Source organism: Nitrospira sp. Nam74 (genome assembly GCF_965152615.1).
Window position 1 is genome coordinate 570,435 of record NZ_OZ224220.1, and the last position, 57,671, is coordinate 628,105.

55 protein-coding genes and 4 tRNA genes (2 of these 59 cut by a window edge) are annotated in these 57,671 nt (G+C 53.5%); 36 read left to right on the plus strand and 23 right to left on the minus strand.

Annotation, left to right across the window (positions count from 1 at the left end):
• Positions 1-562 carry the 5' portion of an acyl-homoserine-lactone synthase gene (locus ACWHYZ_RS02790; RefSeq protein ID WP_447985770.1) on the minus strand. The gene continues 161 nt to the left of window position 1, outside the view, so the window shows 562 of its 723 coding nt (coding positions 1-562); the start codon lies at positions 560-562; its stop codon lies off the left edge, out of view.
• Positions 563-1,081: 519 nt separating this feature from the next.
• Here ACWHYZ_RS02790 and ACWHYZ_RS02795 point away from each other — a divergent pair.
• Both ACWHYZ_RS02795 and ACWHYZ_RS02800 read left to right on the plus strand, forming a co-directional pair.
• On the plus strand, positions 1,082-1,354 hold the full coding sequence (locus tag ACWHYZ_RS02795; protein WP_447985771.1) for a hypothetical protein: 273 nt from the start codon (positions 1,082-1,084) through the stop codon (positions 1,352-1,354).
• Positions 1,355-1,697: 343 nt separating this feature from the next.
• Positions 1,698-1,910: a hypothetical protein gene (locus tag ACWHYZ_RS02800; protein WP_447985772.1), complete on the plus strand. Its 213-nt coding sequence runs from the start codon at positions 1,698-1,700 to the stop codon at positions 1,908-1,910.
• 504 nt (positions 1,911-2,414) lie between these two features.
• Here the strand turns inward: ACWHYZ_RS02800 and ACWHYZ_RS02805 are convergent.
• Positions 2,415-2,945, minus strand: coding sequence for a hypothetical protein (locus tag ACWHYZ_RS02805; protein ID WP_447985773.1), 531 nt, complete (start codon positions 2,943-2,945; stop codon positions 2,415-2,417).
• A 603-nt stretch (positions 2,946-3,548) separates the two neighbouring features.
• Here ACWHYZ_RS02805 and ACWHYZ_RS02810 point away from each other — a divergent pair.
• Positions 3,549-3,776 carry a reverse transcriptase-like protein gene (locus ACWHYZ_RS02810; protein ID WP_447985774.1) on the plus strand — a complete coding sequence of 76 codons (228 nt, stop codon included), beginning with the start codon at positions 3,549-3,551 and terminating at the stop codon, positions 3,774-3,776.
• A gap of 93 nt (positions 3,777-3,869) precedes the next feature.
• The gene (locus ACWHYZ_RS02815; RefSeq protein ID WP_447985775.1) at positions 3,870-4,115 is read left to right on the plus strand and encodes a hypothetical protein; all 246 of its coding nucleotides are present in this window, start codon (positions 3,870-3,872) and stop codon (positions 4,113-4,115) included.
• A 522-nt stretch (positions 4,116-4,637) separates the two neighbouring features.
• Here the strand turns inward: ACWHYZ_RS02815 and ACWHYZ_RS02820 are convergent.
• From ACWHYZ_RS02820 to ACWHYZ_RS02835, 4 genes are all read right to left on the minus strand, one after another.
• A tRNA-Lys gene (locus tag ACWHYZ_RS02820) sits at positions 4,638-4,713 on the minus strand.
• A gap of 59 nt (positions 4,714-4,772) precedes the next feature.
• Positions 4,773-4,848 (minus strand) — tRNA-Arg (locus tag ACWHYZ_RS02825).
• A gap of 47 nt (positions 4,849-4,895) precedes the next feature.
• Positions 4,896-5,522 (minus strand): YkgJ family cysteine cluster protein, encoded by a 627-nt coding sequence (locus ACWHYZ_RS02830; RefSeq protein ID WP_447985776.1) that lies wholly within the window; start codon positions 5,520-5,522, stop codon positions 4,896-4,898.
• Between the two features lie 6 nt (positions 5,523-5,528).
• Positions 5,529-6,068 (minus strand): hypothetical protein, encoded by a 540-nt coding sequence (locus ACWHYZ_RS02835; protein ID WP_447985777.1) that lies wholly within the window; start codon positions 6,066-6,068, stop codon positions 5,529-5,531.
• Between the two features lie 250 nt (positions 6,069-6,318).
• Between ACWHYZ_RS02835 and ACWHYZ_RS02840 the strand changes: the two genes are divergently transcribed.
• Positions 6,319-6,606 (plus strand): HU family DNA-binding protein, encoded by a 288-nt coding sequence (locus tag ACWHYZ_RS02840; protein WP_447985778.1) that lies wholly within the window; start codon positions 6,319-6,321, stop codon positions 6,604-6,606.
• 273 nt (positions 6,607-6,879) lie between these two features.
• On the opposite strand, the gene ACWHYZ_RS02845 is transcribed toward ACWHYZ_RS02840, so the two are convergent.
• Positions 6,880-7,152, minus strand: a complete 273-nt coding sequence (locus ACWHYZ_RS02845; protein WP_447985779.1) for a MoaD/ThiS family protein — start codon at positions 7,150-7,152, stop codon at positions 6,880-6,882.
• A gap of 72 nt (positions 7,153-7,224) precedes the next feature.
• Between ACWHYZ_RS02845 and ACWHYZ_RS02850 the strand changes: the two genes are divergently transcribed.
• Positions 7,225-7,614, plus strand: coding sequence for a hypothetical protein (locus ACWHYZ_RS02850; RefSeq protein WP_447985780.1), 390 nt, complete (start codon positions 7,225-7,227; stop codon positions 7,612-7,614).
• A 133-nt stretch (positions 7,615-7,747) separates the two neighbouring features.
• Here ACWHYZ_RS02850 and ACWHYZ_RS02855 read toward each other — a convergent pair whose 3' ends face one another.
• Positions 7,748-8,011 carry a hypothetical protein gene (locus ACWHYZ_RS02855; protein WP_447985781.1) on the minus strand — a complete coding sequence of 88 codons (264 nt, stop codon included), beginning with the start codon at positions 8,009-8,011 and terminating at the stop codon, positions 7,748-7,750.
• A 20-nt stretch (positions 8,012-8,031) separates the two neighbouring features.
• Entirely contained in the window at positions 8,032-8,796 is a 765-nt protein-coding gene (locus tag ACWHYZ_RS02860) for a cyclase family protein (protein WP_447985782.1), read from the minus strand.
• A gap of 138 nt (positions 8,797-8,934) precedes the next feature.
• Between ACWHYZ_RS02860 and rfbC the strand changes: the two genes are divergently transcribed.
• The 5 genes from rfbC (at position 8,935) to ACWHYZ_RS02885 (ending at position 11,883) form a co-directional block, all read left to right on the plus strand.
• A complete protein-coding gene (gene rfbC / locus ACWHYZ_RS02865) occupies positions 8,935-9,492 on the plus strand; it encodes a dTDP-4-dehydrorhamnose 3,5-epimerase (protein WP_447985783.1) in 558 nt (185 codons plus the stop codon).
• A 344-nt stretch (positions 9,493-9,836) separates the two neighbouring features.
• Entirely contained in the window at positions 9,837-10,262 is a 426-nt protein-coding gene (locus ACWHYZ_RS02870; RefSeq protein ID WP_447985784.1) for a rubrerythrin family protein, read from the plus strand.
• A 145-nt stretch (positions 10,263-10,407) separates the two neighbouring features.
• Complete coding sequence (locus ACWHYZ_RS02875; protein WP_447985785.1) at positions 10,408-10,569, plus strand: hypothetical protein; 162 nt, start codon at positions 10,408-10,410, stop codon at positions 10,567-10,569.
• 83 nt (positions 10,570-10,652) lie between these two features.
• Complete coding sequence (gene erpA, locus ACWHYZ_RS02880; RefSeq protein WP_447985786.1) at positions 10,653-10,973, plus strand: iron-sulfur cluster insertion protein ErpA; 321 nt, start codon at positions 10,653-10,655, stop codon at positions 10,971-10,973.
• A gap of 76 nt (positions 10,974-11,049) precedes the next feature.
• Positions 11,050-11,883 (plus strand): 6-pyruvoyl trahydropterin synthase family protein, encoded by an 834-nt coding sequence (locus tag ACWHYZ_RS02885; protein ID WP_447985787.1) that lies wholly within the window; start codon positions 11,050-11,052, stop codon positions 11,881-11,883.
• A gap of 14 nt (positions 11,884-11,897) precedes the next feature.
• Here ACWHYZ_RS02885 and ACWHYZ_RS02890 read toward each other — a convergent pair whose 3' ends face one another.
• The 4 genes from ACWHYZ_RS02890 to typA all read right to left on the minus strand — a co-directional run bounded on the left by ACWHYZ_RS02890 (position 11,898) and on the right by typA (position 15,561).
• Entirely contained in the window at positions 11,898-12,233 is a 336-nt protein-coding gene (locus ACWHYZ_RS02890) for a thioredoxin family protein (protein ID WP_447985788.1), read from the minus strand.
• Positions 12,234-12,290: 57 nt separating this feature from the next.
• On the minus strand, positions 12,291-12,764 hold the full coding sequence (locus tag ACWHYZ_RS02895; RefSeq protein WP_447985789.1) for a peroxiredoxin: 474 nt from the start codon (positions 12,762-12,764) through the stop codon (positions 12,291-12,293).
• Positions 12,765-12,916: 152 nt separating this feature from the next.
• Positions 12,917-13,528, minus strand: coding sequence for a hypothetical protein (locus ACWHYZ_RS02900; protein ID WP_447985790.1), 612 nt, complete (start codon positions 13,526-13,528; stop codon positions 12,917-12,919).
• Between the two features lie 143 nt (positions 13,529-13,671).
• The gene (typA, locus tag ACWHYZ_RS02905) at positions 13,672-15,561 is read right to left on the minus strand and encodes a translational GTPase TypA (RefSeq protein ID WP_447985791.1); all 1,890 of its coding nucleotides are present in this window, start codon (positions 15,559-15,561) and stop codon (positions 13,672-13,674) included.
• A gap of 179 nt (positions 15,562-15,740) precedes the next feature.
• Between typA and ACWHYZ_RS02910 the strand changes: the two genes are divergently transcribed.
• Entirely contained in the window at positions 15,741-18,131 is a 2,391-nt protein-coding gene (locus ACWHYZ_RS02910; RefSeq protein WP_447985792.1) for a penicillin-binding protein 1A, read from the plus strand.
• A gap of 15 nt (positions 18,132-18,146) precedes the next feature.
• Here the strand turns inward: ACWHYZ_RS02910 and iscX are convergent, their stop codons facing one another.
• The 7 genes from iscX to ACWHYZ_RS02945 form a co-directional block, all read right to left on the minus strand.
• Entirely contained in the window at positions 18,147-18,359 is a 213-nt protein-coding gene (gene iscX / locus ACWHYZ_RS02915) for a Fe-S cluster assembly protein IscX (RefSeq protein WP_447985793.1), read from the minus strand.
• Between the two features lie 16 nt (positions 18,360-18,375).
• Complete coding sequence (gene dnaK, locus ACWHYZ_RS02920) at positions 18,376-20,196, minus strand: molecular chaperone DnaK (protein WP_447985794.1); 1,821 nt, start codon at positions 20,194-20,196, stop codon at positions 18,376-18,378.
• Positions 20,197-20,206: 10 nt separating this feature from the next.
• A complete protein-coding gene (gene hscB, locus ACWHYZ_RS02925; protein ID WP_447985795.1) occupies positions 20,207-20,884 on the minus strand; it encodes a Fe-S protein assembly co-chaperone HscB in 678 nt (225 codons plus the stop codon).
• A 141-nt stretch (positions 20,885-21,025) separates the two neighbouring features.
• A complete protein-coding gene (locus ACWHYZ_RS02930) occupies positions 21,026-21,379 on the minus strand; it encodes a HesB/IscA family protein (RefSeq protein ID WP_447985796.1) in 354 nt (117 codons plus the stop codon).
• Positions 21,380-21,410: 31 nt separating this feature from the next.
• Positions 21,411-21,797 (minus strand): Fe-S cluster assembly scaffold IscU, encoded by a 387-nt coding sequence (gene iscU, locus ACWHYZ_RS02935; protein WP_447985797.1) that lies wholly within the window; start codon positions 21,795-21,797, stop codon positions 21,411-21,413.
• Between the two features lie 31 nt (positions 21,798-21,828).
• Positions 21,829-23,046 carry an IscS subfamily cysteine desulfurase gene (locus ACWHYZ_RS02940; RefSeq protein WP_447985798.1) on the minus strand — a complete coding sequence of 406 codons (1,218 nt, stop codon included), beginning with the start codon at positions 23,044-23,046 and terminating at the stop codon, positions 21,829-21,831.
• Positions 23,043-23,516, minus strand: coding sequence for an RrF2 family transcriptional regulator (locus tag ACWHYZ_RS02945; protein WP_447985799.1), 474 nt, complete (start codon positions 23,514-23,516; stop codon positions 23,043-23,045). Before ACWHYZ_RS02945 ends, ACWHYZ_RS02940 begins: the two co-directional genes overlap by 4 nt.
• A 201-nt stretch (positions 23,517-23,717) precedes the next feature.
• Between ACWHYZ_RS02945 and ACWHYZ_RS02950 the strand changes: the two genes are divergently transcribed.
• The 5 genes from ACWHYZ_RS02950 to ACWHYZ_RS02970 all read left to right on the plus strand — a co-directional run bounded on the left by ACWHYZ_RS02950 (position 23,718) and on the right by ACWHYZ_RS02970 (position 26,563).
• Positions 23,718-24,134, plus strand: coding sequence for a 2Fe-2S iron-sulfur cluster-binding protein (locus ACWHYZ_RS02950; protein WP_447985800.1), 417 nt, complete (start codon positions 23,718-23,720; stop codon positions 24,132-24,134).
• A gap of 76 nt (positions 24,135-24,210) precedes the next feature.
• Positions 24,211-25,632, plus strand: coding sequence for a glutamate--tRNA ligase (gene gltX, locus ACWHYZ_RS02955; protein WP_447985801.1), 1,422 nt, complete (start codon positions 24,211-24,213; stop codon positions 25,630-25,632).
• 37 nt (positions 25,633-25,669) lie between these two features.
• Positions 25,670-25,743: transfer RNA gene (locus tag ACWHYZ_RS02960), tRNA-Gln, on the plus strand.
• 133 nt (positions 25,744-25,876) lie between these two features.
• Positions 25,877-26,353, plus strand: a complete 477-nt coding sequence (locus ACWHYZ_RS02965; RefSeq protein ID WP_447985802.1) for a hypothetical protein — start codon at positions 25,877-25,879, stop codon at positions 26,351-26,353.
• 132 nt (positions 26,354-26,485) lie between these two features.
• Positions 26,486-26,563 (plus strand) — tRNA-Glu (locus ACWHYZ_RS02970).
• On the opposite strand, the gene ACWHYZ_RS02975 is transcribed toward ACWHYZ_RS02970, so the two are convergent.
• A complete protein-coding gene (locus ACWHYZ_RS02975) occupies positions 26,530-27,672 on the minus strand; it encodes a tyrosine-type recombinase/integrase (RefSeq protein ID WP_447985803.1) in 1,143 nt (380 codons plus the stop codon). The two genes, ACWHYZ_RS02970 and ACWHYZ_RS02975, sit on opposite strands and share 34 nt — an antisense overlap.
• A 643-nt stretch (positions 27,673-28,315) precedes the next feature.
• Between ACWHYZ_RS02975 and ACWHYZ_RS02980 the strand changes: the two genes are divergently transcribed.
• The 16 genes from ACWHYZ_RS02980 (at position 28,316) to ACWHYZ_RS03055 (ending at position 51,997) form a co-directional block, all read left to right on the plus strand.
• On the plus strand, positions 28,316-28,525 hold the full coding sequence (locus ACWHYZ_RS02980; RefSeq protein ID WP_447985804.1) for a hypothetical protein: 210 nt from the start codon (positions 28,316-28,318) through the stop codon (positions 28,523-28,525).
• A 99-nt stretch (positions 28,526-28,624) separates the two neighbouring features.
• On the plus strand, positions 28,625-30,007 hold the full coding sequence (locus ACWHYZ_RS02985; protein WP_447985805.1) for a capsule biosynthesis protein: 1,383 nt from the start codon (positions 28,625-28,627) through the stop codon (positions 30,005-30,007).
• Positions 30,007-30,783 carry an ABC transporter permease gene (locus tag ACWHYZ_RS02990; RefSeq protein ID WP_447985806.1) on the plus strand — a complete coding sequence of 259 codons (777 nt, stop codon included), beginning with the start codon at positions 30,007-30,009 and terminating at the stop codon, positions 30,781-30,783. Before ACWHYZ_RS02985 ends, ACWHYZ_RS02990 begins: the two co-directional genes overlap by 1 nt.
• Positions 30,780-31,445 (plus strand): ABC transporter ATP-binding protein, encoded by a 666-nt coding sequence (locus ACWHYZ_RS02995; protein ID WP_447985807.1) that lies wholly within the window; start codon positions 30,780-30,782, stop codon positions 31,443-31,445. Before ACWHYZ_RS02990 ends, ACWHYZ_RS02995 begins: the two co-directional genes overlap by 4 nt.
• Positions 31,442-32,617 carry a chain-length determining protein gene (locus tag ACWHYZ_RS03000; RefSeq protein ID WP_447985808.1) on the plus strand — a complete coding sequence of 392 codons (1,176 nt, stop codon included), beginning with the start codon at positions 31,442-31,444 and terminating at the stop codon, positions 32,615-32,617. The genes ACWHYZ_RS02995 and ACWHYZ_RS03000 overlap by 4 nt, the downstream gene beginning before the upstream one ends.
• A 3-nt stretch (positions 32,618-32,620) precedes the next feature.
• Complete coding sequence (locus tag ACWHYZ_RS03005; protein ID WP_447985809.1) at positions 32,621-34,381, plus strand: polysaccharide biosynthesis/export family protein; 1,761 nt, start codon at positions 32,621-32,623, stop codon at positions 34,379-34,381.
• Positions 34,382-34,548: 167 nt separating this feature from the next.
• Positions 34,549-40,515: a methyltransferase domain-containing protein gene (locus ACWHYZ_RS03010; protein ID WP_447985810.1), complete on the plus strand. Its 5,967-nt coding sequence runs from the start codon at positions 34,549-34,551 to the stop codon at positions 40,513-40,515.
• A gap of 119 nt (positions 40,516-40,634) precedes the next feature.
• Positions 40,635-41,480 (plus strand): hypothetical protein, encoded by an 846-nt coding sequence (locus ACWHYZ_RS03015; RefSeq protein WP_447985811.1) that lies wholly within the window; start codon positions 40,635-40,637, stop codon positions 41,478-41,480.
• Between the two features lie 21 nt (positions 41,481-41,501).
• Entirely contained in the window at positions 41,502-43,058 is a 1,557-nt protein-coding gene (locus ACWHYZ_RS03020) for a methyltransferase domain-containing protein (RefSeq protein ID WP_447985812.1), read from the plus strand.
• Positions 43,059-43,587: 529 nt separating this feature from the next.
• Positions 43,588-44,580 (plus strand): CgeB family protein, encoded by a 993-nt coding sequence (locus tag ACWHYZ_RS03025; protein WP_447985813.1) that lies wholly within the window; start codon positions 43,588-43,590, stop codon positions 44,578-44,580.
• A 42-nt stretch (positions 44,581-44,622) separates the two neighbouring features.
• On the plus strand, positions 44,623-45,915 hold the full coding sequence (gene wecB / locus ACWHYZ_RS03030; RefSeq protein WP_447985814.1) for a non-hydrolyzing UDP-N-acetylglucosamine 2-epimerase: 1,293 nt from the start codon (positions 44,623-44,625) through the stop codon (positions 45,913-45,915).
• Positions 45,916-45,996: 81 nt separating this feature from the next.
• Complete coding sequence (locus ACWHYZ_RS03035) at positions 45,997-47,904, plus strand: capsular polysaccharide biosynthesis protein (RefSeq protein WP_447985815.1); 1,908 nt, start codon at positions 45,997-45,999, stop codon at positions 47,902-47,904.
• A complete protein-coding gene (locus ACWHYZ_RS03040) occupies positions 47,901-48,779 on the plus strand; it encodes a glycosyltransferase family 2 protein (RefSeq protein ID WP_447985816.1) in 879 nt (292 codons plus the stop codon). Before ACWHYZ_RS03035 ends, ACWHYZ_RS03040 begins: the two co-directional genes overlap by 4 nt.
• Before the next feature lie 708 nt (positions 48,780-49,487).
• Complete coding sequence (locus ACWHYZ_RS03045) at positions 49,488-50,600, plus strand: DUF1207 domain-containing protein (RefSeq protein WP_447985817.1); 1,113 nt, start codon at positions 49,488-49,490, stop codon at positions 50,598-50,600.
• 584 nt (positions 50,601-51,184) lie between these two features.
• Positions 51,185-51,475 (plus strand): type II toxin-antitoxin system TacA family antitoxin, encoded by a 291-nt coding sequence (locus tag ACWHYZ_RS03050; RefSeq protein ID WP_447985818.1) that lies wholly within the window; start codon positions 51,185-51,187, stop codon positions 51,473-51,475.
• A gap of 171 nt (positions 51,476-51,646) precedes the next feature.
• Positions 51,647-51,997 (plus strand): GNAT family N-acetyltransferase, encoded by a 351-nt coding sequence (locus ACWHYZ_RS03055; protein WP_447985819.1) that lies wholly within the window; start codon positions 51,647-51,649, stop codon positions 51,995-51,997.
• A gap of 199 nt (positions 51,998-52,196) precedes the next feature.
• On the opposite strand, the gene ACWHYZ_RS03060 is transcribed toward ACWHYZ_RS03055, so the two are convergent.
• The gene (locus ACWHYZ_RS03060; RefSeq protein ID WP_447985820.1) at positions 52,197-52,418 is read right to left on the minus strand and encodes a hypothetical protein; all 222 of its coding nucleotides are present in this window, start codon (positions 52,416-52,418) and stop codon (positions 52,197-52,199) included.
• A gap of 444 nt (positions 52,419-52,862) precedes the next feature.
• Complete coding sequence (locus ACWHYZ_RS03065) at positions 52,863-52,997, minus strand: hypothetical protein (protein ID WP_447985821.1); 135 nt, start codon at positions 52,995-52,997, stop codon at positions 52,863-52,865.
• A gap of 903 nt (positions 52,998-53,900) precedes the next feature.
• On the opposite strand from ACWHYZ_RS03065, the gene ACWHYZ_RS03070 reads away from it, so the two are divergent.
• The 3 genes from ACWHYZ_RS03070 to ACWHYZ_RS03080 form a co-directional block, all read left to right on the plus strand.
• Complete coding sequence (locus tag ACWHYZ_RS03070) at positions 53,901-54,056, plus strand: hypothetical protein (protein WP_447985822.1); 156 nt, start codon at positions 53,901-53,903, stop codon at positions 54,054-54,056.
• 1,357 nt (positions 54,057-55,413) lie between these two features.
• On the plus strand, positions 55,414-55,737 hold the full coding sequence (locus ACWHYZ_RS03075) for a recombinase family protein (RefSeq protein ID WP_447985823.1): 324 nt from the start codon (positions 55,414-55,416) through the stop codon (positions 55,735-55,737).
• A 1,472-nt stretch (positions 55,738-57,209) separates the two neighbouring features.
• Positions 57,210-57,671: the 5' portion of a recombinase family protein gene (locus ACWHYZ_RS03080; protein ID WP_447985824.1), read on the plus strand. It continues 282 nt past the right edge of the window; only the first 462 of its 744 coding nucleotides appear in the window; it begins with the start codon at positions 57,210-57,212; its stop codon lies off the right edge, out of view.

Genomic DNA, 57,671 nt, shown 5'->3' on the forward strand with positions numbered 1-57,671 from the left:
GACAGGACACGTTGGCCGGCGGGACGAGCACGACAGGACCGATGGCTTCGCAGGGAAAGCCGAGTATTCGAATCATGCGCAAGAAATATTGCTCGACCTCCAAGTAGCAATAGCGAACGCCATTTGCGAGACACCATTGGTACATCCCCTTGAACAATCTCACCATCAAGCGGGAAGAAAGACCTTTGCCTCCTACGGTTGGATCCACCGCCAGCCGTGTTATTTCCATCGTGTCGGTCTGCTTGCGAATTGTATAATCGGGGCTAACGAAGCTGCGAAACTCACGCTCCAGCATAAATGGGCCGGATGATGGTAAGATGCGGACTGTGCCCAACAATCGTCCTTTGTCATTGAAAACTCCGATCATCACCGCACTTACATCATAGTCGTCCACGTCCAATCCATCTGGTCGGCAAGGTACCCACTGCAACACCTCTGCGAAGATCTTATGACGGAGCCGATACGCCGCCAGTCGTTCTTCGTCCGTTTCAAGTGTCTTGATAGTATATTGACCCTCCTGAAATTCAACAGACTTATAGCGCAGGTCTTGCATCGTTTCCATTCTGTTTCTCCGTTTAAGTGACAAGCAGCCGTGTGCCTTCTCACCCTAGAATTCCTTGAAAGCCTACGGGAGTCACCTGGCGCATCCGCCAGATGTTAGGCGGTGTGCTATCTGCTAATGATGCAGGAGAATGGATGCGTACAGATTGCATGGTGTATGAGCCCCGCGGCGCCCGAATGGTAATGGGATGAATAGTATGCCTATTCACTATGAAGTCTGCAGGCCGCCGGAGGTAAGAAGTTACAGGTCGCATCTCATGCAATAGGTGCGTGCTCGACCGGGCAGCGACAAAAGAATCAGGTTTCAGCAATCGTCTCTAGCAATAAGAACCATCCTTCCAGAAAGTGTGATGTACCGAAGTAACCCGTATTGATACAACGGTCCCCATAGATCAAAGAGATTGGTGTCAAAGGGAAGAAACAGAGCATTTATTGCAAACCTCTAGGCGCATCTTGCATGACGGAGCTGCATAGATCATCTTGGCGGCTTGGCAAGCATTGAACTGCTATACTGAACACTATGCCCAAGGAAAGAGCTGAAAGCCGAACAGAGGGAAATGGTTTGGATGTTCATGTGACCGCGGGAGAGGTGTGGTTAAAATTCACGCCGCTGACCGGTCCCACTGCCATCCTGAACCTTGAAGCCTTAATGGCAGTATCCGGGCATTTGATGCGGGAGCAAGTGCGAAAAGGAATCGTGGCCTGGTGCCGACAAATAAAAGTAGACCAGGCCTTAGATCAGCTTATTGAAGAAACGAACAGCAACCCTTCTGATAATGCCGACCCCTATTAATTTTTGACGAATAAGTGGCGTCGCTTCTCGCGCACGGATCCACGCAGCATCCGCGCTTCCATTGTTATTATTGGACCCTCCTCAAAAGCATTAGAGCATGCTCTCATTATGTAAGGTCCCTGCATGCCAAGTTGGTATCACCCGAGACAGTTTTCCGGCTTAAAGGCCTAGTTTGTTTCCAGCATGGTCAACGGGAACCGAGTTGGCGATGAACGACCAGAATCGAATCGAGCTGATTCTAGACTGCTTGTCTGGGCCGGATCAGAGCAACGACCAGTCATTCGGCGAAGCGACAGGCTTGGATGGATCTTGCTTGCGACGATCCTCAGTTGAAAGTCAGTGTATGGATAAAGGGACCTTGTTTCGAACGATCGGCGATGCAGTAGTCTTCGTCGATAGAGATCATGTGTTGGAGGGTCGCGTCGATGCGAAACAACAGTTTCGAATCGGACGCTCTTTTGAGAACTGGATGATAGGCGAACCGGCGACACATTCGGAGAGCGGCTCGATCATTGAGCGGGCATATCAGTTCAACGTCCCCTGCAACCATAACTGATCCAACGTAAGTCGTTCACCCATTGAAGCTTCTGATAGCTCCGGAGTGTAATACAGCATGGCCATCTTCGCTGGTCTTACCGTGGCAGTTTGGTTAGCGATGCTTGCACCGCTAGAAGTAGCTGGAGCCGATGTGGTGCCACCTGTGCCACTTCCCGAAAAGGGATCGGGGCCAAAACCGGGCATAACGCCGGAGAATCCATCAGAATCAGGTACTCCTGCCATTCCCCCCTCGAAGATCGATCCGGGCATTCAACAACGTCCTCCCACTATTCCAGATCCTCGCGCTGCCGTGCCGCCTCCTAACGTGGATCCGAATATGTCGCGAGACCCTGAGTCGACTCCTCCGGCGAAGAAAGCCGAGAAGTCGCGAGGAGGAGATAAGCGCTGAGAGCACCCTGGCCACTCTTGAGAGAAGATAACCGGATTGCAAGTACACTGCTGTATCCAAGTAGGTGACGACTCACACGATGCAACACAACTGAATAATCTGTCGGCCCTCTACTCAACGCGCAATATTTCTAAGTTTTAATGAGTGATCCATTTCGGCTCGGAAGCGACTCGAATGCGCGTTGTCGCTTGCAAGAATGCTCTTCCACCAGGCGCCGGGACGCAGCCGGTCGGAAGCGTACGTCCGAAGCACAGAGGCAGTCTGATCAATGGATTGCTGTGCAACTCGCGATTCACGTTTTGTAAATGACGGCCTATTACGCGCCGTCATCAACAGGGCCTGCGTTCTGAGCACGCTCGTCCATTCTTCGATTTCAAGAAGAGCGGCATGCTGCGCCAGGCGGCACCATTCATCCAGGATCTCTCGATGTTCAAGGGCAAGGGGTCGGTCGCGTACATGAAGAAACTGCGGCAGGATGCTCAACTGGTGGAGAAGCTGAGCCCTGAGGAAAGCCGCTCGCACATGAGCTCGGCGCCGCTCTAGGATCTGTGGGAAAATTCCCAATGCCAATGCGACTCCGCATGCCATGAAGGTCATGGCCGTCAGGACAAGAAGACCGATCGAGCCCAGCGCACATTCTATCATTTGCTGCCTCAAAAGAATGAAGCCGACAGAGACCGCCCGTGACTCTTAGCTATCACCTTTCTTAACCGGAAGCAATTCCTTATGCATGTAATAGTCTGCACCAGTGCACAACGAGAACTTCACGAATGCAGGGACAGTCAAACTGACAAGACCTTGACCTCTTTTTTTGAGTTTACGCATGGCGGACGGATGCCTTCCACCTATTGAATGGGACATACTGAAGGAATTGTATGCCACCGTTCAGGGAGATAAGGATGTTGAAGGCCGCCGTTGAGAGCCTGCTACGATAGAGATCTGAATCTCTCTTTGTCAGGCCACAGGTTTTAAGTTTCAAGAATTTGAGTGACATCGACTACCGCTGCCGCTTCTTTGATGAATCTACCGGCTCCCTCACCTAACACAACTTATTTTTGCTTCATCACGAGCTGCTATTAGGAGCCTGGCGACATGAGCATTCGAACACTCTTACTGTCCCTTCTCGTATTCTTTGGCCCTGCTCAAACAGCATACACCGCTCCATGGCACTGAACTCGATGCGGTCAGTGCCTCCCTTCGCGACGGCACCAACAACAACATGGCCGAATACCATGCGGGGATTGCGGAGTGCGAAAGGCGATGGAGCATGGCATAGATGAGATCGAGCTATGGATGGACAGTGAGCTCGTGATGAAGCAGTTAGCTGGAGAGTTTCAAATCAAGAAGGCGGAACCGAAACCGCTACTACAGGAACTGCTCACGTTCCTGCTCCAGTACAACAAATGGTCAGCCACACTCATACGACCAGAGCAGAACCAGCGGGCTGATGAGTCGGCGAATCAGGGGTATGGTTGACGCCGGATAGAGAGCTACACTCGGCCTTCGACCTTCGTCCGATAGAATCGGCAGCTTAGTTGCTTCACTATGCGACCTATTAGGAGGCATGGTATGAAGATGCTGGGCTGCGGAGTTGTGGGGTTCGCGATGCTATCAATTGTGCACATCACTTGGGCTGGTGATGGGCTCTTTCGGTGCGCAGACGGGACGTTTACGAATCGTGTGGAGCGGCAGTGTCAACCCTATGAGTCAACAGGCATTGTCCGAGTACAGGGAGGAACCGCTGCGGCATCGAAGCAGCCCTTTGCTGAAGTGAAGCTATTTGATGACTCGAGAAAGAACCGAGGAGGACGGTGACAGGCTTGTAAGTAGTTGAGCGGCTTGCGGCTGCCTAGCGGACTGATAGTGCACTAAAGCTGACCGGCATAGTATTCTCCTGAGGCCAAGATGCCCCTAGAAGGAGGCGGTACCAGACAAGGGAAACCTAAACCTGGTAGCGAGCGGCTTTTTAGGCGCGCACCTTGACCTCCCAAAGGAGGGACACGATGAAGCACAGCATCGTACTAGCAATCATCCTCGTCCTAGGTGGTACTGCATTACAAGGATGTGCCGACACCCCTTCAGATAGGTACCGGAGTGATGCCTACTATTCTGGCAAGCCCGATACAGTGAGAGAGGCTGAACAGGTAGATGGGCGAGCCGGAGCACGCAAATCCGCTCCCCCGGCTGGCGCACCTGCTAGCCCAGTTCAATAAGTTATCAACGTTCTTTGTTCCTAAGGCTTGAACGCTCATAGGAAAATATCGTCCGCACCAAGGCACTATCTGACCAAATTGCGCTGTAACAGAGTCTTAGGCGCCTAAAGAGAGGAGTTGATTTTGGTGGGCCGTGTAGGGGTCGAACCTACGGCCCGCTGATTAAGAGTCAGCTGCTCTACCAACTGAGCTAACGGCCCACCGGGTTTGTAGAAGATCGAGGCTGGAGACCCTATATCGCGTTTATGTTTGGTCCTTATGGTGCGCCTGACAGGATTTGAACCTGTGGCCCTCAGCTCCGGAGGCTGATGCTCTATCCACTGAGCTACAGGCGCATCCGTCGGCAAGGAGCAGCACCTTACCATAGCCATTATGACGCTGTCTAGGCGACCGGCTGAGACAAAAAGCCATAGGGCAAGAGGATTTCTTCGCCGCCGCTAGATGCGCTGTGTTGCTGCTCGGCGATAAGCGCCGCTTCTTTTTCCGCAAGGCGATCTTCTTCCTGTCGCAACGCCTGGGATACCCGGATAACGGGTACAAAGGTTTGGACCTCACAGGCGCCGTGCATGAGTCCATTGATCTCGATTGGCAATCCCATCATCCGACAGGTGATGGGCCGGTGCGCATAGACGAGACAACCCCCTTCAGCGCTCAACGCAGGACATGGCAGGTCGCCGAATCGGTTGACGAGATTGTCTACATCCTTCTCGCTCCATCGGTCGAGATAGCGAGACGGTATCAGGCGGGGGAAGGCGGCTTCCATCGTCTCAACCTGAACTTGAGCGCGAGTGTGAATGTCGTGCCGAGTCTGGGAAGGCAGGGTTTGGAGGCCCTGCTGCAATTCGAGTTCATCGAGCAGCGTGATGGCAAAAGGGCCGTAGCAGCAGAGGGAGCACCCGTGGCGGCAGGGGAGTGATCCGAGCAGCGCGGCCTGGCCGCGCTGAAACCATTTTTCGCCTTGCTGGAATAAACGCCGGCGCGCGTTTCCAGATGGGGGCCGACGAGCCATGACTCGCTAGTCTTCCATCTCCACGATAAGCTCGCCTTTTGGTGAGAAGAAGCCCTGCCCGTCGATTTGGACGATGCCGTTACAGTTTTCTTGGAAAAACTCCAAAATCCACCCGTTCATGTCGTAGCCTTCGTCGGTCACGTCTCCCTGCACCATTCTCGTCGTCACGAGAAATCGAGACTTGCTCACACATTCGCGTGCCAACTGTGCTTCTATATCATCGAAAATGGAGAGACGCTCTAGAAACGCATCTCGCTCTTGCTGGTGCACGTCTTGATAGCTGCCACGGTCGCGGGCACAGACCAGCTGAATGGGTTTACGCTCACGGCTATAGCCGATGGAGATCTGGATCCATGCCCAATCGTCCAGCGCCTCCGGATCCATCTTCGGGATCAACGCGATCTGTCCCTTCGATTTCAGAAAGTCCAGCAAGAGGCGTAACGGCGGTGAATTGTCGCGGCTGCAGAAGACCCGTGAATACATGAAGGTCTCCGCCGGTTGGTCTCCTTGGGGAGCCGACGGCAGAATCGGTAGTTCTTTTGCCATAATGCTTCCTTTAACGACGCGGCGAGCAAGACAAACTGCAAGTACTCTACTCTCCCACTCCCTCGTAGATCAAGATGAGCAAAGTTCACATTTGCCACGCCAGTCCTGCTTTTTGTGGTTGACAGGGTAGGGGACATTCGCTACACTCCGCACGGCCTACGCGCGGAGCAGCGTGTCTTGTCGCATGAATCGCGAAGATTAACCACTCAGTGACGGGCACTTCACCTAGGTTCTTTCACAGGAGGATGGTATGGCAAAAACGATGACGAAGTCGCAAATTGCGGATCACCTGGCGGGGAAAGCCGGCGTCACGAAGAAGACGGCGGCCCAAATGATCGATGATCTTGCAGGTCTCGCATACAAGGAAGCGAAGAACACCTTTGTTGTCCCCGGCATCGGAAAATTGGTGCTGGCGAATCGGAAGGCCCGGATGGGGCGAAACCCGCAGACCGGTGAAGCGATCAAGATTCCAGCCAAGCGCGTGGTAAAGTTCCGCATTGCCAAGGCCGCTAAGGATGCAATTCTAGGTAAGAAATAACGATTCCGCAGTCTGGCTACTGCTGCCTCGTCTTCCCAATTTTTTTCAATCTCTGAATGGCTCGCCTTCACGGAAGGCGGGCCTTCAGATTCCTGGTTTCCAGTTCTAAAATGTCAGGACATTGAAAACGGCCCTCAGCAAGGCTGAGACATATGGTTGTGTAGTGGTGTATATGCTCAGGTGCTGAGCGATCTGAGCGCAGGCTCCGGGAAGGGGCGTGTCTCGGTACACGCATGGAAAGGCCTGCCTTCTAGGGGGTTTTTTCAATAGCAGCTAGAGTGTAGGGGCGAGCCCCGTTCCTCCCATACCGTCATGGGCGACCAATTTGACGGCATCCCCGTCTTGGACGCGCGTATCTTCACTGGCAATGCGCTTGTTCACCGTGACCATGACTTTTTTTTCCTTCAGCAACTGCAGCACGGGACGTAACGCATGCCCCTGTTTCTGAATGAGCTGACGAACCGTCATGGACTCGGGAAGCGGGCAGGCAAAATCTCGTTCGCCATCTGCCGTCTGTAATTGTCCCATTAACGTGATCGTGACCATCGATACTCCATTGACTGTGCGTCCTCCGGCTTACTAGACTATTATCTTACCGCGATTGGGGAATGAGGCTCCATGCAATCTTTAAATATCGATCGTCCGGGCATGCCTGATCTTCAATTCGTGCTGATGGTTCTGGCGCTTTGCACGTCCGGACTGAAGACGTTGAATGTTCCAGAATCCTTACGGGACATGCTATTCGACCGCTGCTGGGCACTCATCCATGAAGGACCGCCACCCACCAATCCTGAAGAACGTATCCTTGATCTGCGTGCCGGCACTGAGCTGACCCTGGAAGCGATGGCCGAGACGATCCGAGGTCTCTTTGCAGAGGCCGGTATCACGCAACTGACCTGGGATCATCCCCCCAGCGAGCCGACCCGTCCAAGCACCCCTGAAGCAAAGCCCTTGATTGACAGGCTGCAAAAGTTGTATCCCGAGCCGCCGGACGTCATCCCTGAATAAGCTGCAGACAAGGTGAGTAAAAGGCATGCCCGCTGGCAGAATTGGTTGCATCTTGCTGACCCGACTTTTGGGGAGCGTACAGTCACTTTCGTGCCAAGAAGAATAGCTCTCCGACTTCAAGGATGACCACTCCTTAGCTCTCCCCGTAGATTTCGAAGAAGGCGTCGACACTTTCGAGAAGTTGCGCCTTGATGTCGTCTACTGTCCCATTCATCACATGTAGGGCCATGCTGCCTTGAGACCCATCCGGCAATAAGATCGGGACATGGGGATGCCGACGCTCGGGGGCTGTGCCTTTATCGAGCCGCATGCCGTAGCACAAGGTATAGTGTGGCTTGACCAGTGAAAGATGATTCTTCCGGCTGAGTTGGGGGGATCGTTTGGGGCTTTTTGCCATACCACGTCTCCGTTTTTGAACTAAGGAAACCAAGCGATGATGCGAACCGGCCCGCCTGTTCCGCTCTTGATCTTCATTGGCAGCGCCATGACCGTCGCGCCGTGAGAGGGAAGGCGGCTCAGAGACGCCACATTTTCGAGAATATACACGTCGGCGCCATTTAAGATTCGATGTACCGGAAAATCCTGGGAGCGACCGGGATCAATGCTCGCCGTGTCGATGCCGACGCCACGAATGGTTCGTTGATGAATCAGGAATTCAGCGAGTTGGGATGAGATCCCTGGAAAATGTAAGCTTTGAGCATTATCCGGGGTTGGTGTACCGAAGTAGCGTGCTCTATCCGGCCATCGTTGTCCCCAGCCTGACCACATGAAGACCAACGCACCATTAGGAATGCGGCCATAACGAGATTCCCAGTTCAGCACATCCTTGATGGTCAATTCATAGTCTGAATCGCCTTCGCACTGGGCTCGGGCGTCGATGACGACAGCCGGTCCAGTGAGCCGATCCACGGGGATTTCGTCGAGTGTGCTTCGTCCCTGGGCAAAGTGTATGGGCGCATCCATATGGGTCCCACCATGTTCGCCTGTGGAGAATTTGCCAGACGCGTACCAGTACCCGGATGCCGTCGTTCCCCAATCGGTTTGTTCCCGCTGAAACGAGGCGTTGTTCGGCCAATACACGGTATGGTCGTCAAAGGGATAGGTCAAATCGACGAACTGCCGAGGCTGGGTTGAGGAACAGGCAACCAGCAGTGCGGGCGCGATCATCGTAATCCACGCCATCGTTACGTACTGTCTGAGGACGACTCTCATCGATAGGCTCGAGTGGTGCGAGGGACCTTACCAGGATCACGGCAGAGAAAACAATTGTCTTGATTTTGAACGCAGAGACAAGGATAACGAGCCCATAAGAGGTGAGCCGTGAGATTTATCGAGGCCGGACTACCAGGTGTCATCATAATCGAGCCGGATGTCTTTGAAGACTCGCGCGGATATTTTTTAGAAACCTATCACGCGAAAAAATATGCCGATGCGGGGATCTCCGGGCCCTTTGTGCAGGATAATTTTTCGCGGTCCATCCGTGGCACGCTCCGCGGGCTGCACTATCAACGCTCACGGGGGCAAGGCAAGTTAGTCTTTGTCCCAGAGGGTGTTGTGTTTGATGTGGCGGTAGATATCCGGCCCGGCTCCCCGACGTTTGGGCAATGGGTCGGCATGGAACTTTCTGCACAAAATAAGCGACAACTCTATATCCCGTCCGGGTTTGCCCACGGGTTTTGCGTGCTCAGTGAGGTTGCATCCTTTGCCTATAAGTGCACAGACTTTTACGTTCCGCAAGACGAAGGCGGTATCCTGTGGAACGATCCCGCGATCGGCATTTCTTGGCCGGTGTCGGTTCCGCTTCTCTCTGCAAAGGATCAAGCCTATAAACATCTTGCCGATATTCCACTGAGTGATCTGCCGGCCCACCGGCCCTAACCGGCCATTAACTCGGATAGGTCACTAGAAGGCTCTCTCCCGTTTCTTCTAACTCCATTGACGATTAGTTCGCGATTCGCTATAGGAATCGTTCCTAGAAAGGAATGCAATGAAACTGAGTTTGGACGATATTCGCCGTCGATTTCAAAGATGTGGCCCTCTATCGCCAAGTGAAAAAGTGGCAACCAATGATGCCGTAGAATATGTATTACGCCTTGGAGGCCCTGAAGGCCTCGAGGTTGGTTCGTAGTTATTGGCATGATTGCGGCGCGGTTCGATGCGAATGCCGTCCAGTTCGTCATCGCTTCGGCAGGTGACCTGATCGTTTACTACGAGGAGGACGCATGGCACAGCTCAAGGGTACGAAGAGTCATGAAAACTTGAAACAGGCATTTGCCGGCGAATCACAGGCGAATCGCCGCTATCTTTATTTTGCGCGGCGCGCCGATATTGAAGGCTATCCGGATGTCGGGGGCCTGTTCCGCGATACGTCCGAAGCGGAGACCGGCCATGCGTTCGGACATTTGGACTTTCTCAAAGAAGTAGGCGATCCGGCGACGGGTGTTCCGATCGGGAATACCGAGATGAATCTCAAGTCGGCGATCGAGGGCGAAATGTACCAGTACACGCACCTGTATCCCGGCATGGCAAAAACAGCCCGCGAAGAGGGATTTGTAGAATTGGCCGAATGGTTTGAAACGCTCGCCAAAGCCGCGCGTTCCCACGCTAACCGCTTTACAAATGGACTAGAGAACCTCAAGCAGCGATAGGCTGCAGCATCAGTACGAACACAACGTTGCCCGGTTACGATCGACTGGAAGAAAGAGATCGTCCCGGAGAAGGACGTACGATGGCGCGATCGCCATTCGGCTGATGGTGTGGCATCCCATTGTCGAGTGACGGGATTGCCGTTGGATGGAGCCGGCCCGGCAACCCATGCCGATGGTCGCGCACAGTTCATTCCACAAAATTGTCCGTGAGCGGATCATTGAGCTGAAGCAATGCCGCCGTCTCTTAATCGGTAACAAGGTTTTTGACGAGATGAGGCAAGAATGGCTGGCCGATCTCCGCATGTGAATTGTTTTATTCGCGGGCCCCGGTTGACTCGACCTCTAAGCGGCCTTATAGTTCAGGTACACCTACTGTGCAGAGGAGGAACTATGGTCACCATTACTGCAGGTGCAGAGCAGAAGATCCGTGAACTGATGAAAGAAGAGCAGGATGCCGTCGGCCTTCGGGTCTACGTTCGTGGTGGTGGCTGCCATGGCTACCAGTACGGGATGGCTTTTGAAACCAAAATCGGCGAGGACGACAGCATCATCGAAAAGGGCGATATTAAGGTCATCATGGACTCGCAAAGTGCGCCCTTATTGAGCGGGGCGGAAGTGGATTATGTCGACAGTTTGCAAGGTTCAGGCTTTGCCATTAAAAATCCGCAGGCCAAAACGACCTGTGGGTGCGGCAGTTCTTTTAGCGCGTAAGGACTTCTTTTCATCTAAGGGCTGGCGCGGTCTTTTCGAAAGGCGACGCCGGCCCTTTTTATTGTGAGGGTGCCCTATGGGCAATGTTCGCCTCACCAAGCGAATTGAGTTTTCCGCTTCGCACCGCTATCACAATCCTGCCTGGGATCGGGCACGTAATGCTGCGGTGTTCGGCGCCTGCAATCTCGAACATGGACATGGCCACAATTATCTTCTGGAAGTGACTATTGCAGGTTCCGTCTCTCAAGACACGGGCATGGTGGTCAATCTCTTTGATCTCAAACAACTGTTATTAGAGGTGCTGTTAGAGTTTGATCACAAGCACCTCAATTTGGACACTCCATACTTCTCTCAACGAATCCCAACCACCGAGAATATCGCAACCGTGCTGTGGTCGGTCCTCTTGGCACGCCCTGAAATGGTCGGATTGCAACGGATTCGGTTATATGAGGAGGACGATTTGTATGCGGAGGTGACCGCTGAAAGGATTGCAAACGGGGCAGCGACAATCACGCGCCGCTATCATTTTCCTGCTGCCCATTGCCTCTCTATCGATGGTTTGGCTGAACGCGACGATCAACGGTTCAGCGGAAGCTGCCGTCCATCCAGCCTACATGGTCACAACTACATCGTTGCTGTGACAGTCGGCGGGCGGATCGACCCGGATACCGGTATGGTGACCGACCTTCCGGCCCTAGATCGCCTCGTGCAGGACACTGTGCTGGCTCGATTCGATTCTCGTACCTTGAACGACGATCCGGCGTTCGCCAAGGTGTTCCCAACCGGCGAAAACCTGGCAAAACTCGTCTGGGATCTGATGGTGAAGCACATTCCGACAGGACGCTTGGAGCGCATTGAAGTCACGGAAACTCCAGAAAGCTCCTTTGAATATATTGGAGAGCAGTCGTAAACGAGGAAAGAGCGTTAGCCCTTCAGCAAATAATCATTGATGAGCGCCGCGAGTTCATCAGCCTGGACCTTGCCTTCCCGAGTCAGCAGTAACTGTCCCTGCGAAAACAAATGGGTCGTGGGATAGGTTTCGAAGTGGTGTTGTTTTTTGATCTCGCGACAGCGACCAGGCACATGCATCTTCGCCTTGCCGATACGGATGTTCGGGAATTGCGAAGCTGTCTGTTCTAGAATGGGATCGTACTCATTGCACGGCTCGCATGAGGCAATGCCGTATGCGACGACGGCGGCTGGCGCCTGCCTGAACTCTTCGTAATTCGCATCGCTGACTTCTTCAATCGTTCCGCTCACGGCATTCCTCTAATGGTAAGAGGGAGTTCCGCCCGGTTGGCAGAACTCCCCAAGGCGCTATTTCAGCTTTTGAAGGACGCTGAGAATCTCTTTATCGTCACGTGCGGTCTTGATTTCTTGAACCTTGACATAGGCCACCTTCCCGTCCTTATCTACAATGACGGTGGCGCGCTTGGAACAGTTCAGAGGTTCGAAATACAACCCGTACTCCTTCGAGACGGTGCGGTGCATGTCAGCCAGGAGCCGATGCTTTAATCCCAGGGAATCCGCCCAGGCTTTATGGGAAAAAAAGCTGTCCGCGCTGATGCCGAACACTTCGGCATTCGACGATTGAAAGCTCGGAAAATCATCGGTCAAGCATTTATTCTCTCCTGTGCAGACTGGGCTCCAGTCCAGTGGATAGAATGCGAGCACTACATTCTTCTTTCCTTTGAAATCACTGAGCTTCACGTCCTTTTGGTCTTGATCCTTCAGCGTAAAGTCGGGAGCCGTATCTCCCACTTTGATTTCTGATGCGACATCGGTGGCCATTGAACCCTCCTCCTAGTTAAGAAGAAATCCCTCTTCCAAGCTCAGTTTGGTAACATGCTATGAAAAACGTTGTCAACGGGTCAAAAGGCCTAGCGTAGCGTAGTGCGGACGTCACGTCGATTAAGGCGCTGAAAAAGCTTGTGTCTTAAGGCCTACCAGGCTATTTCCCTGAGAATCAGCGGTGTATCGGCAGATAGGTGGGTACGGTGTCGGACTATCCGAATCGCGAAGCCTAGCGTGGGAATGCCAATCGTGGAACCGACATTTGGTGATTGACCTATCCGCAAGAGCTCATCCGCTATGTCGAGCAAATTTTCTGAAACGGTATGGCTTGGAAGGCCTACGGGCTGAAAGAGCTCTATCTCGTCCAAACCGAATTTGCTGAGTCCGCGTGTGTAGAACCAATCACATCGGCGTTCGGCATCGTCTGAGTGTACGACGGTGACATGATCCTTCACGGAAAATTGAATGAGTGGCCGGTCAGTCCAATCGGATGGATTCAGATAGGTCTGCATCGTGACATCGTATGCCGTTCCCTCAGTCAGCAACGTGAGACCGCGTGCCAGACGTGCCGCGTGCAGCACGACATCGGCTGCATTGCTTTTGGTAACCGTAATGGCGCCCACGGTGGCACACAACAGATGTCGCCATTCCAGGCATCGTTGCCATGCGTCGACCTGCGCCGAGGGAGCAGACAAGAGCATCCATGCTGACCAAGGGCCGTGAGAAGCCATGAGCGGAGAGGTGGCCGTCTCCTCGCCCATGGGATGATCCTTACAGGACAAGGGTCCGCCATATTCCAAATCGAACCAGGCCCGAAGTTCTGGGAGTGTTGGCGATGACGAGAAGCCGATAACGTAGAGCGGCGGTTTTGATCGGGGCGGTTTCGGTACCTTCCGGCGAATTTTCAAGAACGCCGTTCCTTGCGGGCCTTTCGGCGCTCCTCCGGATTGAGCAGACGCTTGCGGATACGAATGGAGGTCGGCGTAATCTCGACCAATTCATCGGTGTTGATGTATTCAAGCGCATATTCTAACGTCATCTGTCGGGGTGGCGTCAGGACCAGCGCTTCATCCGAACCGGAAGCCCGCATGTTCGAGAGATGCTTTGCCTTGCAGACGTTCACATCGAGGTCTTCATCCCGGCTGTTTTGCCCGACGACCATTCCCTGGTACACGTCGACGCTAGGTCCGATAAAGAGACTGCCTCGCTCTTGGATCATATAGAGGCCATAGGCATTGCTGGTTCCATCTTCATAGGCGACTAATGAGCCATGAGGGGCCGCCATGACAGCACGTTGGTCCACCGCTTCGTATCGGTGAAACACATGGTGCATGATGACGGTGCCGCGTGTCTTCGCGAGCAAGACATTTTTAAGTCCGATCACACCGCGTGTCGGAATCGAAAACTCCATGTGGGTGTCGCTCGCACTCCCTTCAGAATGAATCACTTTCATGTGGCGAAGTTCGCCATGTCGTTGACCGGCTTCTTCAATGACGCTTCCCTGATATTCCGAGGGAACTTCGATCGTCAACTCCTCGTAGGGCTCCATGGTCACGCCATTCTCTTGGCGCATGATGACTTCGGGTTGTGAGACTTGTAGCTCATATCCTTCGCGCCGCATCTGCTCGATGAGCACCGCCAGGTGCAATTCTCCACGACCGGCGACTAAAAAGCGATCCGGACTGTCGGTTTCATGGACGCGAAGTGAGACATTCGTCTCCAGTTCTTTGAAGAGTCGTTCTCTGAGGTGACGCGAGGTCAGATATTTGCCTTCTCGACCCGCGAAGGGACTATTATTCACCCCGAAGGTCATCTGTACCGTCGGCTCGTCAATGGTAACCGGCGGCAAGGGAATCGGATCGGTTGCATCCGCGATCGTTTCCCCGATGCTGATGTCGGCAATACCCGCGACGGCAACAATTTCACCGGCGGTCGCACTCTCCACATCCATACGTTCCAGGCCTGAAAATACTGAGAGTTCAGACACCTTGCCAGGTACTTGGCTCCCATCACGCTTGATCTGCATGATGGCCTGCCGTCGCGCGATGGCGCCTGATTGAATCTTGCCGATTCCCATTTTCCCCTTGTACGAATCCTGCGCCAGGGCGAGCACCAAGATCTGAAGCGGCGCTTCGGCATGAATAGCTGGAGCCGGAATGTGATTCAGGATCGTCTCGAACAGGGGCGCGATATTGCTGCCCGGTTTATTGACGTCCAACGTCGCAATGCCCTGAATGGCGGACGTGTACACAATCGGAAAATCCAGTTGTTCATTCGTCGCACCCAAGTGAACAAACAGGTCAAACGTTCGATTGAGCACGTCGTCAATGACGGCATCCGGTCGATCGATCTTATTGATCACGACGATAGCCTTGTGTCCGAGCGCCAATGCCTTCCGAAGGACAAAGGTCGTTTGAGGCATAGGGCCTTCCTTGGCATCGACCAGCAACAGCACGCCTTCGACCATGCGCAGGGTCCGTTCTACTTCTCCGCCGAAGTCGGCATGCCCGGGCGTATCGACGATATTGATCTTGACGCCCTGATAAGTGATGCTCGCGTTCTTGGCCCGGATCGTGATGCCGCGCTCACGCTCTTGGTCCATCGAATCCATAATGCGTTCGCCCATGTCGTCGATCTTCCGATGGACGTGCGTCTGCCGGAGCATCGCGTCGACCAAGGTAGTTTTGCCATGATCGACGTGGGCAATAATGGCGATGTTGCGAATGTCGGTCCGTTGACCAAGCGGAGTGCGCCGGATTTTTTGAACGGCGTCGGTCGTCACATGTGCATCCATAACGCTACCCTGTACGTTGTTGGAACCAAAAAAAAGACGCCGACTGGTGCGGCGTCGGGAGATAGTATAGTTCATGACCCGTGCGATTACAAGCGAATGCAGCGCCTTGAGTTTTCAGCTCTGTCATTGTAAGGTAGTTTGGCTGCCCGCCTACAAGCCCCGTTGGAGTTTTTCCCGCGATGCCATACGCTAATCTGTACGATGAGCCGCCGAGCTCACGACGTCGCCCTTGGTGGGTTAAGGCGTCACTCGTATTCCTCCTGCTGATCCTCGTGGCTGGGGGAGGGACGGCAGGGGCGATTTGGTATCTTTTGCAAGATCTCCCATCGCTCGACTCGGTAACCGCCTATCAACCTAGTCTTGTCAGTAGGGTCTATTCCGATGACCGCCAAGTCGTTGGGCAGTTTTTCGTCGAGCGGCGCATTTTGACGCCGCTCTCCGATATTCCGCAATCGTTCATCCATGCCGTGATTGCCGTAGAGGACGCGCGATTCTTTGAGCATCCCGGGTTGGATGTCATCGGGATTGCACGGGCCGGTTGGATGAATCTGCGCAGAGGCGGCAAGGTCGAAGGGGCCAGCACCATCACTCAACAGCTTGCCCGAGCGCTACTCCTCTCACCGGAGCGGACCTATATCAGAAAACTGAAGGAACTGTTTCTCGCCTATAAAATTGAGACGGTGTTGACCAAGGAGCAGATCCTCGAAACCTACCTGAATCAGATCTATTTCGGACAAGGCGCCTATGGCGTCAGTGCCGCCGCCCAGACCTACTTTGGCAAAGATGTCTCGAAATTGACCGTGCCGGAAGCGGCGCTGCTGGCCGGCCTCCCCAAATCGCCGAACAACTATTCCCCGTATAAAAATCCGGAGCGCGCCAAAAAGCGTCAAGAGCATGTGTTGACCCGAATGGCGGAAGCGGGATTTTTGACAGCGGTGGAGCGGGAAGAGGCGTCTGCACAGCTATTGTCGTTTCGCCGAGGCATGCCTGCTCAAACTGCCCCGTATTTTATGGAATATATCCGTCAGCAGTTAATGGCCAAGTACGGAGAGACGGCGGTGTACAAGGGCGGTCTTGATATTTTCACGACGCTCAACATACGCATGCAGGCGGCGGCGGAGCAGGCGCTTCGCAATGGACTTCGTCAACTCGATAAACGCCAAGGCTGGCGAGGCCCTCTTCGTGTGGAAGATATCGAGAAGGTCTCTGTTCCGGCACGCTCTTCATCGGACACTGTACTGAAAAAAGGTGACACGATGGAAGGCGTCGTCACGAAGGTCGGGAAGGACCATGTGATGGTGCAGGCTGGATCAACCCAAGGGAAACTGCTCTTTGATGATATGGCGTGGGCCAAACGTCACTTACGAGGACGCGATCTTTCGAAGGATGTCGTGGTGGCTCCCACGGTAAAGGGGCTGTTGAAGCCCGGTGATGTGATTGAGGTTGCCGTCAAGACGGTCGAGCGTGATACCGTCTATTTTGAATTGGATCAGACGCCCGTTGTAGAAGGCGCTCTGGTCGCGCTGGACCCTCGTACAGGCGCCATCCGGGCCATGGTGGGTGGGTATGATTTCACCCGGAGCGAGTTTAATCGGACCGTGCTGGCCAGACGCCAACCCGGGTCGGCGTTCAAGCCGATTATCTATGCGACAGCCTTCAATGCCGGTTTGAGCCCCGCGACGGTGGTGATGGATACGCCGGTCGTGTACGAGCAAGAGGATCCTGACAAAACGTGGAAGCCGGAGAATTATGGCAAGAAGTTTCATGGAATAACGACACTCCGCAACGCCTTGACGCACTCTCATAACCTTGCGACCGTGAGGCTGCTTGACAAAATCGGCGTTAAGAGTGTCGTAGAGTTTTCCAAGACGGTGGGAATTACGAGTCCCTTGAACCAGGATCTTTCCCTCGCCCTTGGCTCGTCAAGCACGACACTCTTGGAATTGACGTCGGCTTATGGGGTATTTGCCAACCAGGGGCTCCGGTTAGATCCGTACGCGGTTGGTATCGTCCAGGACCAGGGTGGACAAATACTCGGGCAGAATCTCTTTGCCCCACGGCAAGTGATCTCAACCGAAACGGCGTATCTCATCACCAACGTCTTGGAAGATGTCATTCAGCGAGGCACCGGCCAACAAGCCAAATCACTCGCTCGTCCAATGGCGGGGAAAACCGGCACGACCAATGACTATACGGACGCGTGGTTTATCGGGTATACGCCAAATATTGTCGTCGGCGTATGGGTAGGATTCGACGATATCCGATCGCTAGGAGAGACAGAATCGGGCGCCCATGCCGCCTTGCCGATTTGGATCGACTTCATGCGTCAGGCCTTATTGCAGCTCCCGGAAGTTCCATTTGAGATTCCTGAAAATATCGTGTTTGTCAATGTTGATGCGGCGACAGGATTGTTGGCCGCGGACCATGACGAGCAGGGTACTGTCGAGATTTTCCTGAAAGGCACCGAGCCGACTCAATCCGCCCCTCCCAGGACGGATTCGACGCGCTTCTATCAGATAGACCAAGGAGTCGATGGCGTGGGGGCTCTTCCACACGCCGTTCAGCCATAATGCAAGGCGGCGGGATTACGACTTGCTGTCGTGATATTCCTCATGCCAAGACATTTGGATCGCTTCAAGGATCTTCTCATTTGATTTTTTCGGGTCATCCTTGAAATCCGGTAGCTCGGTGACCCATTTATGCAGGTCCGTGAATCGTACGGCGAGGGGGTCCGTGTCAGGATGCGTTTCGACCAATTGGATGGCGATGTCTTCGGTATCGCTCCACTTCAAATCCATAACCACTCCTCTTCGGTTACGTCAATTCAGAAAGTTTTTTATGTTCGAGCGCTTCCTTCAAGGAATGATCCATCAGCACTTCGGCGAGATGATGCGTTGCCTTTTCCACATCCGAAATGCGGGCCCTGATGGCTTTGTGATCACGTTGGTCTCGAGCAGCGTGTAATGACGCCATTGAAGCTTTGATGGTCGCTGTTTCCTCAGCCGTGATCAGCCCACCACCCTGCTGTAGTGCCTTTTCAGTTGCCTTCAAGATAGCCTCGGCTTCGGTTCTCGCTTCAATCAGTTGCCGTGCCTGCAGATCTTCTGCAGCAAATTGGAACGATTCGCCAATCATCCGTTCAACTTCGGCATCGGACAATCCATAGGACGGCTTTACTTGGATAGACTGAACCTTTTCAGTCCGCACATCCTTGGCCGTGACATTCAAAATGCCGTTTGCATCGATCAGAAACGTCACTTCAATACGAGACACGCCGGCAGGCAACGGCGGTACCTTTAGTTGAAAACGCGCCAAGCTTCGATTGTCTTTGGCCAGCTCGCGCTCCCCTTGGAGAATGTGGATATCGACCGAGGTTTGGCCGTCGACGTAGGTAGTGAACATTTCTTTGGCGCTGGCGGGAATCGTTGTGTTACGGCGGATGAGGGTACTCATGACGCCACCCATTGTTTCGATGCCCAATGAAAGCGGGGTCACATCGAGCAGGAGCATGTCCTGAATGCCGCCGCTCAGAATATCAGCCTGCACGGCCGCGCCCAAGGCCACGACCTCGTCCGGGTTGAGGTTGCTATGTGGTATTTTGCCGAAGAGGTCCTGCACTCGCCGGCGGACCAGCGGCATGCGAGTCGAACCACCGACGAGCACCACCTCATCAATGTCAGACGCTTGTAAGCCGGCGTCCTTTAACGCCAAGCGGCAGGGCCCTAACGCCTGTTCGACAAGATCCTTCGTCAACGCTTCAAGCTGATTGCGTGTTAGTTCGCTACAGAATTCCCCGCGACGTTCAGGCAGTTGAATCCTAACACTGGTCTTCTGCTCATCACTCAGCCTGATTTTTGCCTGTTCCGCTTCAAGCCGCGCCGCCTGCATGCTGTCCGGAAAGGCGTGTAGGTCCACTCCATGGTGCGCACGAATCTCTTTTACGAAATGGTCGGCAACCGCCCGATCAAAATCGTCTCCACCGAGATGGGTGTCGCCGTTAGTGGACAACACTTCAAAGATGCCGTTTTTTAATTTGAGGATGGAGATGTCAAAGGTGCCGCCGCCAAGGTCGAACACGGCGATCTGCCCTTGAGTGCGTTTTTGGAGCCCATAGGCCAACGAGGCGGCCGTCGGTTCGTTAATGATCCGTAGAACCTCCAAGCCGGCGATCATGCCCGCATCCTTCGTGGCCTGGCGTTGGCTGTCATTGAAGTAAGCGGGGACCGTAATGACCACTCGTGACACGTCCTCGCCTAAATGTGCTTCCGCGCGTCGCTTGAGCTCCTTCAGAATCATGGCTGATATCTGAGGTGGCGAGTATGACTTTTCGCCAAGCTGAATCCTGATTACGCCGCCCTGCTCGGACAATCGATACGGAAAATACTTCAGTTCCTCGGCGACATCGGCCAAGCCCTTTCCCATGAAGCGCTTGACTGAATACACGGTCCGTTCCGAGCCGCGGATAAGGTGCTCTTTGGCGGGATCGCCGACGATTAATCCATTGTCTGTGAGCGCCACGACAGAAGGCACCATGGCCCGATCATGCCGCCCGGGAATAATCCGCGGGGTCTGGCCATCCATGTATGCGATGAGGGAGTTCGTTGTGCCGAGATCGATTCCAAAAATCCGCGCCATTGAAGTCCTGTCACCCTATCGTGGCCGTTAAGTCGTTGATGATGTTTCCTAAATACGTCCGATTCGAAAGGATCTCGCGCATGTGTTTCAGCGTCGCATCCTTCTCTCCGCGTACTGTTGGATTATGGCCATCCTGAGTGTGAAGACGGTCCCATTGGGTGAAAAGCGAGAGTAGATCCGATTCCATTGCCCGCTGCCGCTGTTCCAAATGCTCTCGTTCGCCCATCAACTTTGTTTGGAGTGCCGCCTGCTCTGGCGCATTCTCTTCAGCGGACAGTGACCGGTATTCGTCAAGATCTTCCTGCAATTCGAGGATTTCTTCGAAGAGGTCAGCGGGCGGCGATGTGCGAATATCCTTTGCTGATCCCGCTTCCAGTTGCACCAGGTATTCGGCTCGGCGAACAGGATCCTTCAGTGTGCGATAGGCCGTATTGAGCAGAGCAGAATTTCCTAGACTAATGGCTTGCTCGGCATCAGTCTTCCGCTGAAAGAAATCGGGATGAAATGTCCGACTGAGTTCATAGAACTTCGTCTCGAGCGCGTTCGGATCGACGGTCAGCAGACGCGGAAGTCCAAAACAGGTGAAATAATCGGACTCCTTCGAAAGCGGCTGCACTTTGACACACCGGTCACAAAAATACTCGCCGGTGACTTCCGACTGGCAGTGCCAGCACATACTGCGAGCCATGGGCAGCTCGCCGCGTGTCGCTTGTACTTTGTGAGTGTGATCCATCGCTATAGTAATACTCGCAATATTGCGGGACTCGGCCGGATGGGCCGGCCTTGACCCACAATGTTCCTCATGGTACGGGAATGTTCAGGGGAAGGATCAAGCGGAAAACGACTCTCCGCACCCACAGGTCTTCTGCGCATTGGGATTGACGAACTTGAACGCCCCGCTCATGAGATCCTTCTGAAAATCAAGCTGGGTGCCTTGCAGGTAGATGGCGCTTTTCGTATCGACAATCACCTTAATTCCATCGATTTCATAGACCGTGTCGTATTGGCCGACCTTCTCGTCAAAATTGACGGTGTAGCTTAATCCTGAACATCCTCCGCCTTTGACACCGAGGCGAAGCCCTCCCTCGGTCATTCCTTGGACATTCATCAGCCGCTTGACTTCCTTGATGGCTGAGTCACTGAGCGTGACCACAGGTACGGCGGTTGTTTCTTGAGATTCCATCGCCTCTCCTCCTCCGTCGAAGTCGTTTTGCTTACTTCTGTTCGGTGGACTTCTTTTTATAATCGGCCAGGGCCGCTTTGATGGCGTCCTCGGCCAGGACCGAACAATGAATCTTCACCGGCGGTAAGTTCAGTTCCTGGACGATATCCGTGTTCTTGATCTGATTGGCTTCGTCAACCGTCTTGCCTTTCAGCCATTCGGTGGCGAGGCTTGAGCTGGCAATCGCTGATCCGCAGCCGAATGTCTTAAACTTCGCATCTACGATGGTGTCATTTTGGACTTTGATCTGCAACTTCATGACGTCCCCACACTCCGGGGCTCCCACTATCCCGGTACCCACACCATCTTCTTCCTTCTTGAAGGAACCCATATTGCGTGGATTGTTGAAATGATCGACAACTTTTTCACTGTAGGCCATGGCTGATCCCCCTTATTGGTCGTGCCGAAATTTAATGAGCCGCCCACTGGACGGATTTCAAATCGATGCCTTCTTTCGCCATCTCATATAAGGGTGACATTTCACGAAGCTTCGTCACCACTTCAATAATCCGTTTTGCCACGTAGTCAACCTCTTCCTCGGTGTTAAACCGTCCCAATCCAAAGCGGATTGAGGAGTGGGCCAAGTCGGATCCGACACCGAGGGCTCGAAGGACATAGGACGGTTCCAGTGTGGCGGACGTACAGGCAGATCCTGATGACAGAGCGATTTCTTTCAGCCCCATCAGCAATGACTCGCCTTCAACATAGGCAAAGGACAAATTGAGATTATTGGGCAGACGTTCAATGGGATGCCCGTTGAGATAGACCTCCTCGAGTTTGCTCGTGATGGCGGCCTGCAAGCGATCCCTCATGGCCGAAAGACGCTGAGATTCCGTGGACATTTCTTGTTCGCACAGTTCGACGGCTTTTCCGAAGCCTACGATCAAGGGGACCGCCAACGTCCCGGACCTCATGCCACGTTCGTGGCCGCCCCCATCCATCTGCGCGGCGATGCGAACCCGAGGCGCTTTTTTTCGAACATACAGCGCGCCGACCCCTTTGGGCCCATAGAGCTTGTGGGCCGAGAACGACACGAGGTCGATTCCCATGTCTTGTACATCCACCGGGATCTTTCCTACGCCCTGTGTCGCATCGCAATGGAAAAGAATGCCTTTTTCTTTGGCGATCTTTCCAATTGCTTTAATGGGATTGATAGTGCCGATCTCATTGTTCGCCATCATGATGGTGATGAGGATGGTCTTCTCAGTGATGGCATTGCGAACGTCTTCCGCATTGACCATGCCGGCCTTATCGACTGGCAAATACGTGACCTTGACTCCTCGTTTTGATTCAAGCGCCTTGCACGTATCCAGTACGGCTCGATGCTCGGTCGAACTCGTAATGATATGGTCACCCTTCTCGTGATACATGTCCACGACGCCTTTGATGGCCAAATTATCGGATTCGGTGGCCCCGCTGGTGAAGACAATCTCTTTCGAATCGGCGTGAATGAGGCGCGCGATTTGTTTGCGAGCATTTTCAACGGCTTCCTCGGCTTCCCATCCGAACGCATGATTTCGGCTGGCTGAATTGCCGAACTTCTCGACGAAGTACGGCAACATGGCTTCAAGGACCCGAGGGTCCATCGGCGTTGTTGAGTGATTGTCCATGAAAATCGGAAACTTCATCGTTCGACTCCTTCTGCGGAAAGGGAGCGCACCGTGATCAGCGGCGAGCCACCCATCATATCTTCCACGGTCATGCTGTTTAGGAGCTGCGTGATACTGTCCTGAATCTTCAGCAGAGGCGTTCTGATATTGCATCGATCGTGCTGCTCGCACGAGGACCCATCCTTCACATGGTAACATTCGGTGATGCCTAACGGACCTTCGATTGCTTCCAGAACCTGCGCAATCGTGATCGAGCCTGCGTGTCGCGCCAGCAGATATCCGCCCTTCGGACCATTTTGACTTTCCACGACACCATGTTTCGCCAGTGCTTGAAGCACCTTGGCTAAGAGTTCCACGGGAATATTATGCTCTTCCGCAATTTCCTTGGTGTTGACGATACGCGCTTTCGTGACATCGCCAAACTGCACCGCGGCAATATGCTGAAGAGCCATCAACGCATAATCGGCCTTTTTTGAAAACTTGAACACCGGCACATCTCCAATAAGGACTGGTCCCCGACTGATTAGATCTCCGATTAAAAAGGTCGGATACAACAATAGCATTGTGCTGTTTCAGCTGTCAACGAATTTTAAGCCTTTGTTTTATCTAAATTTATGGGATCAAAAAATCGTGCATTGCTTCAATTGCCTATGTTAGATTGGTGAAGTCATTGAATTGAGGGGTCGGAAATGGGTGGAACCAATCCATATATTGAAAAAGCAGACGTTGAACTGCCGACCAAGCCTTACACTGTGACTTTCGTTAAACCGGACAAAACTCAGCAGGTCGTGCAGGTGAACCCGGACGATATCCCATACGGGCCTACGGGGCTGCCGGGCAGCATTTTAGATATCGCCATGGGTGCCGGGGTAGATTTAGAGCATGTCTGTGGGGGCGTTTGCGCGTGTTCGACGTGCCATGTCGTTGTAAAACAGGGATTTGAAACCTGTAATGAGGGGACTGACGACGAATTCGATCAACTCGAGGAAGCGCCGGCACTCACGTTGCAATCTCGTCTCGGCTGCCAATGTGTTCCGAACGGGACGAAGGACGTCGTGATCGAAATTCCGGCTGTCAATAAGAATCTTGCCAAAGAAGGGCACTGAGTGTAGGCCGTGGCCTTACCGTATCTGCTTCCGTCATGCCCCTACCCGTGACATCAGAGATCAATAAGAAGCAACGATGAGCCAAGTCAAAGTCAGATTTGCGCCGAGTCCGACCGGCTACCTCCACATTGGCGGAGTACGAACGGCCCTGTTCAATTGGCTGTTCGCGCGGCGCGAAAAAGGAACATTTATCCTTCGAATTGAGGATACCGACCAGGGTCGATCAACGGACGACGCAATACAAGCCATTATTGATGGGATGCGTTGGGTCGGGCTTGATTGGGATCAGGGGCCATTTCGGCAGACGGAGCGCATGGATCTGTATCGTCAGCACGCGTTGCAGTTGCTGGAACGCAAACAGGCATACTGGTGCGTGTGCACCGCGGACGAGTTAGAGGCAAGACGACAAGAGGCTCAGGCCAAGGGCTGGCAGCAAAAATACGATGGACGGTGCCGGGAGAAAGGCATACTGAATCCAAGCGGCGATGCCGCCCTTCGTTTCCGCGCTCCCCAAGAGGGACAAACAGTCATCGACGATCTGATTAAAGGTCGCGTCGTATTTGATAATGCCGTGCTGGATGACCTGATTATTCTTCGCTCCAACGGATATCCGACCTACAACTTTTCCGTCGTCGTAGATGATGCCCTAATGGGCATCACTCATGTGATTCGAGGCGATGATCATCTGACCAATACGCCTCGTCAGGTTCCCATGTTTCAAGCGCTCGGATTCGACGTGCCTAAATTCGGACACTTGCCAATGATTATGGGTTCCGACAAGACGAGACTCTCTAAGCGGCATGGGGCCACCTCCGTTCTTGCTTACCGGGATATGGGGTATTTGCCGGAAGCGATGATCAACTATCTTGTCCGTCTCGGTTGGTCGGCCGGAGATCAGGAAATTTTCTGGATCCAGGAGTTGGTCGAGAAATTCTCATTTGAGCATGTGCAAAAATCGGCCGCCGTCTTCAATCCCGACAAATTGCTGTGGGTCAATGCCCAGCACATTCGACATGGAGAGCCATCGCGCGTTGCCTCGCTCCTCATCCCATTTCTCGAACAAAAGGGATATGGACAAGCTGTGAAGCAGGCACGTCCGGGATGGATGGAGCGGCTCGTCATCATGCTACGGGAAAGAGCGCGCACGCTCATTGAGATGGCCGCCGCGGCTGAGCCCTATATGGTGCAAGACCCCATGATGGAGTCGGAATCGGTTCAAAAGTTTCTCACACCGGCCATGGCGCCGATTCTTGAAAAACTATGGCAGCACTTTGATTCTGCCGAGGACTTTTCCAAAGAGACTCTCGAAGCTATCTTCAAGGCTGTGCTGGAAGAGAATGGATTGAAAATGGGGCAGCTCGCGCAGCCAGTGAGAGTCGCACTCACAGGACGTGCCGTGAGCCCAGGCATTTTTGAAGTGATCGATTTGTTGGGGCGAGAGGCTACGATGATGCGGCTTCGACGTGGCGTCGAGCTGGCGAAGTCTGCCCATTCTTGACTCTGCCACAACGTTTCGATTAGTCTGCACGGACGGTTGGGGGATCGTCTAGTGGTAGGACGTCAGACTCTGGATCTGACTACCAAGGTTCGAATCCTTGTCCCCCAGCCAACCTTCTTCATGATCTCCCAATCGGAAAAGATCCGGTCATGTGCAACTGGCTCTTTGTCTTTGAATCCAAGCACCACTTCACGCCAACCACTTAGCACCGGAATTCATTAGCGTGCAGTTGTCGAAGGGGGAAATGAGAATGAACGTGAAACCGTCGTCGCTTGGTTGCGTTCTCTCCTTGGCCTTCATGCTCGTCACACTCAGTTGCACCCACGACCCATACCAACAGCGTGCCGATGCCATCAAGGATCATGTTGAATCGTTCTACTCGAACCTCAAGTCGGATCGTGTCGCGTCGGCTATCCGTGACAATGAGCAAATTGAAGCGATGGCGGACCAGATGGGCCAAACGATTCGCACACGGGCGAATCAACCGGCCATGAATCAAGTCGATCGCGAAGGAGTACTTTACAAAACGGCGAGTGAAACCGCGGTTGAAAATTGGTTGTCGCTGGCCCGATATCTGGTGGTCAAACAACGTTATGATCAGGCACGGGCAACCTACCAACGCATTCTCGACACCTATACGGGGCCGGCTTACCGAACCTATGCCGATCAGGCTGCCGCCGGGCTACGGGACGTCAACATCGTCGATCCTCCAAACAAGTAGGCGAGTGGCAGTGCATCAGGCAATCTAAAGTGTTATGGCTTGCACATCCTGATCGGATTGCAATCGCCCCATCTGTATGGTACCGTTCGCATCTTCCGCTCCATAGATCATTCATCGGATGTACGACCGGCTGGTCCCATCGTCTAGCCTGGCCTAGGACGGAGCCCTCTCAAGGCTCAAACACGGGTTCGAATCCCGTTGGGACCACCAGCACTTACGCGCGTCCCGCCCAATTCCCGTGACTCCAGCGTGACACGGCCGTCAGTGAACAACTGACGTCCCTCTTCCCCCAGGCGCCGGCCCCGCGCCTCCAGCGCGTCGATCCCGTCCCGCAAGTGCCGCGGCGCCAGGTGCGCATAGCGCAGCGTCATCGTAATGTCCCGATGCCCCGCCAACGCCGCCACCTCCGGCAGCGGCCGGCCCGCCTGCACCAGCCGGCTGATGAACGTATGCCGGAGCACGTGCAGGCTGACATCGGCCAACCCCGCGCGGCGCGCCGCCCGGATGACCGCCATGCCGACGCGATCCGGGTGATAGGGCGTCCCGTCCGGCTGCGTGAACACATGGGGCTGGCCCGCGTGTCGGGGTTGCCGGTCGAGGATCCCCGCCGCACGGCGCGTGAGCGGGATCACCACCGTCCGTTTGTTGGCCTTCACCTGCGTGCGCGGCACCAGGAGCACGGTGCCTCCCTCCTGCACCCAGGACCACTGGAGCCCCACCAGATTGCGCCGGCGCAGGCCGGTATCCAGCCCGACACTGACGAACGCGTGGAGCCACGGCGCGCAGCTGGCCAGCAACCGCGCTTCTTCGTCGTCGGTGAGCCAGCGGATGCGCTCCTCGCCGTCTTGGTTGAGACTCAAGCCTGTCACCGGGTTGGTGGTCGTCCAGCCCCACCGGATCGCCTTCGTATAGGCCGCTTTGAGAATGCCCAGCTCCTTGGAGACACTGGCGAAGGTCACGTCTTCCAGCCGATCGGCGAGATAATCCTCTAACCGCTTGGCACCCACTTCGTCCAGCGGGCAGCGTCCCCAGAGAGAGCGAAAGCGCGCGAGCACGCCATGATCACGCCGCTGGGAGTCGACGGATTTGCGGGGCGTCACCTTGGCCTCATATTCCGTGAGCAGCTCCCCGACGGTATGCGTCCGGGGTGGCGGCGGGAGGCCAAGCCACCGTTCGCGCGCCAACTGCACCTGCCAGGCGGCGAAAATCTCATGGGCGACGCGTCGATCGCGCACGCCCGTATCCCGCCGCTGCCGGTGGCCCTCGATCTTGAGCGACATCCAATAGGTCTTACTATCGGTTCGTTGATACACGCCCATCCTGATCCTCCTTTCCGAGATGGGCGGTCTTCCCGATAGAAGGATACGCGTGCGGAGCCAGGGCGACAAGGGAGGAACAATGTGTAAGGGGGAGAGCGAGTAACGCTTCACCACAGTGCCAACGTTTCCGTCTACAAGTTCGATGGCACATCGTGAGACTTAGACCTCTGACCCTTCCCAGCTCAAATACGGTTCGAATCCCATTGGGCCCAGTGCCGCTTATCCGCCGCGCAGTAGAGCCGTGCTGGCTTTCACGACTGTACACACAGTAGCGCTAAATACCCTCCAGACCATCACATGACTAAAAAGTACCTTTGCTCTTACAAGCGACAGGGCCGTTGGGCCAACACCTGCTTCCTCAGTTCGGATCGTGCATGGATTTTCTGCAAACAGGGAAAGGTTTGTTCTTAGAACAAACCGGCTGACTGCCGGCGGCGAAAAGGGGGCGGAGATGCGAGACAAAAATCGTGGAATCTACTAGGTAATCAGTTACGTAGCCATTCTAGGCCTATATATTAGGTTGACAGATGTAGTTATATGCCCTACATTCGCGTCCGTGATTGAACTACAGTGGGCTTGCGACGGCACCAGGAACGGTTACTTCCGGCTGCTGGCTGTGACAGTACTCTGCGTATGTGTAGGCATGCAGATATTAGGGGTTCCGGTGACGCTCTGGGACCCTCAGTTTGATGCCGATAATGTAGTGTCCTCGATCCTCGAAGACTTCCCGATTCCTGAAACGTCCCTCAGCACAATCGGAATGGTGCAGTACAGCGCCATGCATCAATCCTCGCACATCCTTCGGCTCCCCACTCTCGCTTATTCGCTCTTTCACCCTCCAGTCTCGGCATAGTTCCTAACATTTCCAAAAACTATCGGATCCGGCGCATTAGGACGGACTGGCAGTCGTCAGACAAAAAGCTCACGTCGTGCATTTACGAGAGGATTAGAGATGGTCACCAAAGGATTGAACGGGTTCTCCGGCAAGCATGTCTTGCTTCTTCAGGGACCGTTGGGACCATTTTTCAGGAGACTCTCTCGCGATCTCAAGGAGAATGGCGCGCGGGTCAGCAAAATCAATTTTAACGGTGGAGACTGGCTATTCTATCCCATGGGCGCCGTGTCATTTCGAGGGCGAATGGAAGACTGGCCCGTGTTTTTGGGGCAACTGCTGGCCGAGCACAAGGTCGACGTGGTCCTTATGTATGGAGACTGTCGGCCGATTCATCGTTGTGTACGGGAACAGACCGAACGGCTTGGTGTGGAATTGGGCGTATTTGAAGCCGGGTATGTGCGGCCGAATTACATCACGCTGGAGCGCTCAGGGATTAACGATTTTTCGACGCTCCCCCGCGGCGCAGATTTCTATTTGACGGCACCCGCAAAACCTGAGAACTCCCCCAATCCAGTAGGCAATGTTTTCTGGCACGCCGCGCTGTGGGCGGTCTTGTATTACGTGGCCAGTTCCATACTAAGACCGGTGTTTCGTCATTACCAGCACCATCGTCCATTGGCAGTGCGTGAGGCCTGGCCATGGTTTCGAGGACTCTGGCGCAAGTGCACCTATTACCGCGGAGACCGGGAGATTTTTAAACGGTTGCAGGCGGAATATTCCGGCCGATTTTTTCTCGTACCCCTACAAGTGCATTACGACTCGCAAATGCACGTGCATTCGGACTTTGACTCAGTAGAACGCTTTATCCAGTATGTCGTATCCGACTTTGCCAAGAATGCACCCTCGGACACGTGTTTGGTGATTAAGCATCATCCCATGGATCGGGCCTATAGGGACTACACAGCCTTGTGTGACGAATTGGCACAACGCCACGGCCTTCAAGGACGCCTGCTTGCGGTCCACGACGTCCACCTGCCAACCGTGTTTAACCATACGAGAGGGGTGGTGGTAGTGAATAGCACGGTCGGCTTTTCTGCTTTACTCCATGGTGTGCCGGTGAAGGCATGTGGTCGAGCCCTGTATGACATCGCGAGCGTCACGTACTCGGGTTTCTTAAGCGATTTCTGGAGCCATGCGCAATCCCATAAGCCCAACCGTCAAATTGTACAAGCGTTTCGCTCGTACCTTATTAACCGCACCCAAATGAACGGAAGCGTCTACAAACGCTTATCGAGCCGAGATTCACATACGGGAGTTGTATGGAAGTCGTCTGTCGTGTCAGACGATGCTGCGGCAACGACTGCAGCACAGCATGCGAAACAAAAAACGGCTTCGAACGTGGCTGAACGAACCCGTCAGCATGTAGCATCGCCTCTGACTCCTTATTTAGTTGCGATGAAGCCTGCTCAGCCGGATAGCACGGTACAAAAATATCATTGATGCGCTCCTCGGGCCTCATTACATGGGCAGTCTGGAAAGCGCTCTTCTTGCGGGAAGCCGTCGCGCGGCTGTCGGCCGGGCGCGCCGCATGGGTGTGGATCCTCCTCGAACCGCTGGTGCACCTCATTTTCTTGAACGTGCTTTTTGGATTCATCCTGCGGAGCATGATCTCCGGTGTGGAGGGCGGGCTGTTCATTACCACGGGTGTGTTGGGGTTCTTGCTCGTGCAGCACACGGCCATGCGTTCGAAGGAAGCGATCAATGCCAATGCCGCGCTCTTTACATATCGGCAAGTGCTCCCTGTCGATACCGTCCTCGTGCGCGCAGCGCTTGAGGCCGTACTACTCGGCATAAGCGCAATCTTTTTGTTCATGGGACTGAGTTTACTGGGCTACCAAATCTTTCCGCAAGACTTCTTGGGCGTCATGCTGGCATTCGCCACATTGTGGCTCGCCGGTGTGGGGTTGGGACTCATGTTGTCAGTCGCGTCTCAATTAATACCGGAAGTCGAAAAAGTGGCGGGAATGGTGTTCCGACCTTTATATCTGTTGTCTGGGATCATGTATCCGCCTTCGGTGATCCCCCCTGCCTATCAAGACTGGTTCCTTCTCAATCCGTTGGTCCATGGAATCGAACTGGTCCGAACAGGATTTTTCCCTCAATACCACACCATTTCTGGAGTGAGTGCGGGGTACATCGTCGGCTTTGCTTTGGTAACTCTCTGCCTCGGTCTCGCGCTTCACGTCCGATTCGCCACGAGGCTCGCAGCGCAATGATCATGGTGGAGGATGTTTACAAGCGTTATCGAACAGATCATGGCAATGGCAAGTGGGTCCTCCAAGGTGTCACCTTCACCATACCGCCAAAGATGAATGTAGGGCTGGTCGGACGTAACGGAGCGGGCAAATCGACATTGCTTAGACTGGTCGGCGGCATCGATCGCCCGACCCGGGGACGGATTGAGCGCCGCTGCCACGTGTCATGGCCAATGGGTTTTGGTGGCGGATTGCAGGGATCGCTCACGGGAAGGCAAAACGCCAAGTTCGTCTGCCGGATTCACGGGCACGAACAGGATTTGCCCGACCGCGTCGGGTTCATTGAAGACTTCGCCGAATTGGGAGAGGCCTTCGATGAGCCGGTGAAAACCTACTCCTCCGGTATGAAGTCGCGGCTCCAGTTCGGGCTCTCCTTGGCGTTTGACTTCGATGTCTATATTTCCGATGAAGTGACGGCTGCCGGCGATGCCGCCTTTAAGAAAAAAGCCGCGGATGCGTTCAAGAAGCTGGCCGATCGGGCCGGCATGATCATGGTTTCGCATGGAGAAGGCACGCTGAAAGAATTTTGCACTAGTGGGATTTGGTTGCACGAAGGGAAAGCCTACTGGTTCGACAAGATCGACGACGCACTGAAGCATTATAAGGAGAGTCTGGCGGTATGATGGGTTTTATTCCGCCGAATCAGACGCCGTCCGTCGGCAGTACTGTGTCCGGTATCTTGAGCTCGACTGGACCGGTCTTCAAACCACTCAAGCGAAAAGGCCCCATATTTTGGCTGGCAGTAATTGTTTGCCTGATGGCCACGTTTTATTGGGCATTCGTCGCCTCTGATCGCTACGTTTCCGAAGCTCACGTCATCATCCAGCAAACTGAGATGCCAAGCAGTCAGCCGATGGACCTCTCAAGTGTCCTGGGCCTCTCTGGCAGCACGGGTCGTGCAGACCAACTGCTGCTGCGCGATCACCTGTTGTCCGTGGACATGCTGACGAAGTTGGAAGAGGAGCTTGGTCTGCGGGAACACTATAGTGATTCACGCCGCGATCCCATTTCCCGACTCTGGTTCAAGGACATGTCGCAAGAGTGGTTTCATTGGTACTACCGCTCAAGGGTCAGCGTGGAGCTGGACGAATATTCAGGCGTGCTCATCATCCGAGTGGAAGCGTTCAGCCCAGAAAAAGCGCACGCCATTAACGCCATGCTCATCGGAGAGGGCGAACGCTATATGAACCAAATGGCGCATCGCCTCGCCCAAGAACAGGTGGATTTTGTCGAGAAACAAGTGACCCAAATCAGCGAGCGTCTACTGCAGGCACGCCAGGCTCTTCTCGCCTATCAGAATAAGCGAAGCATGGTTTCTCCGCAGGGCACTGCAGAAAACCTGTTCGGCATCGTGAACCAGCTCGAAGGACAGTTGACCACACTGAAAACACAGCGCGACGCCCTCCTAGGTTATCTCCACCCTCGAAGTCCTTCGGTCATCGAGTTAGATCTACAAATCGCTGCCGTCAAAAAACAGATCGGGCAGGAGCAGACCAGGTTGACCTCTTCAGACCGCCATACCCTCAATACTGCGGTCGAAGAATTCCAGCGGCTCCAAATGAATGCGGAATTTGCTCAAGAGGTCTATAAAACGGCACTCGCGGCCTTGGAGAAAGGCCGTGTCGATGCGGGACGGACCCTCAAGATGGTCTCGGTGCTACAGAGTCCTACCCATCCGCAATACCCGCTGCAACCTCGCCGGATTTACAACACGGTAGTGTTCATCCTTGGGACCCTCCTGTTGGCCGGCATCGCCAGTTTGATGAGGGCTATCATCAGGGAGCATCGAGACTGATCTATGCGTTATCTCACCACCCTCCTCGTCGTGGTGTTGTTCGCCACCACCGTATCGGCACAAGAGCAGAGTTTTTTTGGCGCCCTCGGCTTGGGTCAAAAACTGACCACGCCTCCACCGGCGAAGCCGCCGATGGGCATGCAGAAAGCCGGTGCCCTAGGGCCGGCGACCCCGCCCGACCAGCCGCCGGTCGTTGCGCCGCAATCGCCGCAAGCGGTGACGGAGATCCGGCCGGATGTGGCACAAACCGATGTGGACGCCATCAAGAGCCCGGTGTTCGGCGCCCATCTGTTTACCGGCGCCTTTGCTCGGCAGGGGCCCACCCAGTTCAACCCCGACTATCTGATCGCCATCGGCGACAGCATCCGATTAACCCTGTGGGGCAGCGTGACGTTCGACGGGATCCTGACCGTGGATCCGCAGGGTAATGTGTTCATGCCGAACGTGGGCCCGGTGAAGGTGCTGGGTGTGCGCAACCACGATTTACAGGAGACGATCGAGAAAGCCGCCCGGCGGGTGTTTAAAGCCAACGTGTTCAGCTATGCGAGCTTGGCGGAAGCGCAACCGGTGCGGGTGTTTGTCGGCGGCTTCGTCAAGCGCCCAGGCCTCTACAACGGAACCTCGATGGACAGCCTGCTCCATTATCTCGACCAGGCCGGAGGCATCGATCTCGGCCGCGGCTCCTTCTTAAATGTGCAGGTGAAGCGGGGCGGGCAGGTTCGTGTGCAGATGAACCTCTACGAGTTCCTGCTGGAGGGTCATATTCCTCAAGTGCAGTTGGCCGACGGCGATGTAATCTTTGTCTCCTCCCGCCAACGCACGGTTACGGTCGGCGGACTGGCCGAGAATGCCAAACGCTTCGAGTTTGCCAGTCCGGATCTGAACCTGACGTATCTAATGAAACTGGCCAAGCCCCTGCCGGACGCCACCCATATCCGGATCACCCGAAATACCGGGGTGATTAAGAACATCGAATACTATCCGATCGGCGAGGCCGGTGAGCTGCGGATTGGCAATGGCGACCTGATTGAATTTACGGCGGATAAACGGCCCGGGACCATTACGGTCCGTGTCCAGGGCGAGCATCTCGGGCAACAGGAATATGAACTCCAGTACGGGTCGCGTCTGGGCGAGCTGATGCGGCGGGTTCAATTCTCGGAGCGGTCCGATGAGAACAATGTGCAGCTCTTCCGGTTGAGCGTCAAAGACCGGCAAAAAGCCATCCTCCAGACATCGCTCAAAAGTTTGGAGGCGTCCGTGCTCACCGCACGGTCGGCCACCAACGATGAATCGGTGCTGCGCACCAATGAGGCCAATTTGATTTTGCAGTGGGTGGAGCGCGCGAAGAGCGTGGAACCCTCGGGGCAGGTACTGGTCGCGCAGGCCAATCAACGGGATGAGCTCTTGCTGGAACAGGGAGATATCTTGAACGTCCCGCTCAGGGACGGGCTGGTCCTCGTGGGGGGCGAGGTGCTGTTCCCCAATACCATTGCCTATGAGAAGGGCTTGTCCGTGAACGATTATATCGAACGAGCCGGGGGCTATACGCAGAATGCGGATGCGTCGCGTGTGATCATTGCGCACCGGGACGGCAGTTTCAGCGAAGGAACCGGGGGCTTCTTTAAAAAGGTTCAGGTGCGAGTCGGGGACCAAATTCTCGTGCTGCCCAGGATCGACGTGAAGTCATTGCAAATTGCCAAAGATATTTCGCAAATCCTGTTTCAGATGGCTCTGATGGCTGGCGTGGTGACACGTTTATTTTAAGTGAGATCAGCGAAGGGTTAGCGGTATCGACGTGAAGTGGCGGCAGGTTGGGAAGGAAATGACGCAGATACTTCCTAGCTAGTATTGATGATCGGCGTGGTCATAAGCCTGTTTTGATATTGTCAAAGTTGATCGAGACCTCTTCCCGCACAATTTGGGCTTACATCATGAATGATAGGGATAAACTACAAAATTCATCGGAAACCGAGACTGGCCCTGATATTCATGACCGAGTCGCGGAGGCGTACTATGGCTTGATGGGGCAGCAGTTCATGCGAGAGACGCAAAGTCGCATCCATTGGATATGCCGCCATATCCAAGGAGACAGCGTCGTGGATGTGGGATGCAGTCAGGGTATTGTGCCTATTCTCTTAGGTCGTGAAGGTCTTAAAGTAATCGGTCTTGATGTCAGCCAGAAAGCAATAGAGGAAGCAAAGCTCTATCTCGCCAATGAGCCAGAGCATGTTCAACGCAACGTTTCATTTATCAATACTGACTTTCTTTCCTGGGATTTCGGTGATTTGAAGACAGACACCGTAGTGATGAGCGAGGTACTGGAACACCTGACGCGGCCAGATTTCTTTTTAGAAGTGGCCGCCCGAGTTCTTCCGGGAAAAGGAAGACTCATTGTAACGGTACCGTTCGGGATCAATGATTTTATTGATCACAAACACACATTCTATCTTCTGAAGCCTGTTCAGCTCGTAGCCAAGTACTTTGACGTCGTTGGCATTGAAGTTCTTGGGAAATGGCTTGGAATAGTAGCCGACCGTCGAGTGGAAACAACTAGTGGGGCAGAGGCCTTCCACCCGACGGTCGCACAGATGGAAAAGCTTGAAGGTGCTTTTTATCAGACCGAACGTGTGCTGCGTGATGATCTATTGTCTACTAGGAAGAAGCTGGACGAGGCCAATCAGAAATATCGAGGGGCTACCGAACAAGTCGCGGCGCTCAAGCAGCGAGTGGGGCAGGAAGAAACGGCCCGACGAGCCGCCGACCAGGGATTGCAACATCTAGAGTTGACTCAGACGCGTCTGCAGGAAGAACGCACCACTCTTCAACTACAGATCGCGCAACTCATTGAGCAGGGTCAGAAGCAGAGCGGCGCGGCGCATGAGGCGGAGAAAAAACTGATTCAGCTTGAAGGTGACCTCGATGCGGTGCGTGCACGGTTGGATGAAGCCAACCAGAAATACCGAGTGGCCACCGAACAAGTCACCGCACTGAAGCAGCGTGTGGGGCAGGAAGAGACGGCCCGTCGGGCTGCCGACCAAGGGATGCAACAAGCGACCAGTCTGCTGGAGTTGATACAAGCTCGACTGCAGGAAGAGCGCACCGCTCTTCAACGGCAGATCATGCAACTGAGTGAGCAGAGTCAGGCGCAGAGCGTCGCGGCGCATGAAGGGGAGAAGAAACTGATTCGGCTTGAAACGGACCTAAATGCGGTGCGCAGCCAGCTCGAAGAAGTCAATAAAAAATATCGGGGAGCCACCGAACAAGTCAGTGCGCTCACGCAGCGGGTGACACAAGAAGAAACAGCCCGCCAGGCGGCCGAGCATGGCTTGCGACTACTGGAGCAGAGTCATGTTCGTCTGCAGGAAGAGCGCACAGCGATTCAGCAACAGCTCGCCCAACTTGGTGAACGAGGGCAGGTGCACAGCACCGCGGCGCATGAGGCGGAGAAAAAAGTGATTCGGCTGGAAGCCGAGCTTGAGGCGGTGCGCGGGCGTCTCGAGGATGCCAATCAGAAATATAGAAAGTCCACGGAACAAGTCAGCGCGCTTAAAGAAACGGCGCGCCAGTTGGCAGAGCAAGGGCAGCGACAGGCCAACGGACAGTTGGAAAAGGCTCTCGGACGTCTGGAGGAAGAACGCGCAGCCCTTCAGCAACAGATTGCGCAGCTCAGTGAACAACGGCATGCACAGAGCACCGCGGCGCATGAAGCGGAGAAGAAACAGATTCGACTCGAATCTGACCTGGAGGGGGTGCGTGCCCGGCTGGAGGAGGCCAACCAGAAATATCGGGGAGCCACCGACCAAGTCAGTGCGCTCAAGCAGCGGGTGACACAAGAAGAAACGGCCCATCAGACGACAGAGCAGACCCTTAGACAGCTTGAACAGAGTCACATTGACCTGCAAGAGGAACGCACCGGTCTACAGCAACAACTTACACAGCTCAATGAACAAGGGCGGGCGCAGAGCGTCGCGGCCTATGAGGTGGAGAAAAAGCTGATCCGGCTCGAAGCCGAGCTTGAGGCGGTGCGTGCCCGTTTAGAAGAGGCCAATCAGAAATATCGGGGGGCCACTGAACAGGTTACAGTGCTCAAGCAACGGGTGGAACAGGAAGAGGCTGCCCGCCAGGCGGCAGAGCAAGGCCTGCGACAAACTACCGTACAGTTGGAACAGGCAAACTCGAAATATCGGCAGGTAACGGCCAAAGAAATTCCAGAGTTAAAGAACAAACTGGAGGCCCAGTACTCTAAAGCCCGTGAAGGTCAGCATACCCTTGAGCAACTCCGGATCGAATTGCGAAAAGACAGAAAAGCGCTCGCTGAGAAGGCCGGGCAACTCGAACAGGTGCGGCAGCAGAAAAAAACTGTAGAGCAGCAATTGGTGAAGACGCGCGCGACGATTTCATTTCAGTTTGGCCATCTCCTCATTCACGGATTCAAGTCGGTCAACGGCTTTGTAAGACTGCCATCCGCGCTATGGGCATTGCGCAAAGAAGCCGTTCAGCGTCGTAAGAAAAAAGGATTCAAGCCAGCTCTTGCTATAACGACTTTCTCGCCACAGGTACCTTCCGCCCAGCCGCAAGTGATCTCGCCGCAGTCCCAGTTCCTGTCTCAAGATCCCCAGTCAGAAGGATGTGTCATTTCAGCAGATTCGGCCTTGAAATGTTGCCCCTCTCAAACCGTTCCATCTGACTCGAATGGAAAACTCAGCATAGCCTGCATCATGGACGAGTTCACATTCAGTTCTTTTCAGCCAGAGGCCAGGTTGCACCAACTAACTCCAGCCAATTGGAGAGCTGAACTGGAGACCGCCAATCCTGATCTCCTGTTCATCGAGTCTGCCTGGCGTGGCAAGGATGAACTCTGGGGTAACAAGGTCGGCCATACGAGCGCCGAACTGCAAGGGATAGTGGAATGGTGCGGGGCTAAGAAAATCCCCACGGTGTTCTGGTGCAAGGAAGACCCCATTCATTTTGAAACCTTTCTCAACACCGCCAAGCTCTTCAACCATGTGTTCACCACGGACATCGACTGTATCCATCGTTACAAGGGGGCATTAGGGCATGACCGTGTGTACCTGCTTCCGTTCGCGTGCCAGCCGGCGATGAACAATCCGATTGAAACGTACCAACGTAAGGACGCTTTCTGTTTTGCAGGCGCCTACTATGTTCGCTACCCGGAGCGAACTCGCGATCTTGGCAATTTTGTCATGGAACTTCCAGCCTTCCGGCCACTTGAAATCTACGACCGTAACTACGGGAAGAATGATGCGAACTATCAGTTCCCCGAGGAATACCGACCCTATATTGTGGGCACCCTGCCATTCGATCAGATCGATAAGGCCTATAAAGGCTACAAGTATGCCATCAATTTGAACTCAATCAAGCAGTCCCAATCGATGTTTGCCCGTCGGGTGTTCGAATTATTGGGTTCCAATACCATCACCATTAGCAATTTCTCACGCGGCCTTCGGCTCCTCTTTGGCGATCTTGTGATCACCAGTGACAGCGGTCACGAAATTGTCCGTCGTCTCAATAAGGTTGCCAGCAACGAGGAGCATAGCCGCAAACTTAGGTTGGCCGCTCTACGCAAGGTGATGCAAGAACATACGTATGGTCAGCGCTTGGCCTATGTTATTTCTAAGATTAGCGGCAAGGCGTCACATCAAGCGATGCCTCATATAGCGGTACTTGCCTATGCATTGACCCAAAGTGAGCTGAATGTCATACGGGCAAACTATCAGCGGCAGACCTATGCCAATACCTCACTGTACGTTGTCATAGATGATGGGGTTCTCTCGGGGGGAAGCCATGATAGGCGAGTTCACCTAGTGCGCGCTGAACACGCCGATAATATTGTTGTTGACGGGTTGGATAATACGGCGGAACTCATAGCCGGAATGGTTGCCGATGACTATTACGGCCCCAACTATTTACATGATATTGCCCTGGCCACGCGTTACACGCAGGCGGACATGATAGGCAAAGCCGCAAGGTATCTCTGGGAAAGCGGCGCCTTCCAACTCGAGCAATCGGACCAAGCCTACCAATCTGTGCACGGCCTGCCGGCTCGCGCCGGGGTCATCCGGCGGCACGTTATAGCCAAGGAAAATGTATTGGAGTGGGTGCAATCGTTGAGCACCCGCCGATTGCAGGATACCCATGGCTTGGCCATCGACGAGTTCAATTACTGCCGGCACGGCGCTGTTGTGGATCCTGCTGTTCTAAGAGAAAAAGTGGATGACTTGGAGGGTCTCGATACCGGCGTGTCGATCAATGCTCTTTTGCAAAGAGCGGAACGAATTGCGCCGGAAAAGAACAGCCGGGATGTTTGCCCCAGTCTAACGGGGAAACAGTTAGCAGCAAACTTTGGCAAAATGCCGAGTGCGGCAATCCAGCTAAGAGTAGAGCAGGAAAGCTGGCGGGTGGACTCTACGCTGTCTGACGGCAAGCATGAGTATCTGTATGCCACTGCCGAGCATAGCTTGAATGAGCTTGGTTTCGCCGACCAGTTGAAGATCTATTTGGATGTCACTCCGGGGCTTAATATTCAATTGGTGGTCCAATTCCTGGATGCCCAGAAGCAGAAGATTAGTCACGTCATTAAACATGCGAATCGCAATCAGGAAGCCCCTATTCCGCCGGGGACTGATCGAATTCGATTCGGGTTGCGTTTCTATGCCGGTGGCAATGCCGAAATAAAACGTCTAGTGCTCGGACACCGCAATTGGGAGCCTGCGGAAATGATCGGTCAGGCAGAACATTTGCTCCTGACTAATCATTATGCGTCATACGATGACCTATATCGCAACGCATATGTCCACAGTCGCGTACGGGCCTATCGGGAACAGGGCGTCGGAGTAGACGTCTTTAGATTACGCCCACATGAAGCCGTGTCGTATCACGAGTTTGAAAACGTAGATGTCATCACCGGCTCCCAAGAAGTGTTGCACCAGATGCTATCCACCGGACAGTACAAGACCGTGTTGGTGCATTTCCTTGACCCTGGTATGTGGGATGTGCTGCAGCACCATATCAAAAAGCTGAAAGTAGTAGTATGGGTGCATGGCGCAGAAATCCAGCCATGGCATCGTAGAGAATTTAACTGCCAAACTGAAGACGAACGCGCTGTCGCCAAGATGCAGAGCGAAAAGCGTATGGCATTTTGGAGAGAACTACTTAAGGATGTTCCGGCCCACCTCAGGTTGATATTCGTTTCCCGCTATTTTGCAGAAGAGGTCATGGCGGATTTGGGCTTCCGAATTCCGGAAGGTCACTACACCATCATCCATAACCCTATCAATACCGACGTCTTCAGATATGAGCAAAAATCGCCTGAGCAGCGAAAAAAGGTTTTATCGATCCGGCCGTACGCATCGAGAATTTATGCCAATGATCTGAGCGTCAAAGCGATCCAGGTTCTCTCAACTAAGTCATGGTTTAACCACATGGAGTTTCGCATGATCGGCGATGGGCCATTATTTGAAGAGACCTTGGCCCCGCTCCGAGAATATCGGAATGTATATATTGAACAGCGCTTTCTAAAACAGTACGAAATTGCGGCACTCCACAAGGAATACGGTATTTTTTTGTGCCCAAGTCGAATGGATTCTCAAGGTGTATCACGGGACGAGGCGATGTCATCTGGCTTGGTGCCAGTGACCAATGCCGTAGCAGCAATTCCTGATTTTGTAGATGCAGATTGCGGCATGCTAGCAAAAGGCGAAGATGCGTTAGGATTAGCAAAAGGAATTGCTGATCTGTATGAGAATCCGGGACGGTTCTTGGAGCTGTCGAACAATGCAGCAAAACGCGTAAGGCAGCAGAGCGGGCCGGAACAAACTATAGCTGCTGAGCTAAGAATGCTGGTACCAGATCAATCACTGAACAGACGGTTTGCTTAACAGGAAAGTAGATTTCTCGAATGATGCTCTCACTTTTGCAATCATGCTTGCTGCTTTTGCTTTTCTTGCCTTTTCCCTTGAAGGCTCACGCCGAAAATCCCGTACCCAAGGGGGGCCACATGGTATTCGCCGTAGGCTATGGGACGCTGGACCAAGATATGAACAACTATGTTCTTATCGGCAATTACGCGTTTTCCAATGAATCAGTGGTAGCCGAATACAAGGAGTTTGATGCAAATGCCAACAGCAAGCCTACGAAGACGGCCTTGCGTCATGATATGCGAGCACCGTATGGCGGAACGGCTTGTCAGAACAAGTTAATAGATATCCCAACTGAATCGGCTCAGCGATTTGTGAAGGGAACCTGGAGTTCTGACAGCAGGACCCTATCCATTACCCTTGGCGCGCTGACCTACGAGTGGACGGCGGAAAATGGGGCTGAAGGCGGCTACGAGTTATCACGAATCAAAGACAATGTTCTGGACGTAGAATTACCGCTGGCAGTAGGTTATGGCTACGCATCAGCGAGTCCTAATAAGTCAATCACTTTGAGAAAAGAGAATTTCTTTCCATATTATTACGGTGACTATTTTCACAAAGACAATAATTCAGTCGCAAAAACTCCTTGGAAAGCCATGCCGACCGGGCTGAAAATTGCTGTGTTTGTCGAACGGGAGAACGGCAATGTTTTGAGTTATGTGAGCCCTAGCCAAAGCCAACCCACTTGGGTCCAAAATAGCATCTTGCTAAACCAGGATAGCAAATCAGGCTTCATCTTGAATCAAGACCTCGGACATGATTTCAACAAAAACGGTTGCTATGATGAATACGGACACAATAGGATCATCCTAGGGGCAAATGACAGTGACGACAGCTTTCTTTACCACATGGTTATCATAGAGTATAGCTACGCGTTCGACGGTTTTCCTATGTTGTCAGTAGGACGTTTCCATAATAGAAAGTAAAGGCATTCGCCATTGCAGTAAATGATTTTTTCTAAAATAAAACCGATCTCATTCATCTCATTTGATGTGGAAGCGCTCCCTGGACGTGCAAGCGAAGATCACATTAATCGCCTCATTTGGGGCAAGGTTAATGGCACCGAATTTGGCATCCGCAGAATTTCAAGCATTCTAGAGCAACACAAAATTAAAGGGAATTTTCTAATCGATATCGCTTCATCAGTTCTCTATGGCGATAAAGCTGTTGCGGAAATAGGACATTTTCTCCTTGAGCACGGGCATGAACTTCACATTCATTTGCACTCCGAATGGCTTGTTAGAAAATGGAATATTAAGGGTCCATTTAGCGGGCCTGCAGGCCTTAATCAACTCAATTGTCAGCTCAATCATCGATTCCTTCAATTTGCAGCATTCAAGTATGCACAAATATTTGGATTAAACCCAATCTGCTTTCGTGCAGGCGGTTATCACTTTAATGAGCATACGGTTGAGGCTGCGCATGCGGTAGGGTTTATAGCGCTGAGCAATTTTAACTCATCTCGCCATCAAGAGACATGGGCGGTCTCTGACGAGGGGATCAATAATGAGCCTTTTAAGTGGAAGAACGGTCTGATTGAGTTACCAGTTGACTTTTCTCCTGAACCTCTTTCGTTTCAATGGGAGAAGTATGAAGGTCATTTCGACCGGGTGCGCTTTCGCAAACGCCGAAAAACTTTCAATCTGACTTTACATTCTTGGTCACTGCTTAAGCGTTCAGGGGATTTTTTTGAGGAATTCGCACCCGATCACGAGGAGAGATTACATCTTATATGCGAGCATCTAAATAGCAACACAGAGCCAATAGGCTATGCAGATTGGTTGTCCAGGATGCCAGATGTACCAATGCTGATCAATTACAACTGTAGAAGTAACATCATCGAGGTTCCAGGAAAAGATTGCATTTGCACCATATGCGGAGCTGTATTTGGGGAAAAATTGCCGAACGATATATGTCCAGGCTGCGGATCAAGAGCGCGCCATAGACAGCTGCATGACGTATTCGCTCGCGTGGGTAATCCTTTTGTAGGTTCTCGCGTACTCGTAAATTATGCGAACACAGTTGAGAAGATCGCTTTTCTTTCTCAAGCGTCTGAGGTTGTGAACTTTGACGTACGCCCTGTACGGGAAGTTGATATGCAGATGGACATACAAAATATGAGCTTGATACGAGACGAGAGCTTCGATGCTTTCTTTGCGGTACATGTGTTGAATCATGTGGCAAATGATCGAGATGCCTTAAGTGAAATCCACCGTGTTTTAAAACCCCAAGGGATCGCGGTACTAACTGTTCCTTATCGAGAGGGTTCGTCCACATCAGACTACGAAAACTTGACCGAACACTACGGACCTGAAGCCTTAGCAAAGTACGGCGTAGGCTCTTACAGGCGTTACGGGCTACAGGATGCTCTTGAATTATTTGGTGAACGGTTCGTCGTGCAAGCCGAAGCAGGATTGGATTCAGTGACACGGGAACAAATGAAAGTTTTTATTCTACGCAAGAGTGCTACAGTGCAGAGCTTAGAGATGAAGCAACCAAAATGAACAGGATTAGATAACTTGACGCGTTCCTGCTTCATGGTTCCCAGTCTTACGTCGCTGAATTATGTGCTCTGAAGGTCATGCTCGGTGCACAAGGATATATAACTGAAGTACATTCCATACGTGAACGTTATGCCGAGGGCTTCGCTATTTTAACTTCATTCGCTCGGTAGACGGGAACTGAGTCTCTCGATACCAGAGATGTAGCACGCCATATGATTACCCGTGCTCCAGATTAGAATCATAATTGCAAAAAGACCGATTATCGATCAAGGCTTCGGAAAATGTCCTTCCATGAATACTTCCTGAAGAGGACCGCCGTTACCAGGAGTCTTAAACAGGTTCAGCGTTTCCTGGCGTATCGAAGGACTCAACCACGACAGTCCCAGCGATCCGGAGACAAGCGGTTCATGGTCAAATGAGTGTCCATCCAGGCTGACTTGATAGCATGCCAGGCACAATGGCTAGTTCAGCATGTAGCGAATCTTTCCCATGCTGTCTGCCTCTTTCCGGCATTCAGCCGGTGAAACCGATGGGTGCTTTCCGCAATCTAAAAGTGGCGCTGATTGCCGATGAACTGACCAGGTCTTGCCTGTCCTTCGAATGCCACGTGCGCGATCTGACACCGCTCAATGCCAAGCTATTGCTGAAGTTCTGGAGGCCGGACATGATCTTCGTGGAATCGGCCTGGCAGGGGCGGGGCAATGCGTGGAAGTACAAGATCGCCGCATATCCGGACCGGCCGGAGCGTAACAACCTGGCGCTTCGGAAGGTGGTTACCTATGCGCGGGGGCTTGGCATCCCATGTGTCTTTTGGAACAAAGAGGATGGTGTGCATTTTGAGCGCTTCATCTCCAGTGCCTCGCTCTTTGATTACATCTTCACCGTAGACGATAACTGTATTCCTCGATACCAGGCGGTGGTCGGTCCCAATGTGCCTGTTGCTCCGCTCATGTTCGCCGTTCAACCGGCGATTCATTCTCCTTCTAAAGATGGATTCACTCACCGCCAGGCCTGTTTCCTCGGTAGCTATAGCCTCCACATTCATGATCGTAGACGGAAGTGGCAACAAATGTTGTTTGCCGGCTGCTCCGACATCGGCCTGAAGGTATTTGACCGCAACTCTGCACGACGTTCTTCGAATTACCGGTATCCTGATATGCCCTGGCTCGAAGTCCGGCCCAGTGTGCCTCATACGAAGACCGGCGAGATCTACAGAGACTATATGGTCTCGCTGAACGTAAACACCGTTGAGGACTCCGCCACAATGTTTTCTCGTCGTCTCATTGAAATTCTGGCGTGCGGTGGCCTCGCGGTGACGACACCTTCTTTGTCCGTGGATCGTCATTTCAAGGACTACTGCCATGTCGTCCATAGCGAAGAGGAGGCGCGCGACCTCTTTGGGCGCCTCAAGCATGGCCTCACGCCTCGTGACCGTGAGGTGGCTGCGGCAGGTGCCGAATATGTGCTCAGGGAATTTACATGGAGCTGCCGCCTCGGCGAAGTTGTACGGGCGATTTCGTAGTTTCAGCCGCAGAACGTCACCATCAGAAGGGAAATGCTCCACATGAAAATTATGCTGATCGCCGGGGCCCGGCCGAACTTTATGAAGATCGCCTCTATCGTGGAAGCCATTCAAGATGTGCAGAGGGCGGGGAAGCACAAGCTCGACATGGTCTTGGTGCACACGGGCCAGCATTATGATGAAAAAATGTCGAAGACATTTTTTAAAGATCTCAGCATTCCAGAACCCAACATTAACCTTGAAGTGGGCTCTAGCTCGCATGCGGTTCAGACCGCCGAGGTCATGAAACGATTTGAGCCGGTCCTTCTTCAAGAACGGCCTGATGCCGTCCTGGTCGTGGGCGATGTCAATTCCACCATCGCCTGTTCCCTGGTTGCGTCCAAAGTCGCGTATCCCACAGATAGCAATTACAGCAGCCTTGCGCGACCACTGATCGTGCATGTCGAAGTCGGACTCCGAAGTGATGACTGGACCATGCCCGAAGAGATCAACCGGGTGCTTACCGATCGATTGTCGGACCTCCTGTTTGTGACTGAACCGAGCGGCATGAAGCATTTGCGGGCTGAAGGTATTCCAAAAACGCGCATCCATTACGTGGGCAACACGATGGTGGATACACTGCTGCGCCACCGACAGCATGCTCTTGAGTCGACGATCTTCAAACGGCTTGGCCATGATCACGCCACAGGTGCTGACCTATTGCATGCGGTAGGAAAGCGGCGATCTCAAGGCCATGTGGTCGATGCAGCTGTGTTGCCGTATGCACTGGTCACGTTGCATCGCCCGAGCAATGTCGATGATCCTGAGACATTCAAGGGGATATTAGATGCCTTGATTCAGGTGTCGCGGCATGTGCCGGTTATTTTTCCGGTGCATCCCCGCACGGTAGGGCGGGTTAAAGAGCACGGACTCGGTGACTATTGCCGGACCCTGGAGGGCTCTGAGCCGGTTACGAATGATAAGGGAATTCTGCATTGCATCGAACCGCTCGGCTATCTGGATTTCCTCTGTTTGATGTCTCACGCCCGAGTGCTTCTCACGGACTCCGGTGGAATCCAAGAGGAGACGACGGCGCTCGGTGTCCCTTGTGTGACGCTGCGCAAGAATACGGAGCGGCCGGTTACGATCACTCATGGCACCAATCGGCTGGCAGGAACGAATCCAAGAAGCATCCTTCGGGAGGCACGAGCCTCGCTCACGGTCAAGCGCAAGCGTTCACGGACTCCCCCCTTATGGGATGGCAACGCCGCCCAGCGGATCGTGTCCATCCTTATCAAGCGCCTGCAAGCCAATAAGAAATTAGCCAGCAGACAACCGTCAAGCCGCGTGAGGTAGGTCCTGAGCGATCTGTCTCATCCGAAGCGCTATGGGGTGTTCAACCAGGGTTTGCGCCGGCAGCCCGCATTGGCTCACTTCATGGATGGCGCCATCGAACCTGTTTTACTCCGTACACCTTCAGGCCTCAGCGCGACGCTAGGGTGGGGACGTCGCAAATATGCTCGCCGCGCTCGGCAGGCATCGCGGACTCTTGGCATCCCGTTCCTCTGTCTTGAAGACGGTTTTCTGCGTTCCGTCGGTTTGGGTCCCACTGAGCCGCCGCTCTCGATCGTCGTCGATGATCTTGGTATCTATTATGACGCGACCTGCCCTTCGCGGTTGGAATTCCTGATTGCCCGATCACGCAATGCCGATGAGATCCACCGGGCGCAAGCTCTCCAGAAGGCTTGGCGCGAAGCGCGTGTCTCCAAATACAACTATGCCCGTGAGTATATCGGCGCATTTCCGGAACGGTATGTGCTCGTGGTGGACCAGACGTGGGGGGATGCGTCGATTGGCTATGGGATGGTGGGTGAGTCAGCCTTTCCACGGATGCTGAAGGCTGCTTTGGACGAGAACCCTGGTTGCACGATTCTACTCAAGGTGCATCCGGAGGTCATGGCGGGTCGGAAGCGTGGACACTTTGATGTGGCAACGACGTCTCGAATTGCACGCGTTCTGATCCTCGGTCAGGACGTGCATCCAGTCAGCCTCATTGAGCATGCCGAGTCTGTTTATGTTGTGACTTCACAGATGGGGTTTGAAGGGGTGTTGTGGGGCAAACCAGTGCGCACCTTCGGGATGCCGTTCTATGCGGGTTGGGGCCTCACGCAGGATGAGCTGTCGGCGCCTGCGCCGCGCAGGCCCATGGCGTTGGAAGATCTCTTGCACGCCGCGCTCGTTGAATATCCCCGCTATCTCGATCCTGAAACTACCCGCCGCTGCGAGCCGGAACGGCTGATCGAATGGATGGGATTACAACGGCGGATGCGTATGCGTTTTCCCGACACTGTGTATGCGAGTGGATTTAAGCGCTGGAAGAAACCAATTGTCCGTTCATTTTTTCAAGGCAGCGAGGTGCAATTCGTCGCACAACCGGACGAGGCCCCTGAGGATTCCACCTTGGCTGTGTGGGGACACACCAATCGCGACAAGAAAAGGCCGGTGATTCGCTTGGAGGATGCGTTTGTGCGGTCGGTCGGCTTGGGCGCCGATCTGATCCGGCCTCTGTCGCTGGTGATGGATGTTCAAGGCCTGTACTACGATGCGACGGTCCCTTCAGGGCTGGAACGCCTGCTCGAGACCACCCAGTTCCCCGCCGACTTGCTGGCGCGGGCGCGGCGGCTGCGGGAGCGCATCGTCGCGGAGGGACTCACCAAATATAATGTGGGAACGGCAGACTGGCGGCGACCGATGGGAGCGGGCCGGGTGATCCTGGTGCCGGGACAGGTCGAATCCGATGCCTCGATCCGCTATGGCGCGCCTGAGATCAAGACCAATATGGGCTTGCTGCAGGCGGTGCGGGAAGGGAATCCTGGGGCGCATGTCGCCTATAAGCCGCATCCCGACGTCGTGGCCGGGCTCCGGAAACAGGGAAGGCAGGAAGATCACGCGACGCGCTGGTGCGATGAAGTGGTCACAGATGTCGATATGGGGCACTTACTGTCTCTCGTGGATGAGGTGCACGTACTGACGTCCCTGGCCGGCTTCGAGGCGCTGCTGCGGGGGAAAGCCGTCACGTGCTACGGGCAGCCATTTTATGCGGGGTGGGGGCTCACGGACGACCATGCGCCGATTGCACGGCGCACGCGGCGTTTGACCCTCGATGAATTGGTTGCAGGAGCCCTCATCCTCTATCCCACCTATGTCAGCCGGACAACGGGTAGATTCACGACGGCGGAACGCGCGTTGGACGAACTCTTAGACTGGCGGCGGCACGGCCCGACAAGGTTGCCACTGTGCCGCCAACTCGTGCGCTTGGTGCTTCGTCTTGGGAAACGATTGTGACTGCGGCAGAGGGGTCAGTCCGCATGACGATGGTACCTAGACCATGGGCCTCCGTGGTCATCCCCATCAAGGACGAACGAGATAATTTGCTTGTTCTTACCGAACAATTATTGACGGTGATGGGGACGGCTCTTCTTTCTCGCACGGCCCCGTTTGAAATCATCTATACAGATGACGGAAGTATTGATGGAAGCAGCGACCTCTTAGACTCCATCGCGAGCACGCACAAAACTGTGAAGGTTCTTCATTTCGATCGTAACTATGGCCAGAGTTCGGCGTTCGACGCCGGGTTCCGCCATGCTGCCGGAGAACTCATTATTACAATGGATGGTGATCTGCAATTTGACCCGGCTGATATTCTGAAGCTTCTTCCGTTCAGTGCCGAATATGATCTGGTCTGTGGGTGGCGAAAGGATCGGCACGATACGTTCACGAAAAGACTCTCTTCGCGACTTGCGAATGCGGTTCGCAGCCGCATGGCGGGCGACCGAATTCACGACACCGGATGTTCACTGAAAATATTCCGCCGCCCGGTGATCGAACGAATCCCAATGTTTGAGGGTATGCATCGTTTTTTCCCAGCGTTGGCCTTGATGCACGGGTTTACAGTGACAGAAGTGCCAGTCCGGCACTATCCACGGAAGCATGGTGTGTCCAAATACGGGGTAGGGAATCGACTTTTCAAGGGCCTCTATGATCTTATCGCCGTGCGTTGGATGCAGTCGCGGTGTCTCCGGTATCAGACACTTCAGTCATCCCACGAGCCGGACCCATCCTATGGCCGCTTCAACGTGGCCCCCCTTCAGCCATCAAGCTTCGCCAGCATTTCACATCACGGCTCATCATCTCGTTGCACTGGGGAACAACTTCGCTGAATTATTCGGTAGACGTCAGTATGCCTTGAACTGTGGGTCACCTGGCCGAAGTCGTTCCGTGGAGGCGCTGCGTGAATGGCAACGCCCTCATGAAGGTGTCGATGTACCTACCATATTATTGAGGGCGATTAGATAGCGTTTGCGCTCGGATCGACGGCTGACGGAAAAATTGACGTTCAGGCTGGGATTGCGCGACCAGGACTTCTTCAGCCGCTGTCAGACGATATACGACGGCACCGACAGTACGATGACCACGAGCGATGCCTGTATGGCGCCCACCATTATAAATACACGTCTTTTCACCTACACCATTGTCCTAGGTACTACTTGGGCAAACACGTTTGGCGATATCACATCCGCCGGAAAAGTTAACGACGGCATTCATTAAATAGTATGCCCTCCTGGCGTTGACCGCGGCCGGAAAAGAATTCTTCCGTTTTATCAACTTCATTTCTCTTGAGTTCCTCATCTTCCTCGTCACGCCGGTCCTTGGCATTTCCATTGCGTTGTACCTAGGTAGTTATTCTTCCCGGCCGATGGAACATTCGACGTCCAAAGCCGTCGTTATGTTGCTGTCTTTCGAGGGCGCTATGCCGGAACCGTGTACGGAGCAAGAGCAAAGGGCTTACGCGTATCAATCACCAACGTCATCATTCATCCGCTCAAGTGGTTGCACGAGAATGTAGGAGTTGCGCGCGACGACGAGGCGTGCGTTTACTCTTGTTCCTTGTCATCTTCATCATCACCTTCCTTCCACTCCTTGCCCAAGCAGGCAGTTCGGACGATCGCTACATAGCGGGTTATGCCTCAGCCGTACTCGAACAGGAATTCCATCTGACCATGGGGTCTCTGACCGTCCAGGATGGGATCGTTACTGTTGTTGCGGATCATATTCGTGGCGCTGAACGGGACCGGGTGATCGTTGCTCTCAGCAAGATTCCAGGCGTTCAACGAGTGGACGTGTTATCGCGTAGGGACATGATTCGTCCGGCTGAACATGAATTGGCTGCCGGCGCTGTATCTCTCGCCGGCAACGGTGCTCAGTGGTTTCCCCGAGGCCAGCTATTCGACCCGTTGCACGCCGATCCGCGATGGCCCCATTTCGCGGCCTCGGTGAGGTCCTATCAGAGTCCCGGTGAAGGTGGCCTAAATACAGCCTTTGCAGGCGATTTCGGGGAAACGTTCTCGATCTACCGTAACAGGGCACCATTCGGCCAGTGGGAAGCCGGCGTCCAAGCCGGTGTCTTCAGTCTTTTTGATATCGGATCTGATAGAAAAAAGCTGACTAATGCTGATTATATGGTCAGTATCATGACAAGCTATCGCGCAGGAGACTGGTCGGCTTTTCTGCGCTATCACCACCAGAGCTCGCACCTCGGTGACGAGTTCCTGCTGAGTACGAGAGTTCGTCGTGTGAACGTGAGCTATGAGATGGTAGATGCCAAACTATCGTACGATTTCTTGGACGTCGTTCGGCTCTATGGTGGTGTTGGACTCCTCGTTCGTCGTGATCCTGGAGATCTCGCCCCATTCAGGACGCAATACGGTATTGAAGTTCAGAGCCCTAGGACGATAGTGAAGGGAATCAGACCTGTAGCCTATGCAGATTTTCAAACATACCAACAACCCACTGATATGCCCCGGCAAGACCAGTGGAATACGAACGTGTCGTTGAGGGCAGGCCTTCAATTTGAAAACCTGAGGATTTGCGACCGGAAGCTACAGTTCCTCCTGGAGTATTACAACGGATACTCACCAAATGGTCAGTTTTATACACAACGGATTGAAACAATCGGTGTTGGAGTGCACGTTTATTTCTGATCCAGTTTGAAAGATTTGCGACGGTAAGCCGCAGCCTCTCCTAAAGTATTGCAGGATGCCCGCCAACGGCCATTCCTACCAGGCGTATCGAAACGTTTGGCGTTGGCGTCAACGTCTATTTCTGACCTACACCGAACACCTCCGTCTTGAACGCCACAATAGTATGAAAGTGTTCGATCGGGGAGTCAGAGTCCCCTTCTATCTGACCCCAGCATAGGCCATGAGTCTACAGTTTACGCCTCCCCCGGGCATTAGTGATCATCGGACAGTATGAACAAGTTCGTGGCTCATAGGCGGCATCCCATCGCGACGGTTCACCATCAGTTTTGTCTACGTCAATCATTCGATACAAAGGACATCCTTGAAATGTTTCAACTCTACCGGCCTGACCACTCAGCAAGCGAAAGACCTTTGGCGCACAAGGTCTTGTGGAAATCGGAAAGTGGGTCCTACCCTAATGAAAAGGGAAGGCTCACATACGGAGCTCAGTGCCGGATACGGCGCAAGGCCGCAAAAAGCATGTATTTACAATGTGCGCACAATCAATAATGTATATTGCTTGTATACAAAAGGAGGGAGGGCTTATGGCCAGTACGGAAACCAAAGAGGCGGGGCGTGGAGAAACCATTAACCTGCGTGCCAGCCACAAGCAAAAGGTGCTGATCGACCGGGCGGCGGAAGCGCTCGGGCGGAGCCGGTCGGATTTCATGCTCGAATCGGCATGCCGGGAAGCTGAAACAGTACTACTCGACCGGCGCTACTTCGACCTGCCGGCGGATGCGTTCAGGCGTTTTACGGCTATGCTTGATAAGCCCCCGACAAGCAATCCTAAAATCCGGCGGCTCCTGCAGACAAGGGCACCCTGGGACGAATGAGTGATCGGCCTCATGAGATAAGCCCACCTGAGAAACTTTCAGCGGAGCATGACCCGTCCGGCTTCAATTCCGGAGAACGAGCACTTGATGACTGGTTGCGCCGCCGTGCCCTGCAAAACGAGGCAAGGGGATCGTCGCGCACATATGTCATATGCGCGGATAAGAGGGTAGTTGGTTATTTACACGCTCGCCAACGGCGCAGTGACGCATGCGCAGGCTCCGGGAAGGATCAAGCGGAACATGCCTAATCCTGTCCCGGTCATGATTATAGCCCGCCTGGCGGTCGATAAGGAGTACCAGCGGCGGGGCATCGGGTCAGGCCTGCTGCGGGATGCGGTCCTACGTACGGCCCAGGCAGCCGACATCGCTGGCATCCGGGCCATACTGGTTCATGCCATTTCAGAAACCGCAAAACGATTCTATGAAGGCCACGGCTTTATTTCATCGCCTGTGGATCCGCTGACAGTCATGATAAGCGTTGCCGAAGCCAAAAAGATGCTTGGTAAGAAAAAAGGAAAGTAGATTCAAAATTCGCCAGGCCTAACACAGAGTTCCGTGATCGGCGCATCGGTGACGTATTTCCGGACGCGTCGCAGATTACGGTGAATGCGCGAGTTGACATTCATCACCTACCTTGTGCCAATGAGTCAGCTCATCGGTCAGGAGGTGATAAGGCTCCCTATCCATCACGACGAGAGGAACTTGTTGATCGGTTGGGGGCTTATCGCCACTCGCTCGCGACGCGAACACGCCCACCAGCAATACGCTGAGCAGCAGCGATAAGGGCAGGATCTGGGGCCGTCTGCTCTTCAACCGGTTTGTGAACCTCTTCCTGTTTCGGGTGTTGACTTTGCAACCACTGCATCGTTCCCTCGTGCATTGCCACGATATCGGTCTTCTTCGCGATCTCATCGTTGAGCGAGTCGATCGCTTTCTGCCGCAACTCGATATCCGCCTACTCGTGTACCACGGCCTGTAGATACGCCTCGCCGGCCTGGCGTTCGAGATCGTGAGCGTGATGAAATTGCCGCGTGAACCTGATGATGAGTATGGGGAGGAAAGAAGAGTACGGAAACACGCTATATCATCGGCGGCGACACCGGCGGGGGCGCGAGCCCATGACCTAGGGTGGTAACAAAAGCTATAGACTGTTCGCGGGGCGAGAACGGCGAACAACGAAGGGAGCGCTTTGTTTCGGTGGCGTCACTCAGTTGTTTGTGCCTCCGCCAGGCGCTGTGATCTATGGTCCGGGAGCATGCGGGGCGAACATCTCGAGAGGGCGAAAGATGCCTTGGCTCTTCTGGTTAGCCTCATGGAAGGAATCAAGCGCTAACTGCCTTTCTCCATCAACGTTCCGATTTCTATGAGGTTGCGCTTTGAGGAATACCTATTCAGGGTGTTTTGGCTGAGACTGGTTAGGAGGCACCTTTTTCATTTTTTCCCGTTTCTCATCGCGATTGAGTTTCCACCACATCCCTAGCGCAAAGACCACCGCCATTAAACCAAGGACCGCTGATTCCATGTTTTCCTCGCAATGAAAGCACGCCTAGAGTGTAGACAGCAAAACGTGCGCTTGGAGACTGTTGATTCGGGTAAAGAGCGACCGTTGTCCCAATACTTTCGATTCCATGAAAAGTCTCAACGCATTGGTACGAGAAGGCCTGGAGGAAGGCCTCAGGCAACGCATCGCCTTAATGACGCAGAACGCATTAACTCAGTTAATGGAGAGTAATCCAGACTATGGCCTTGCTCGAACGGTTCATCACCCATGTTTGGCAGAAACATTGCGCGGACTTCAACTTCAAATGGGACAAGCCATCTCTAGGCTTTCCCCTAAACCGTAAAACTTTGAGCTGTCCTGTCGGACGGTGTCATATTAGTTCTGTCCGAGATACTCCCAGTATGTCGCAACGGCTGTGCCATGCAAAGGCTGGCTACACTGCCGTTCATCTTTGAAGTTTCAGTCATTCGAAGCACACTCCTTTAATATAACTTATCGGCACGGCTATCGTTTGGGTATGGCGTGATGGTCATGCAACGCGCAAGCAGGCTCGCCAAACTACATGTCTCATCGAGGGCTTGCGTCCTCGTGCGAAGCTGAACCGAAGCCATTACCCAGCAAGCTGAAAGTACCATGCCGCTTGGCAATTGAGGCCTACATTGCTATTGCACACCACTTTGCAGCGCAGAACTCCTGTGACTAATATGTTGCGCAGCTACTAGCATTATGGGGATCTGCAGCTGACAAAATTCGCTCCTCAAGTGCGTCTCCTCATCAGCATCAAATTCCATCGTCTTGAGCCCTTAAGTTCTAGGAGAACCCTCCGACAACCATTAGTAGAAGGAGGCATCGCCAAGAACACGAGATTTGGCAGCGGCTCGGGCCAATCAAGATGTGTCATGCACAATACGAGGAAGTGCGACGATGATCTTCGAGGTACTTGCCCCGCAGTTGAAATGGCTGACGCGACACGACGAGTCTTTACCGATCATCAGTGAAGAAAATGGGGGAAAGACTCAGGAGCAGTTGGAGCGGGAATCCTATAAATTCACATGGGTCGGTATAGCTTTCCTGAAATAGAACCACATCGAGAATTAACGCGGAGACGTTCAATTGTGCTGAGGTGAAAGGTATAGGGGTTAACATGAATAGCTTCTTCAACGACTCCTCTGAGTCAAACGTTACTTCGATTCAAGGTGAGACAGGCCAGTGTCAACAATGCATCCGGAGCCAGTTTTCTCTTTACCACATGCCAAGTTCTCGAATGCGCCGCATTCTGACGAATGAATTGTATGTCGAATTGCTGGTACTACGTGGCTTCTACTCTGAGATGCACCCAAAGCACCCCAAAAAGAGAACCGTTGCACCGCAATGCGAATGGCACCTGCGACAGTCGTTACGTACCATAAGGAAGAAATTGTGGCTGAAGCCGTGGGAGCGATTGCAGCGAGAATATTACTGGAAAGAACGCCGCAACAGTGAAAATGTGATTGAAGAGAAAGTCCGCAAGTACGTGTCTCTTTGGATGTCGAACACGCCCCTTCGTCGAATGCTGAGCCACGAACCACACATTGTCGGTTATCGGCGTCAGCGCCCTGTGAAGGTTGATCACATGGGCTCGAAGCAGATCCAACGCCGATTGCCCCAAACCAGAAGGCAATGGGGAAAATGTCCACGCCCTCGCTCGTCAACTTAGAAACGATGAACGCTAATGAGAATAAGGCTAGTCGTTTAGGTGGCTTGGCGGTGGGGCCCTCGATCAGTCCTTGAGACGCGCTGCCATAAACGTGCTCCTAAGGTTCAAGGGTCGTCAGTTTGCGCCTCCACGAGGCGCGCACTCCGGAAACCGTTTCGTTTCTCCATCTCTGGACCTTAAAACGCTCACAGCATGACTCCATGCTCTACACGGCAGGATCAGCCCCGTAATTTGCATATGTGTGCCCTACTGCCCGTATGCTCCCACCTGTGATCGGTGTGCCCACTTCAGCATCTATCTTCGTTAGTCCCCCACGAGTTTCTGTGTCTGGCCGGCAATTGCGCCGAGCCAGTCACCCCCTCGTCCTAAAATACACTTGGTCTCAATATAAACGTCTTCCCTTGCGATGACATGGATGCACAACGTAAGAGCCGGAAATGAACACAACGAGCCGTGTAATTTTTCACTGGGATGATGACTGGATGGTGCGCGTCAGTCGCAACCCCGATAGGGCTCGGACTGATATGTACGCAACGCAACAGGAGCCCGTGTGAGTCCTCAACAAAGGTACTCTTCACATGCAACAGCCTAGCGGGACTTCTCATGCTTCCGATGCTCTGCCTACTTAGTTGATGGGGGATGAGAGGTGTCTTTTCGTTAGCCCTCAAGTGATATCAAAGTCAGCCGATACCCCCATTAGAGACAGGGGTAGCAGCAACTGTCACAGAAAGAGGGATCATCATGACAAACTTTACGTCCTACGTATCGGCGGAGCACGCGAGTATTGTAAAGCGCGTTTTCTACCTGTATCGGCGTGGATTGGGCATCACGTCCATTCGCAATGAGATCCGTGCGTCATGCCCGTCTTGTCACATAGACAATGCGACAATCCGAAGGATTCTGCGTCGGCAATTTTACCGCGGACGGATTATCCGGCACCGAACTAAGTATCGGCGCGATCCCATTACAGGGTTGAGGATTAAAACGGCGTCATCTCCGGAGGATTGGCTCGTGCGCATGACCGATCTAATATCGCGCGGCGGCAAAGCTCAACACGAAGAGTGATGAATAGAGACTCCAGATTGTTCCAATGTCCGGACGGGCGAACAACCCAGCGAAGTGGCGACGTTGGGTTGTTTGTGCCTGCCCCGGGCGTTCGTGGTGATCATCGGCACAGGCCAAACAGTCTACTGACCCATAGTGAGCATCATGGCAACAGCACACTCTCAGCTGCAAAGCATACTTAGGTCGAGACCCTCGATGCCTTGGCATTTTCAAACATGGACGGTGAGATTGAATGCCCACATAGGTAGCAGCTTAAGAGTAGGATAGTGAATACCTGATTAAGTGAAATAGGTTACCGAGACACAAGATGTTAACTGTCACTAGCAACTACGGCGTGCCAGATAAAAGGGGTGCGGACAATGGCAGATTTCACTCAATGGCTGATTCGTGCCTACAATTTTACGCGGAAGAGGTACGGTGCCTTCTTGGGCGAATGGAGAAGACGGGGCTTCTACCAATTTATGAGAGCATTAAGCATTGGCCCAAAGCCCTTTCGGTATACCTCAGAGGCGGTAAGGGATGCAAAAGCTCCACAGAACCGCAGAGGTTCGTCTGTGATACTGGGATGCAGGATTGTCATCCGACCTAATGAGACCGCCCTCGTAAAGTGGATATTTCTCTTATATACCCCAGACTCCTCCATCACATCAATTTGCAAGAAGGTGCAACCGTCATGTCATCCTGGTCGCATGGAAAGTCCTTCAATTCGAGGAATTCTCCGCAAAAAATTATACCGCTGCAAATTACAACGCTATCGGATCGCGCACCGCTTGATTCACTATCAGGACGGAGCAATTACCGGGCCGAGAATTAAAAATCTGTCAGCACCGGAGCAGCGGCTCGTTCGGAATGACAAATTCTTGCGTATTATCGATCCTGCAACATGGAGGCGTGCTCGGAACCGAGAGTGAGGGCAGGAACACATTCACCGGCAGACGATGCCAAGGCACGGTGCGACGAGTAAATCACGAAGGCGGATGACTAGAGGCGAGGAGCGGGCGGACAACGGAGGCGACCCATTGAATATATCACTACGTTGTTTTGCCGCCTGCCGAAGCTCGGAAGTTCGTTTCTACATGAATCACACACCATCGAAGATCCATTCAAATCCCACACCCACAGAATCACTTCTGCGCATCATCGATGAACAGACTTCGACCTGCACGGACTAGTCCGTTCCATCTCTTGAACATATAGCATTCTTAATCCACCAGTAGAAGTTTACCTCGCTAAGAGATCTCAATACGCCACAGGAGAGCCCCTTAAGTTTTTGGACCAACGGCCGTTACCATGAATTGGGAGCACACGATTGAAGGCAACACGCTCCGCGCTCTAGCGATGGCTGGAACGAACTATTAATCGTGCTGAACGGGAAAGGTATAGGGATTAACATGAATAACTTTTTGAGCGACTTTCGTTACTCAAATGTTGTTTCAATCCAACCTCAGATAGGCGAGTGTAACCGATGCAGAGTGCGAGACGTATTAGATATGGGCTTTCCGAGCGGGGTGAAAGTGTTTGGCTACAAGTCACGAGGTTTGGAAGATCTGAACCGCGTCTGGGATCCCAGAGGGCTAGCTCAAATGCTTGGATATCGTCTCATAATCTATCTGCCCGAGGCAGTTGTCGTGCAATCCATTTTTAAGCTTTTCGCGTCGGGAGCATCCCTTAAATCCATCGTAAATTATATACGCATGCAGTTTCCTCGCTACCACATGCCACATTGTCGGATTCGCAGTATTCTCATGAATGAATTGTACGGGGGATTGCGGATATACCATTGCTGTAACAAGACGCACACGCGAAAGCGCACAAAAAAGACAACGGTTGCACCGCCATGCGAATGGCAGGTGCTACAGGATGAATCGTTACGTATCGTGAGCGACGAAACGTGGCGCAAGACGCTGGAACGATTGAAGCGAGACAATTACTTT

Bases quoted from the DNA above. Each gene is read 5' to 3' on its own strand.
- ACWHYZ_RS02855 (WP_447985781.1), bottom strand. From the start codon at position 8,011: ATGGCAAAAAGCCCCAAACGATCCCCCCAACTCAGCCGGAAGAATCAT.
- dnaK (WP_447985794.1), bottom strand. From the start codon at position 20,196: ATGGCGCGGATTTTTGGAATCGATCTCGGCACAACGAACTCCCTCATC.
- ACWHYZ_RS03015 (WP_447985811.1), top strand. From the start codon at position 40,635: ATGGTATTCGCCGTAGGCTATGGGACGCTGGACCAAGATATGAACAAC.
- ACWHYZ_RS03065 (WP_447985821.1), bottom strand. From the start codon at position 52,997: ATGGAATCAGCGGTCCTTGGTTTAATGGCGGTGGTCTTTGCGCTAGGG.
- ACWHYZ_RS02940 (WP_447985798.1), bottom strand. From the start codon at position 23,046: ATGAAGTTTCCGATTTTCATGGACAATCACTCAACAACGCCGATGGAC.
- ACWHYZ_RS02950 (WP_447985800.1), top strand. From the start codon at position 23,718: ATGGGTGGAACCAATCCATATATTGAAAAAGCAGACGTTGAACTGCCG.
- gltX (WP_447985801.1), top strand. From the start codon at position 24,211: ATGAGCCAAGTCAAAGTCAGATTTGCGCCGAGTCCGACCGGCTACCTC.
- wecB (WP_447985814.1), top strand. From the start codon at position 44,623: ATGAAAATTATGCTGATCGCCGGGGCCCGGCCGAACTTTATGAAGATC.
- ACWHYZ_RS02975 (WP_447985803.1), bottom strand. From the start codon at position 27,672: ATGGGCGTGTATCAACGAACCGATAGTAAGACCTATTGGATGTCGCTC.
- ACWHYZ_RS02845 (WP_447985779.1), bottom strand. From the start codon at position 7,152: ATGGTCACGATCACGTTAATGGGACAATTACAGACGGCAGATGGCGAA.
- ACWHYZ_RS03035 (WP_447985815.1), top strand. From the start codon at position 45,997: ATGGATGGCGCCATCGAACCTGTTTTACTCCGTACACCTTCAGGCCTC.
- erpA (WP_447985786.1), top strand. From the start codon at position 10,653: ATGGTCACCATTACTGCAGGTGCAGAGCAGAAGATCCGTGAACTGATG.
- ACWHYZ_RS03000 (WP_447985808.1), top strand. From the start codon at position 31,442: ATGATGGGTTTTATTCCGCCGAATCAGACGCCGTCCGTCGGCAGTACT.
- ACWHYZ_RS02830 (WP_447985776.1), bottom strand. From the start codon at position 5,522: ATGGCTCGTCGGCCCCCATCTGGAAACGCGCGCCGGCGTTTATTCCAG.
- ACWHYZ_RS02875 (WP_447985785.1), top strand. From the start codon at position 10,408: ATGGAGCCGGCCCGGCAACCCATGCCGATGGTCGCGCACAGTTCATTC.
- ACWHYZ_RS02995 (WP_447985807.1), top strand. From the start codon at position 30,780: ATGATCATGGTGGAGGATGTTTACAAGCGTTATCGAACAGATCATGGC.
- iscU (WP_447985797.1), bottom strand. From the start codon at position 21,797: ATGGCCTACAGTGAAAAAGTTGTCGATCATTTCAACAATCCACGCAAT.
- ACWHYZ_RS03005 (WP_447985809.1), top strand. From the start codon at position 32,621: ATGCGTTATCTCACCACCCTCCTCGTCGTGGTGTTGTTCGCCACCACC.
- ACWHYZ_RS02885 (WP_447985787.1), top strand. From the start codon at position 11,050: ATGGGCAATGTTCGCCTCACCAAGCGAATTGAGTTTTCCGCTTCGCAC.
- ACWHYZ_RS03020 (WP_447985812.1), top strand. From the start codon at position 41,502: ATGATTTTTTCTAAAATAAAACCGATCTCATTCATCTCATTTGATGTG.
- ACWHYZ_RS02930 (WP_447985796.1), bottom strand. From the start codon at position 21,379: ATGGAATCTCAAGAAACAACCGCCGTACCTGTGGTCACGCTCAGTGAC.
- ACWHYZ_RS02910 (WP_447985792.1), top strand. From the start codon at position 15,741: ATGCCATACGCTAATCTGTACGATGAGCCGCCGAGCTCACGACGTCGC.
- hscB (WP_447985795.1), bottom strand. From the start codon at position 20,884: ATGGCTCGCAGTATGTGCTGGCACTGCCAGTCGGAAGTCACCGGCGAG.
- ACWHYZ_RS02870 (WP_447985784.1), top strand. From the start codon at position 9,837: ATGGCACAGCTCAAGGGTACGAAGAGTCATGAAAACTTGAAACAGGCA.
- typA (WP_447985791.1), bottom strand. From the start codon at position 15,561: ATGGATGCACATGTGACGACCGACGCCGTTCAAAAAATCCGGCGCACT.
- iscX (WP_447985793.1), bottom strand. From the start codon at position 18,359: ATGGATTTGAAGTGGAGCGATACCGAAGACATCGCCATCCAATTGGTC.
- ACWHYZ_RS02795 (WP_447985771.1), top strand. From the start codon at position 1,082: ATGCCCAAGGAAAGAGCTGAAAGCCGAACAGAGGGAAATGGTTTGGAT.
- ACWHYZ_RS02800 (WP_447985772.1), top strand. From the start codon at position 1,698: ATGGATAAAGGGACCTTGTTTCGAACGATCGGCGATGCAGTAGTCTTC.
- ACWHYZ_RS02815 (WP_447985775.1), top strand. From the start codon at position 3,870: ATGAAGATGCTGGGCTGCGGAGTTGTGGGGTTCGCGATGCTATCAATT.
- ACWHYZ_RS02895 (WP_447985789.1), bottom strand. From the start codon at position 12,764: ATGGCCACCGATGTCGCATCAGAAATCAAAGTGGGAGATACGGCTCCC.
- ACWHYZ_RS03050 (WP_447985818.1), top strand. From the start codon at position 51,185: ATGGCCAGTACGGAAACCAAAGAGGCGGGGCGTGGAGAAACCATTAAC.
- ACWHYZ_RS02860 (WP_447985782.1), bottom strand. From the start codon at position 8,796: ATGGCGTGGATTACGATGATCGCGCCCGCACTGCTGGTTGCCTGTTCC.
- ACWHYZ_RS03025 (WP_447985813.1), top strand. From the start codon at position 43,588: ATGGGTGCTTTCCGCAATCTAAAAGTGGCGCTGATTGCCGATGAACTG.
- ACWHYZ_RS03010 (WP_447985810.1), top strand. From the start codon at position 34,549: ATGAATGATAGGGATAAACTACAAAATTCATCGGAAACCGAGACTGGC.
- ACWHYZ_RS02965 (WP_447985802.1), top strand. From the start codon at position 25,877: ATGAGAATGAACGTGAAACCGTCGTCGCTTGGTTGCGTTCTCTCCTTG.
- ACWHYZ_RS02990 (WP_447985806.1), top strand. From the start codon at position 30,007: ATGCGCTCCTCGGGCCTCATTACATGGGCAGTCTGGAAAGCGCTCTTC.
- ACWHYZ_RS02835 (WP_447985777.1), bottom strand. From the start codon at position 6,068: ATGGCAAAAGAACTACCGATTCTGCCGTCGGCTCCCCAAGGAGACCAA.
- ACWHYZ_RS02980 (WP_447985804.1), top strand. From the start codon at position 28,316: ATGCAGATATTAGGGGTTCCGGTGACGCTCTGGGACCCTCAGTTTGAT.
- ACWHYZ_RS02850 (WP_447985780.1), top strand. From the start codon at position 7,225: ATGCAATCTTTAAATATCGATCGTCCGGGCATGCCTGATCTTCAATTC.
- ACWHYZ_RS03075 (WP_447985823.1), top strand. From the start codon at position 55,414: ATGACAAACTTTACGTCCTACGTATCGGCGGAGCACGCGAGTATTGTA.
- ACWHYZ_RS02900 (WP_447985790.1), bottom strand. From the start codon at position 13,528: ATGGGCGAGGAGACGGCCACCTCTCCGCTCATGGCTTCTCACGGCCCT.
- ACWHYZ_RS03070 (WP_447985822.1), top strand. From the start codon at position 53,901: ATGATCTTCGAGGTACTTGCCCCGCAGTTGAAATGGCTGACGCGACAC.
- ACWHYZ_RS02985 (WP_447985805.1), top strand. From the start codon at position 28,625: ATGGTCACCAAAGGATTGAACGGGTTCTCCGGCAAGCATGTCTTGCTT.
- ACWHYZ_RS02840 (WP_447985778.1), top strand. From the start codon at position 6,319: ATGGCAAAAACGATGACGAAGTCGCAAATTGCGGATCACCTGGCGGGG.
- ACWHYZ_RS02805 (WP_447985773.1), bottom strand. From the start codon at position 2,945: ATGATAGAATGTGCGCTGGGCTCGATCGGTCTTCTTGTCCTGACGGCC.